This is a genomic window from Luteolibacter sp. (assembly GCF_058122085.1).
This window is the reverse complement of the sequence record NZ_JBIKBQ010000009.1, coordinates 1-50440: the sequence shown is the minus strand read 5'-3', so window position 1 is coordinate 50440 and position 50440 is coordinate 1. Positions and strand designations below refer to the sequence as shown.

Below are 50440 nucleotides of genomic sequence, written 5' to 3'. Positions count from 1 at the left end.
TTCATGAAATGGTGGGAGAGATGGAGCGGGAAGCCAGCGGGCTTCATCCGCGCGCATGACAGCTTAATCTGCATTCCGCGGGATCATGCTGTCAAGGTCGCGGGGCGCTCGTCATTACAAACGACCCGGCGGCGGGCTTGTCGGGTATTTCCCGAATTTCGGAAGTTTTGGGGATTGCCGGATAATTAGGATTTGCTTAGTTTGCCCGAAAGCGTGCGGGAAATGAGTTTCCAGCGGCCTTTTTTACGCTTTTTCATTCTCTCATCCGTGTCCAAATCCCTGAAAATCCTCATCGCCTGTGGCGGCACCGGCGGCCACTTGTTTCCCGGAATCGCCGTGGGAGAAGCGCTGCGCGCGCGCGGCCACGAGGTGATGCTGCTGATCTCGGAAAAGAAGGTCGATTCCGAGGCCTCGGCGAAATACACGCACCTTCGTTTCAAAACCGTGCCCGCCGTGGCCAAGCCGCCGACGCTCTCGCCGCGGATGCTGCCGTTTTTGTGGAAACTCTGGGGCTCGATCGGCCAGTGCAAGGCGATCATCCGCGAGTTCCAGGCAGACGCGGTGCTCGGGATGGGCGGTTTCACTTCGTTGCCGCCGGTCTATGCCGGGCACAAGCTCGGGCTGAAAACCTTCATCCACGATTCAAACGCCCGCCCCGGCCGCGCGAACGTGATGACCAGCCGCTTCTGCACCCGCGTTTTCCTCGGGCTGGATGCCGCGAAGGAATTTTTCCCCAACCGCGAAACCGTCACCACCGGCACTCCGGTCCGCCCGGAAATCACCAACTTGCCACCCCGCGAGGACGCGGCGGCACTCTTCGGACTCGATCCCGCGCGGCCGACCATCGTGGTGACCGGCGGTAGCCAGGGCGCACGGCGGCTAAATGAGTTGAGCGCGCAGGCCGCGGCGAGCTTGCCACCGGAAACGCAGGTGCTCCACATCGCCGGCGCACTGGATTTCCAGCGGGTTTGCGAAATCACCACCGGCCGCGCAGGCTACGAAGTGCTCGGTTTCTGTGACCAGATGCCGTCCGCCTACGCCGTCGCGGATCTGGTCATCGCGCGGTCCGGGGCGTCGAGTTTGACGGAAATCGCCATCGCCGGCCACCCGTCGATTTTAGTCCCCTACCCTTACGCCGCCGACGACCACCAGACGCGGAACGCCGAGGTCTTCGCCGAAGCCGGAGCCGCCATCCTCATTCAGGAGCGCGACCTCGACGCGGAAAAACTCGCTTCTCTGGCGACTTCCATCCTGCAAGGCTTGCCAACTTACAAGCGCATGGCAAAAGCGGCCCGCGAACTCGCCGTCCCGGACGCCGCGGACCGGGTGTGCGCCGCCATCGAAGCCACTCTCACGCCATCATGATCGAACTCAGCCAACGCCTCACCGACCGGAGCACTCCGCTCCAGATCCACCTCATCGGCGTGGCGGGATCCGGCATGAGCGGGCTTGCTTTGCTGCTGCTAGGCATGGGTCACAAGGTCAGCGGCTCGGACAAAGTCACCACCGCGGAAACCGAGCGAATGCAAGGCGTCGGTCTGATTTTCTCATCCCCGCCCAGCGCCGCCGCCGTGAAGAAGGTGGACATGGTCGTTTATTCCTCCGCCATCAAACCGGCCAATCCCGCCTACGCCGCCGCCAAGAAAGCGAAGACGCCGCTTTACCGCCGCGCCGAGTGCCTGGCCGCCATTCTCCACACCAAAAAAGGCATCATCATTTCCGGCACCCACGGGAAAACGACCACTTCCTCGATGACCGCCCACGTCCTCCGCGAGGCCGGCCAGAAACCCAGCCACTACGTCGGCGCGGAAATCCCGATCCTCGGCGCGAACGCGAAATGGTCGGAGGACGGCGACCACATGGTCGCGGAAGGCGATGAAAGCGACGGCACGCTCGCCCTCTATCGGCCGGAACACGCGGTCATCCTCAACATCGAGGCCGAGCATCTCGATTTCTATCGGGACATCGACCACATCAAGGAAGTCTTCACCAAGCTCGCCGACCAGACGACCGGGAAACTCGTTTACTGCGCTGAGGATCCGGTCGCGCTCGAAGTCTGCTCCGGCCGCGAAAACGGCGTTTCCTACGGCTGGGAAGACGCCGATTACACCGCCACCGATCTGCGCGATCTCAAGGGCTCCTCCGCTTTCACCGTGAAGAAAAACGGCGAGGCCCTCGGCGACGTCGAGCTCGGCATCCCCGGAAACCACAACGTCCTCAACGCCCTCGCCGCCATCGCGCTGGCGGATAGTTGCGGCGCGGAATTCGCGCTCGTCGCCCGCGCGCTCGCCACCTTCGCCGGGGCCAAGCGCCGCTTCGAAACCAAATACCTCTCCACGAACTATCGGATCATCGACGACTACGGCCACCATCCGTCCGAGCTCGCCGCCACGCTGCAGACCGCCCGCTCGCTCAAGTCGAAGCGGCTCGTCGTCTTTTTCCAGCCGCACCGCTACACCCGCACCCAGGCGCTCGCCGACGATTTCGGCAAAGTCCTGCAAGAGGCCGATGTCGTCTTCATCACCGACGTTTACGCCGCCTCGGAAAAACCGATCAAAGGCATTTCCGGCCAAACCTTGGTCGATGCGATGAAAGTCCACGGCGACATCCCCGCCACCTATCTGCCGGACCTCGCCACCGCCCACCACGAAATCGGCCACGCGCTTCAGTCCGGAGATCTTCTCATCACGCTCGGCGCGGGAAACGTCCACGAAGCCGGCACCCGCATCGCCGCCGACCTCAAGATCCTCGAGGAAATGCGCGCGCTCATGCCGCCCGGCGAGATCGACGGCAGACTCTACGAGCCGATGAGCCGCCACACGACTTTGTTAGTCGGCGGCCCGGCGCAATACTGGATCGAGCCGCACAGCTTCTACGGCTTCGCCTTCCTCGTCGATTACTGCCGCGAGCGCGGCATCCCGGTGCGCGTCGTCGGCCGCGGCTCGAATCTGCTAGTCCGCGACGGCGGCATCCGCGGCGCGGTCATCCATCCGACCGGCGGCGTGTTTTCCGAAGTCACCGTCGATGGCCGCGGCCATGTCACTGCGGGCGCTGGAGTACGCTTGAAGAAACTCGCCAGTGTGGCCGGCGGCAGCGGCATCGGCGGCTTCGAGTGGATGGAAGGCATCCCCGGCAACGTCGGCGGCGCGTTGCGCATGAATGCCGGCGCGATGGGCATCGAGACCTTCGACCAAGTCGTGCGCGTCACCTTCCTCGACGAGGACGGCGTCATCCGCACCCGCGAGCGCGATGAAATCGTCGCCAGCTACCGCAACGTCGCCGAACTCCGGCGGAATTTCGCCCTGCAAGCCGTCTTCAAGGGCAAGAACGACAGCGCCGCTAACATCAAAGAGCGCTGGGACGCGTCGCGCGAGAAACGCAAGACCTCGCAACCCATCGCCGCCTCCGCCGGCTGCACCTTCAGAAATCCCGAAGAAGTCCCGGCTGGCCGCGTCATCGATTCGCTCGGACTCAAAGGCACCACCTGCGGCCACGCGGCGGTTTCCGAGGTCCACGGGAATTTCGTCGTCAACCAGGGCGGCGCGACCGCCCTTGAAATCCTGACACTCATCGAGTTCATCCAGGAAAGAGCCCGCACCGAGCGCAGCGTGGAGCTGGAAACGGAAATCAAAATCCTCGGCGACGACGAACCTTCATTCTAACCTCAAAACGAAAATGCTGAGCGGAAAAAAAATCGCAGTCCTGATGGGCGGTCCGGGATCGGAGCGCGAGGTTTCGCTCGCTTCTGGAAGAGCCGTGCTCAAGGCGCTGCTAGGACTCGGACTTGATGCGGTGGCAGTCGATGTCACCACCACTCAAATCGACCTGCCCGAAGGCACGGACCTTGCCTTCAACGTCATCCACGGCACCTTCGGCGAGGACGGGCAGCTTCAGGACGCGCTCGAAAAACTCGGCGTCCCCTACACCGGCGCCGGCGCCGCCAGCAGCAAGCTCGCCATTCACAAATCCCGGGCGAAGGAGAAATTCCTCGCCGCCGGAGTCCCCACCGCGCGCTCGGAGACGGTTTCCCTCAGCCCCGGCATGGTTCCGGATCTCACCATCCAGGCCCCGCTCGTGATCAAGCCGCCGCTCGAAGGCTCCAGCGTCGGCATCCAGATCGTCAAGCTGCAGGACGATGTCCCCGCCGCGCTTTTGAAAGCAGCGGAAAAATACAGCGAGGTTCTGGTAGAGGAATTTATCGAAGGAATGGAACTTACCGTCGGCATCCTGGACGGCGGCGCGCTGCCGATTGTCCACATCGCCCCGCCCGGCGGCGTCTATGACATGGCCAGCAAATATCCGTGGCTCAGCGGCGCGCAGGGCAGCGAGTATTTCTGCCCGGCGGATCTGGATTTGGAAACCACCATGGCCGTCCAGGCCGCCGCCGTGGCCGCGCACCGCTCGCTCGGCGTGGAAATTTATTCCCGCGTCGATGTTCTGCTGGATTCCCAAAACCGTCCCTTCGTCCTCGAAGCCAACACGATTCCCGGCATGACGGAAACCAGTCTGCTGCCCAAGGCCGCCGACGCCATCGGCATTTCCTTCCCCGAGTTGTGTAAAACCATCGCCGAGCTGTCACTCAAACTCCGTTCCTGACATGTCCAGACGCCGCACCACAAAACCTAACCGCTCGCGCCCGCAAGTGCTCGAAGTCCGCGTCATGTCCCCGCGCATCGCCTGGCTCGGCTTCCTCAGCTGCGCCGGCAAGCTGGTCAAGCTCGCCTGTATTCTCGCCGTGACCACCGGCATCGGCTGGGGCGTCTGGCAGGGAATCCAGCGCGCGTTCTACAAAAACCCCGATTTCCGCCTGCAAGTCATCGACCTGAACGCCAATCCGGTCATCGACGAAGCCGGCATCGCGGAAGCCGCTGGAATCGACCTGACCGCCAGCCTTTTCGACATCGATGTGGAAATGGTGACCGCCAAATTGAAAGCCCTGCCCGCCATCGCCGATGCTCGGGCGGAACGCCATCTGCCCGGCACGCTGATGGTGCGCGTGGTTCCCCGGAGCCCTCGGGCATGGGTTTCCTGCCCGGAAGCCGGTCTATCCGAAGTGCGCCGCGCGGGAGCGATGCTGGTGGGCCAGGACGGCGTCGCCTACCCCTGCCCCGAACTCCAATTGGAGTCCGCGATGAAGCTCCCGACCATCCAGCTTCCCGTGTCTGAAAAAAGTCCCGTCACCGCCGGTAGGCATCTCGACCACCCGGAGCTGGCCCATTGTTTCCGCTTGCTGGACTCCGCCCGCGACGCCGATCCGGAGGCCGTGCATTGGATCGAATCGGTTCAGCAGGTCAACGAGTGGTCCTTGCAGCTCGTCACCCGCCAAGGCACGGCGGCGATCTTCGGACTCGGCGATCACGAGCGGCAAATCCGCAGCCTCCGCGCGGCGATGGATCATTCGAGTCAAAAGGGCTACTCGATCAGCACGATCAATCTCATTCCCAAACGCAATATTCCGATTACCCTGCGCGACGAAGCGGCCGCTCCGCGCGCCATCCCCGTCCCCGAGCCGGGCCCCGCGGAAATTCGCGAAGACCGCCGCGCCCGCGATCTCAGCACCCTTCTCAATCGCAACTGATAGCTTCCCAACCCCATGGCACGTCGCACCAAAATTCACGTCGGACTCGAAATCGGCACCAGCAAGACCTGCGTCGTCGTCGGCGAGGTGAAGGCGGACAGCGCCGTCAAGATTCTCGGCATCGGCGTCACCAAGACCGCCGGCGTCCGCAAGGGCGAGATTTATGATTTCGCCCAGGCCCGCGCCTGTCTCAAGGACGCGATCGCAAAGGCGGAGGACGCCAGCGACGTGGAAATCTGCAGCGTGTTTCTAGCCGTTACCGGCTCCCACATCCAGGGCGTCAACAACCGCGGCACCTTCCGTCTGCCAGACGGCGAGCCGACCGTGGCACCCGAGCACGTCGAGGAGGCGCGCACCATCGCCCGCGAGGTCCACATCCCGCAGGACCACGTCTATCTGCACCCGATCATCCGGAACTACTGGCTCGACGGCCTCGAACACTCCACCACTCCGGTCGGCCTCTTCGGCAAGACGGTCGAGGCGGATTTCCACGTCGTCCACGGCATCGGCAACCGCATCCAGAACAGCATCAAGCTCGTCCGGGAAATGCCGCTGGAGGTCGATGACATCGTCTTCTCGCCCATCGCCACCGCCCAGATGGCGCTCGACCGCGAGCAACGCGAGCGCGGCGCGCTGGTCATCGACATCGGCGGCGGCACCACCGACTACGCGCTCTATCTGAACGGGGCCATCGCCGCGTCCGGCTGCATTCCCGTCGGCGGCGACCACGTCACCAACGACATCCACCTCGTCACCGGCCTGCCGTTTTCCAAGGCGGACCGGCTGAAAATCATGGAAGGCGACGCCTCGGCCGATCCCGTCCGCTCGGTCGGCACCGCCAAACTAACCGATGACCGCGGCTTCGCCGAAGTCGAGGTCGGCCGCAGCATCCTGAATGAAGTCATCCGCCAGCGGCTCGAAGAAACGCTCAAGCTCGTGCGCGACCGGCTGCCCCCCGGGTCGGTCCAGTTCATCGGAGCCGGCGTCTTCCTCACCGGCGGCACCAGCCTGATGCGCGGCTTCAGCGAGCTCGCCTTCGAAGTCTTCGGCCGCGACATCTACCGCCCTGATCCGCCGGAAGCCAGCGGGGTTCAGGCGAATTTCAAGGACCCCCACTACGCCACGGCGATCGGCTTGATCCGCTACGCGCAGATTCTCGAAACCGAGCGGGCGAGACCACCCGGCATATTTGGAAAAGTCGGCCGCATGTTCTGGCCGTTTGGAAAATAAGAATCTAACTCTCACATTCATCATGATCTCCTACACTCGCGATCCCAAGCAAACGATTCCCGCTTCTTCCGTGAAAATCATCGGCCTCGGCGGCGCCGGTGCTAACATGTTGGAGCGCGTCGCGCTCGACGGCATGGACGGCTCCGAGTTGCTGGCCCTCAACACCGACCTCCGGACGCTCTCCGCCTGCCTTGCCCTGGAAAAAATCCAGCTCGGCGTGAACCTGACAAAAGGCCTTGGCTCCGGTGGCGATCCCGAGCTCGGCCACCAAGCGGTGATGGAGGCGGAAGACCAGATTCGCGCCTCGATCAAGGACCGCCGGATTGTCTTCCTCTGCACCGGTCTGGGCGGCGGCACCGGCTCCGGCGCGGCGCCCATCGTCACCCGCATCGCCCGCGAGGAAGGGGCCTTCGTCGTGGTTTTCGCCACCATGCCGTTCGCCTTCGAGGGCAAGCGCCGGCGCGACCAAGCGGAGACCGCGCTCAACGAACTCGCCGTTCTATCCAACGCGCTGGTCACCTTCGACAACAACCGCATGGGCGAGCTCGTCCTCGCCAAGCAAGGCATCCACGAGGCCTTCTCCGCCGCCGACCACATGATCTGTGAGTCGATCAAAGCCGTCATCCGCCTCGTCGTCCGTCCCGGCTTGATCAATGTCGGGCTGGACGAACTCGTGAGCGCGCTGCGCACGAACCGTTCCCGCTGCCTCTTCGGCTCCGGCCTCGCCGATGGCAAGGACCGCGCCGCCAAGGCCTTGAAGAACGCGCTCAACAGCCCGCTGCTAGACCAGGGCGCGCTGCTCAAGGACGCCCAGACCGTGCTCGTCCACCTCTCCGGCGGCGAGGATCTCACGCTGTTCGAGATCGAGCTCCTGATGCAGCGCTTGCAGAAATTCGTCCCGGAAAATGCCCACGTCCTCTTCGGCGCGGCCATCGATCCGGCGATGGGCGACTCGCTTTCCATCACCCTCATCAGCGCGCTTCCCGAGGATTCGCTCTCGATAGCCCCGCGGGAATCCCTCAGCCAGCACTCGCAGGAATACCCCATTCTCGATCCGAGCCAGGGATTCACCCCGCCGCCCGTCAAGGCTGCGGAAATCGTCGCCGCGCCGGAACCGTTAGTCGCGCCGGAACCCGTCCTGGAAGCCCCGCCCGTTTCCCCGCTCTCCAAGCTCGGCAAGGCCGGGGCCGACATCGCCGCTGCCGCCGCACCCTCGCTCTTCGACAATGAGCGCCCTTTCGCCGAACCCGAAATCGCCGCCCCGGAGCCGGCGAAATCCGCACCCGAGCGGCACATGGCCGCCTTCACGTTCACCGAGCCTGAAGCGGAGGAGGCAGCGCCACTCCTCCCGGAAAAGGAACCGGAGGTCTATGCTGCAGCAAGCGAACCCGACCCCGAACCAATAGAAACCACGGATACCGGGGAAGCCGCGGCGACCGATTCCGAGCCGCCGAAGCTCAAGCTCGGCATCAAATCCTCCGGCCCGCAAAGCGAACTCTCGCTCGACTCCGCTCCCCGCGGCCGTTTCGAGGGCGAGACACCCAACGTCTTCGAAGGCGAGGACCTCGATCTCCCGCCCTTCCTGCGAAAGAAAAAATAACACCTCCATGAGCGACCCGAAGAATTTGGAAATCCCCGGACACGTGAGCCTCGCCATAGGCGAAGGCGGGTTGCCGAAAGTCGTCGTCGAAACCGCCTGGAGCCGGGCGGAAATCTATCTGCACGGCGCGCACGTCACCGGATTTCAGAAGAAGGGCGAACCCCCGCTGCTCTTCATGAGCGCGGCCAGCGACTTCGCCTGCGACAAACCGATCCGCGGCGGTGTCCCGGTTATTTTCCCCTGGTTCGGCGGGCGCGAAGGATTGCCCGCCCACGGCTTCGCCCGCATCACGGCGTGGGAGCTCGAGGAAGCCTCGCCGCTCCCTGACGGCGCGGTGAGACTGCGCTTCATCCTGCCCGGCGCGGAGAACTTCCAGGTCGAGTATGTCGTCACCGTCGCGGAGAGCCTGACGCTGGAGCTGGGCGTCGGAAATACCGGCGACCGGGACGCGACCTTCGAGACCTGCCTGCACACCTATTTCCAGATCAGCGGCATCGACGCCATTTCCATCACCGGGCTGGCTGGCACCCGCTATCAGGACAAGGTCGCCTGCACCACCGAGACGGAAACCGCCGCCGCCATCCGGATCAGCAGCGAGGTGGACCGCGTCTATTTCGACACCACCGCCACCACCGAGATCGAAGACCCCGGCTTCGGCCGCAAGATCCGGATCGCGAAGTCCGGCTCGAACTCCACTGTCGTCTGGAACCCGTGGATCGACAAATCCAAGCGCATGCCCGACTTCGGCGACGACGAATATCCGCAAATGGTCTGCGTGGAATCCGGCAACGTCGGCAAAAATCAAACCACCCTCCCGCCCGGCGGCCATGCCGTGATGAAGGTGGAAATCAGCAGCGAGCGGCTGCTCCCCTGATGTCCGCCAAAGCCACTTGGAAAGTCAGCGCCGCCGTGATGGCGAGCCGGGTGCTCGGGCTGGCGCGGGAAATGATGTTCGCCGGGCTCTTCGGCGGCAGCAAGTGGATGGACTGCTTCTATCTGGCCTTCAAGGTGCCGAACCTGCTGCGGGATTTGTTCGCGGAAGGCGCGCTGTCGCAGGCGTTCGTGACGACGTTTTCCAAACGCCTTAAAACCGACGGCGAGGGTTCCGCGTGGGCGCTGGCCAACAAGATGATGACGCTGGCGGCGGTTTTCATGAGTGGCGTGACGCTGCTGGGCATTCTGGCCGCGCCGTGGATCGTCGATCTGCTGACATCCCTCTCGCGCGGCGGCTCGTCGCCTCGGGTCTATAATCCGGCGGAAATCGCGCTGACGGTGACGATGGTCCGCGTGATGTATCCTTTCATCCTGCTGGTCTCGCTGGCGGCGCTGGTGATGGGCATGCTCAACGCGAGAAACGTCTTCGGCATGCCGGCGCTGTCGTCGTGCTTCTTCAATCTCGGCTCGATGATCGGCGGCGCGGCGTTCGGTTACTGGATGGACCCGGCGTGGGGACCGCGGAGTCTCGTCGGTTTCTCCATCGGCGTGGTGATCGGCGGGCTGGCGCAGCTCGTCTGCCAGTTACCCGCCCTGAAGGCGGTCGGTTACCGGTTTGCGGCGGATTTCAACTGGAGGGATTCCGGCGTCCGGCAGATTTTGAAACTGATGGGTCCGGCGGTGATCGCGGCCTCGGTGGTGCAGATCAACGTGGTGGTGAACGCGATGTTCGCCTACGGCGTCGGCGAAGGCGCGGTGAGCTGGCTGAGCTACGCCTTCCGGCTGATGCAGCTGCCCATCGGCGTGTTTGGCGTGGCGGTGGCGACTGTCACGCTGCCCGCGCTTTCACGTGCGGCGGTGGGCGGGATCGGCGCGGACTTCCGGCCGACGCTGGCGAAGGGGCTGCGGCTGGTGGCCTTCCTCGTGCTGCCCTCCACGCTTGGGCTGGTGTTGCTGGCGGAGCCGATCGTAAGCCTGCTTTACGAGCGCGGCGCGTTCGACGCGGTGGACCGCTTGCAGACGGCGGGAGCGCTGCGGGCTTACGGCTACGGCTTGTTGTTTTACGCCTGGCTCAAGGTCTTGCAGCCCGCGTTCTACGCCATCGACAAGCGCTGGTTCCCGATGATGGTCAGTCTTTTCGCGCTCGGGCTCAACCTCGGGTTCAACTACTTCTTCGTCTTCGTCATGAAATGGGGCCATGAGTCGCTCGCTCTAACGACGAGCATCACCGCCTCAGTGAATTTCCTGCTGCTGTTCCTCGCCATGCGGAAATTCGCGGGCGACCTCGGGACCGGAGCGCTGCTTGTCCTGTTGGGAAAACTCGTGGCGGCGGGCGCGCTGATGGCGGGTGTCTGCGTGTTGGCCAACCGCTTCCTGTTCCGGGACCTGGCGGCGACGCTGTTCTTGCTCAAGGGGGCTTACCTCGGCGCGACCATCGTCGCGGCGGCGGGAGTCTATTTCCTCGCGGCGAAAATCCTGCGCGTGACGGAAGCCGAGGAGGCCCTCGGGATGATCACCCGCAAGCTGCGGCGCTAAACCTACTTCAACTCCCGGCGGAGTTCCACGATGCCGTCGCGGATTTCAAACGCCGAGCAGCGGATGTGTTCGAGGGCGGCCCGCTGGTCAGGATCGCGTTCCAACTCCATCAGCCGCTGGCAAGCGCCGACCGCTTCGTTGAGCCAGTTCAGGCAGCGTTTCAGCACCGCCAGCACGAAGCCGGTCTCCGGCTGGTAGCCGCTCCCGCTGCCGTAGAGCGCGCCGGCGAGCTTGCCGCTCACTTGCAGGAGATTGGTGATCAGCTGATAGGAAGGCGTGCCGGGCCCCGCGTCGCGCTCGATCACGTCCATCGCCCGCATCGCGAGTTCCTGGGCTTTCACTTGCAGCGGGTGGTCCTCTTCATCATCGAACGACTCGTCGTCCGGGTCCCTGAAATCATCCTCGTCGTCATCGAAATCCAGAGCCATGTCCTCCATCGCCCCGTAGCTCATCCCGCCGCCCGGGAAATCCTCCTCGCCCGCCTCGTCGCGCTCGGCGAGCGCGTCGAGGAGGCCGTCCCAGCCCATCACGAACGCCTCCTTCTGCTCGCTGTCGGAGTCCTCCATGTATTTCTCCAGCACTTCCTGATAGGCGTCCGTCAGCCGGTCGGATTCCTTCAGCCGCTCCTCCCAGGCGAATTCATCGAGCTCCTCGCAAACCTCCCGCTCCGGCCCGTCCGAGTCGGGGCGGCGGATCACCTGCGCCATGAAATCGCGCATCGAGTTGAGGTTGGCCAGCTTTTGCGCCTCCTCCGCGTCCTCGTCCATCGCCCACTCGTGCGGGGAAATCGTCAGCTCGTAATCCGAGGTCTCGATGACCACCCGCCCGTTGATCTCGCTGAACCACTCCAGATAGAGCGTGTTCCGCCACTCATGGGGAATGTCCTGGTGGTTTTGATAAAGCTCGTGGCACTCCTCCTCGCTGACCGTCGGCACCTTGTTCTTCCGCGAGGCCGTCATGTCGCCGATGATTCCGGCCTGGTCCACGTCCAGCGCGTCCGAATCCGCCACCGCCCTCGGCGCCGGGTTTTCAAACCGCAGCCGCGTGCCGGCGAGATCCCGCCAGCAATCGCCGTCGAGCGAGAGGATCAGCGGTTCGTCCCGGCCGGCCAGCCAGACGCGGCCCGTCGTGCGACCCTCGACGGTGTTGTCAATTTCGCCGTGGGCGACCGCTTCTTCAATCCTCCATGCCATGGTTGGTAGTTTCCGCACTCCCGGGGCCGGGCGTCAAGCAAGCGTGTCGGTCGATTTGCGGGCGCTCCCGGCGGCTCGTCAATCACGCGACCGGGTAAGGATTTTCCCGCGATCCGCCTGCAGAATGCCGAAATGGTTACTAGGAATTTACAATCAGGCACTACATAGTGACCCCGAATCGATGAGCGCCCTACCCAATCACGCTGTGAATCCGCCCTCCCCGTCCGCTAGAAATCACTCCGCAGAGGAGATCAACCGGGCGATGGCCCGCTTTCCCCTGATCGCCCAAATCCTCGGCGAACTCGGCCAGACCCCGGTCCCGCTGCCCGGCGACGACGACATCCGCCACGGCTGTGAACGCGCCCTGACCGCCATGCTTTCCGAGCTCGCCCGCATCGAGGTGGCCCCCGCCGGCAAGTCCTGCAAAACCGAGGAAATCGCCCAAAGCTGGCTGAGCAGCTCCGTTTCCGGCCAGCTCATCGATGCGGACAAGCTGCAGCGCATGCAGCAGTTCATCGACCGGATTCTCAATTCCGCGAACCATTGAGAAACAGCGCTGCACCGCGCCCGGACGAGCCGTTTCCGCCCCCGCTGATTCAAACCCCGAAACCCAGAAAAAAAGCTGCCAACAGGACCCCGGAAGCATATCCTCCGCCACGATGAGCCAGGAAACCGCGTTCTTCAAGGCCCTGGCGGCCGTTAGAACCTGCAAGCTGGAGGCTAACGGCCTGCTCTATTTTCACGACGCTGGCGGAAGGGCGATCCTCCGCATGTCACGCTCCGACAAATAATTCCTAGACAAATCGCCTCATTCATCGCGCTGGAACTCAGCCGGATGAGCGTTGACGCCCCGGAATTTTCGTTCATGCTCCGCTACGAACTCCGCTTTTGGAACCCCAACTTATCTATCAAATGATCTTCATTCGTCGCATTCTCGCCGTCGCCTTCGCGGCATCGTTCGCCACCATGGCAGTTGCCCAGGACGGCAAGCTCAACATCGCCACGGTGGATATGCAGGAGCTTTTCAAGCAATACTACCGCACCAACGAGGCCCAGAAGCAGATCAACGTGGAGCGCGCCCGCATCCAGAAGGACAACAACGAGCGCCTCGCCCGCATCCGCGAACTCGAGGAAAACCTCGGCAAGCTCCGCAAGCAGCTTGAAGACCCTTCCCTCAATGATTCGAAGAAGCAATCGCTCTTCAAGGAGTGGCAGATGCAACAACAGGAAGGCATCGCCCTTGACCGCGAGCGCCGCGAATTCCTCCAACGCCGCAACCAAGCGCTCAACGAGAAAATGGTCCAGCGCATGAAGGGCATCCTCGAGGAAATCCGCAAGCTGGTGGAAGAAAAAGCCAAGCTCGATAACTTCGACTACGTCTTCGACAAGTCCGGCCTCAGCACCTCGCAGGTTCCCTTCCTCCTCTACACCAAGGACGCCACCGACATCACCGCCGGCCTCCTGAAAGACCTCAACAAGGACGCGCCGGCCGAATCCCTTCCTGCCGCAGGCGATCCGAAGCCGGAAATACCCGTGCCAGCTCCTGCCGAGTAATTCCGAGGACACCTCCGACCACTCCCGAGTTGGCATTCGCCCTCACGCTTTCCGAGCTCGCCCGTTGGGTCGATGGTGACATCGTCCGGGGCGGGCTCGATTTGTCTCTGACCGGCATGGCCGCGCTCGACGCCGCCGGTCCCCATGACGTGAGTTTCCTGGGCAACGAGAAATACCACGGCCAGTTTCTCCAAACCCGCGCCGCCGCCGTCATCGTCTCACGCGGCGTGACCGACGGGCCGCAAGCCACCGCGCTGATCGCCGTGGACAATCCATCGCTGGCCTTCGCCGTGGTGGTCCGCCATTTCGCCGAAGCCACCCGGCAGTTCGCCCCTGGCATCCACCCGCGGGCCTTCGTCGATCCATCCGCCGTGCTCGATCCCGCGAAAGTCCGCGTCCAGGCCGGAGCCGTCGTTTTGGCGGGAGCCGTCGTCGGCGACGGCTCGGATCTCGGGCCGAACAGCGTCGTTTCCGAAGACGCGGTCATCGGCAAAGACTGCGTCATCATGGCCAATGCGAGCATCCGCGAACGCTGCGTGCTGGGCGACCGCGTGATTCTCCAGCCCGGCGCCGTCATCGGTTCGGACGGCTATGGCTACGAATTTCACGAAGGCCGCCACGTCAAAATCGACCAAGTCGGGATCGTGGAAATCGGCGACGATGTGGAAATCGGGGCCAACACCACCATCGACCGCGCCCGCTTCGGCAAGACCGTCATCGGCGAAGGCAGCAAGATCGACAATCTCGTCCAGATCGGCCACAACTGCGTGATCGGGAAACACTGCCTGATCATTTCCCAAACCGGCATTTCCGGCAGTTCGCAACTCGGCGATTACGTCACCGCCGCCGGCCAAGTCGGCATCGCCGGCCACGTGAAGATCGGCTCCAAGGCCGTGCTGAGCGCCCGCACCGCAGTCACCACCAACCTTCCCGGCGACGAGGTTTACGGCGGCAAACCCGCCCTGCCGATCCGCGAGGAAATGAAACTGCAAGCCCTCGTCCGCCGCCTGCCGAAGCTCGTCGCCCGGGTGAAAGCGCTCGAAGAAGCGCTCCAAGAGGTGACTGGCAAAAGCTGACGTGCAGCCGCATCCGCCATGTCCCATTCCAAACCGAAGATTTTAGCCGATCCCAATACCCGGAATCTCATTACCAGGATTCTGCGCGAGAATTTCCACCTCTACACCGGGCGCTACCTGCTGGCTTTCCTTCTGATGGGCTGCACCGCCCTGGCCACGGCCTTGTCGGTCTTCATGATGAAACAGGTCACCGCGGTGGTCTTTGGATCGGCCGAGGCCTTGAAAGAAACGTCGGTCGCCACGGGCGGCGGGAGTCCCTTGGTCGCCGAATGGACCCAACGGCTCAGCAGCTTCGTCGCTTCCCTTTTCGTGTCATCGCAGCCCGGCTTGGTTCAAATCCTCAGCGTCTCCATCGCCATCGTCCTCATTTTTCTGATGAAAGGGCTCTCCGAATACGGCTCCTCGGTGATCCTCGCCAAAATCGGCAACAACGTCGTCGCCCGCCAGCAGAGCCGCATCGCCAATCACCTGCTCAACCAGTCGCTCGCGTTTTTCGTGCATTTTCCGTCGAGTGACCTGATCACCCGGGTTTCCCACGCGGCCACCGCCGCCCGCAACGTGATGCAACTGCTCATGACGCGGGTGCAGGATGTCTTCACCGCTCTCGCCCTGTTGATCGCCATGTTCACCCTCGACTGGCGCTTGTCCTGCGCCGCCTTCTTCGTCTTGGGCCCGCTCTTTTTGGTTCTCAACTCGATCATCAGTCGCATCCGCAAACTTTCCAGATCCCAATACCAGAACCTCGCCCGCGTCATTGCCATCATTCAGGAGGCGATCATCGGCAGCAAGCTCATCAAATCCTACAATCTGGAGACCCCGATGCGCGGTCGCTTTGACGGGGCCATCCGCAACGGCGAAAAACTCTCCAACAAGAAAGCCATCGTCTCCGCCCGCACCGGCCCGACCATGGAATTCATGGGGGGAATCGCCGTCGCCTCGATTGTTTTCTACGGCGGTTACCGCAACCTGGTCCACGGCCAAAGCGGGGATTCGCTCATCGCCTTCCTCACCGCGCTGCTGCTCTGTTACGAGCCGATCAAGCGGATCGCCAAAATGAACGTCACCCTCCACGGCTCACTCGTCGGCGTGGAAATGCTTTATAAAGTGCTCGACGCCGACCACTCGATCCCGGACGCGCCCACCGCCAAACCCCTCCAACTCACCCGCGGCGACATCGACCTCCGCGGCGTCAGTTTCTCCTATCGCCCCGGCCAGCCGGTGCTCCACGACGTTTCCCTCGCCTGCCCCGGCGGCTATGTGACCGCCCTCGTCGGCCCGTCCGGCAGCGGGAAATCCACCGTGCTCAACCTCATCGAGCGCTTCTATGAAAGTGATTGCGGCCAAATCGAAATCGACGGTCAGGACATCCGGCAGCTGCAAACCGCCTCGCTGCGGGAGCACATGTCCCTCGTCAGTCAGGACACTTTCCTGTTCTCCGACACCCTCCGCAACAACATCCGCTTCGCCCGACTGGACGCGACCGATGCGGAAATCGAAGCCGCGGCCCGCGACGCCTTCGCCCACGATTTCATCCTCGAGCAACCGCTCGGCTACGACACCGAAGTGGGTGAAAATGGCGGCAGCCTCTCCGGTGGCCAGCGCCAGCGGATCTCGATCGCCCGCGCGTTTTTGAAAAACGCGCCCATCCTGCTCCTTGACGAGGCAACCTCCGCCCTCGACAGCGAGTCCGAACAACAAATTCAACTCGCCTTCGACCGCCTCATGCAAGGCCGCACCACCATCGTCATCGCCCACCGTTTTTCCACCATCCGCAACGCCCGCACCATCCATGTGATGCAGAACGGCCGCCTCGTCGCCAGTGGTTCCCACGATGCGCTCATCAGCGACTCGAACAGCCTCTACGCCCATCTTTACCGCCTCCAGTATGAGCAAAATCGGTCCGCTCAAGGTTGATTCCCAAGATCATTCCAAGCGCTGGAAATGGCGGGCCGAGTGTCTGGCATACGCCTGCGTTGAGGAAATCGCGGGGCGGCTGCCGGGCTCGTGGGTGTTCCGCATCGGCGAGATACTCGGCGGCATCGCCTGGCACTTCATGCCGCTGCGGCGGCAGATCGTTTTGCGAAATCTACGGATCGCGTTTTATGGCGAATACGACCTCCCCACGCTCCAGCGCATGGCCAAGGAAACCATCCGCCGCACCGGCGCGAACTTGTTTTCCACCGCCCACACCGCGCGGCTTTCCGCCAAACGGATCGATGCGATGCTGACGGTGGAAAACCAGGAACTCATCGAAAACGCGATGTCCGGCAGCGCGGGGCTGGTGCTTCTACCCTGTCACATGGGAAACTGGGAAATCCTCAGCCGGATGAACCGCCTTTTTCCACAGGGTCACAAGATCGGCGCGTTTTACCGGCCGCTGAATAATCCCCTGATGAACGCGCGGGTGGTGGCGCAGCGCGAGACGGACGGCACCCGTCTTTTCTCAAAGCGCGACAGCCTCCACCACGTCACCGGATTTCTCCGCGAAGGCAGCCTGATCGGCATCCTCGCGGACCAACGCGTCGGTAACCAGGGCGAGCTGGTGCGGTTTTTCGGCCGACTCACGCGGGCGAGCCCGGTGCCCAGCCTGATGGCCCGCCGCAGCAAGGCCGAGGTGCTCGCGATGTCGCTGAGCACCGATGCGCCGGGGAAATGGAGAGTCCGCTATCACCCGGTGAGACCCCCTTTGAAAACGGCCGATTGCATGGCGGCGCTTGAGCAAGCGATGCGTGCCAGCCCCACGGATGTCTTCTGGCTGCAGGAGCGGTGGAAGCTTTACATCCGCGAAAACCGCACGATCCGGGATTGGCTGGGACCCGACGCGTGCGGCGAAGGCAAGCCGCACCGCGCGCTGCTGTGGTTGGCGGGCGCTCCCGCTTCCTGGCGACCGCCCGAGGAATGGTCGCACCCGGATGTGATTTACGAAATCGTGCTGGCTCCCGGCCAGGAGAAGCCGTCCTGGCTGCCCGGCTCGCCAATCATCCATACCGCCCCGCCCATCGCGGACCGCAAAACGTTTCAAAAATCCATCGCCGGGATCGATCTGGCCGCAGGCTTGCCGGTCGATTACATCCTGACCAGCGCGGCACCCAAGGCCTTGGTCAAAGCCGCTCGGCGTGAAGCCATCCCCTTTATTTCCCTGCGCCCGCCGCCATGAAAATCATCCAAATCCTCCCCGAGCTCAATGCCGGCGGCGTCGAACGCGGCACCTTGGAAGTCGCCGCGCACCTGGTCCGCGAAGGGCATCAATCCCTCGTCATTTCCAACGGCGGACGGCAGGTCGCGGATCTGGAAAAAGCCGGTTCGCGCCACATCCAGATGCCAGTCCACCGGAAGGCGCTCGCCTCGCTGGCCCAGATTCCCCGCCTGCGGAAACTTTTCATCACGGAAAAACCCGACATCATCCACATCCGCTCGCGCCTCCCGGCATGGCTGGCATGGCTGGCGTGGAAGAGCATGGATCGGCGCACGCGCCCCCGCCTGATCACCACCGTCCACGGCTTTTATTCGGTCAACGCCTACTCCGCCGTCATGACGAAAGGCGAGCGGGTGATTGCCGTTTCCGAAAGCATCCATCGTCATGTGTTGGAAAACTATCCAAAGACTTCTGCGGAAAACATCCGGGTCATCCCGCGCGGCATCGAGCCGGGTGACTACGGCGCGGATTTCCAGCCGCCTGCGGAATGGCTCGACCGCTGGTATTCCGAACAAGCGGGCCTCGCGGGTAAATGTGTGTTGCTATTGCCCGGCCGGATCACGCGGCTGAAGGGGCACGAGGATTTTTTTACCCTCATCGCCGCCTTGAAACGCGAAGGAATTCCGGTGCACGGCCTCATCGCCGGGGACACCCATGAAAAAAAACACGCCTATCTAGAAGAGCTTCACGCCGTGGTTCAAGCCCTCGGCATCGCCGATGATGTCACTTTCCTCGGCCACCGCTCCGACATCCGGGAAGTGATGGCGGCAAGCGATCTCGTTTGCGCGCTTTCCCAACAGCCCGAATCATTCGGTCGCACCGTGCTGGAGGCCATGGCCCTCGGGAAACCGGTCATCGGCTACGATTGTGGCGGCGTCGGTGAATTACTCGGCACCCTTTTCCCCGCTGGACGCGTGCCCTTGGGCGACCGGGTGCGGCTGGTTGAAGTCGCGCGAGCTATCATCCAAACCTGCCCTCGGCCATTGTCAGTGGGCGCACCGTTCACGCTGGAGGCGATGTGCCGTGCGACTCTCGCCGTTTATCGGGAGCTCGTCCGCTGAATTTTTTTCCTACCCATCACCTGACACGGTGATGCATGGTCTCAGCCGCTTCATGAATCACATTGCCATCGTCGGACTCGGGTATGTCGGTCTTCCCTTATCGCTGCAATTTGCACGTTCTGGAGCCACTGTCCTCGGACTGGACATCGATCCACGCAAGACGGACGCCATCAATGCCGGAGAAAGCTATATTAAGCACGTTTCCGCTGAGGAAATTGCCACCCAGCGAAACTCCGGGAAACTGGAGGCCTCCACCGATTTTTCCCGCGTCGGCGAGGTGGGAGCTGTCATTCTCTGCGTACCCACACCACTCAACCACTTCCGCGAACCGGACCTCAGCTACGTGCTCAACACCGGCAAGGCGATCGCTCCATTCCTCAAAAAAGGCACGCTCGTCGTCCTCGAATCCACCACTTACCCCGGCACCACTGACGGCGAACTCCGCGCCGTCCTGGAAGAAGGCTCCGGCCTCACTGCCGGCACCGATTTCCATCTCGCCTTTTCTCCTGAGCGCGAAGATCCCGGTAACCCGGATAGCAAAGTCGCCATCATACCCAAAGTCGTCGGCGGCCTGACTCCCGCTTGTTTGGAAAAAGCGCTCACTCTCTACAGCCGGGCCATCCAGAAACTCGTGCCCGTCAGCTCCTGCCGCGTCGCCGAAGCCACCAAACTGCTCGAAAACATCTTCCGCTCCGTCAACATCGCCTTGGTCAACGAACTCAAACTCGTTTACGGCGCAATGGACATCGACATCTGGGAAGTCATCGAAGCCGCAAAAACCAAACCCTTCGGCTACATGCCCTTCTACCCCGGTCCCGGTCTCGGCGGCCATTGTATCCCGATCGACCCATTCTACCTGACATGGAAAGCCCGCGAATTCGGCCAACACACCCGCTTCATCGAGCTCGCCGGCGAGATCAACACCGCCATGCCAGACCACGTCGTCAAGGTCGCCTTCGAGGCGCTCAACGGCGAGGGCAAGTCCGTCAAAAACTCGCGCATTCTCATCCTCGGCCTCGCCTACAAAGCCAACGTCGATGACGACCGCGAGTCCCCAACCTACAAGCTCATCGAAAAATTCGAAGCTCTCGGTGCACGCGTTTCCTACCACGATCCCCACGTCCCGGTGATTCCGAAAACCCGCGAGCATGCGGCATACGCTGGCCGTAAATCAGTTCCAGCCATCACCCCGGATTACGACCTCATCGTCCTTGCCACCGGCCACGACGAATACAAAACCTTCGATTTCTCAGCCTATCCAATTCCGCTGGTGGACACCCGCAACGCACTCGGTTTTAAACCTGCTAAGTATTTCAAAGCCTGAATTCGGCGGCCACGGAAAATCAAATTGTCAGCAGCAACGCATGAGCGATTCCAAAAGCCGACCGATCCGCATCAAACTACTTACTAGATCGAAGCCCGGAAATGATGGCAGAAGCTGGTTCCTGCGTTTCCCGAATGGTAGCCCCGGTCATACCGTATGGGGAAACTGCGAGTTTACGTTTGATCGGAACTGCCGCGAATACGACTGGCTGGTGGTGTATGACGATCTCCCGTCGGTTGCCGGCGAGCGTGGCACCTTGTGGGAAGAGGCGCTTGCCTGTTCCCGCAGAAATACTCTGCTCATCACTACCGAGCCGTCCACTATCAAAGTTTATGGCTCACGATTTCTCAATCAGTTCGGCTGGGTGCTGACCAGCCAGGAGCCATGGGTGATCTATCACCCTGGGGCGGTCCGCTGCCAGCCCGGGCTTATCTGGTTTTATTCAAGGAGCAATCCGCGCGGTGCTTACGACACCATCCGGGATTTTATCCCTCTCGCCAAAACCGCAGAAATCTCAGCCGTGTGCTCGGTCAAACAACAAGGTCACACGCTCCATGCTCGACGCTATCAATTCGTGATGGACCTCAAAAAAAGCATCCCGGAAATGGAGCTGTTTGGAAAGGGCATTCGTTTCGTCACCGACAAGGCGGATGCGCTCGATCCCTACAAATACCACGTCGCCATCGAGAATTTCCTTGGACCTCACCATTGGACGGAAAAACTAGCGGATCCTTTTCTAGGTGCCTGCATGCCCGTTTACTATGGTTGTCCGAACGCCGAAGAGTATTTCCCTGAAGCGAGTTTCCTGCGCATCGATATCGCCGATGTTGATGCCGCCGCCGAAATGATCCGGCGGGCGATGCGTGACCGACTTTACGAAAAAAACCTGAACGCCATCTTGGAAAGTCGCCGCCGAGTGGTCGAGGAATACGCTCCCATTGCTCAGATCGCACGTTTCGTCAATCAGCGCCACCAACCGAGTGACGCGCCCGCCACCGCAGGAGAGACGATTGCCAGCCGTCACAAACTGATCCGTCGCAGTTGGATCAACGGCATGTCATACGGCATCGAAAAAGTCCGTGTCTCGCTGAGGCATCGATTCCAGAAGTAATCCTTCTGAACCTCGGCTGGAAACTCTCACCGCATGATCAATGGCGCTCTTTTGCGTCCAACAGATTTCGGATGCGTTGTGAAAAGGCCACGGAAAAGGCCGTGAGAGATTCGCTCATCGGAGGCAGTTTTGCCGGAACGTCTAGGCTTTCCAATGCATCCACCCTGAACGGCTGGATTCTCCCTTGGAGTTCCAAACGGCCCAGGTATTCATCCATCATGCTGCCTCGGCTAATCCGACACTCGGCCGGGACCACGACCACGGCCTGTCCTTTCACGGCGATGGCCTCGGAAATCATCGTCAGACTGTCGCGGGTGACGAACACTCTCTCGCCAGCATGCAAAAATGCCGCCACCGCTTTTTTCGGTGCATCTAGCCACCATATCGCCTCCTTGATGACCGATGGCTCCAGTGTAGCGCGCATAATATCTTCCGCCTCCTTTCCTGTCCTGCGGGAAGTAGTCAGTAGCCAGCGGATTCCGTGAGCATGGGCCAATCGGTTCATGGCGATTGCCATGGCACGCCAATCTTCCGCCGTGAATCGATGGCTGCGGCTCGATCCGCCGATGAGCACCGACCAGCAGTTCCCCGGGGTTCCCCGTGGCCAGAAAGCGACGGCGGCGGCGGCGGCACGTTCGGGGGTTTGCCCGGTTTCCATGAGCGGTACCGTGATCGCATTCTTTAACGCCGAGTCAGTTGGCAATACCACGAGATCAAACCACTCGGGCGGAAAGGGCTGCACTTCGCCGATGAAAACGGTGACCGCTCCAGTGAGGCGGCCAAGCAGTCTTGCCAGATACGCGCTGTCACCACTGCTTGCGATGATGACATCCGGTCGACCGGTCGGCAGCACGAGATCGCGATAGCAACATCGGGCCAGCAGGCGAGCTAGGACGGCAGGAGCATGGCGGGTCGCAGTCCGCGCAACTCCCCGGAGAATCCCGCGGACGCGAAGACGGCAATGAATCCATTCGCCAACTGCTCCGGATTGGTCCTCCAGAATCCGCCCGAGTCCCGCTACCTGCACGGTATGACCCGGAATGCCAGTATCAATCAGCCAGAGACGCATGGGGCTATCAAAAGAAGATGTCATTCGTGAATTTTGCGTTGCCTTGCCTGGCTGTATGCCACCGGGTGATGCTTGCTAAAGTGTCGATTTTCGGACTGAAGCGAACATTGGGAGAATCCGGAGTGAAGGCAAGTAGAGAGTAATTCCGCAGAGATAACTTCAATGGTAAATGGAGGTTCTACAGGCACGCCGCCGCGCGGTTGCCGACCGCACCCACTCCAGATTCGATAGCATTTCAACATCACCGCGCCACAAGAGTTCTGATGCGGCTGACCAATTCCTCCTCAAATGCTGACTGTTGTTCGTAGATGCGGACCATAGGCTCCGCTCCTTCTAAATCCGCAAGTTTACCGATACTGTGGGAAATCATATAACCCTCATCCTCTAGGCGCTTTAAATAGCGTTCATACACTGCGGCGGGTTTCAGCAGGCTGGTGCGCGGACAGACGACTTCTACCCGCCCTTTGGCGGCGATGACCTCGGAAATCATGGTGAGGCTGTCTCGGGTGGCGAAGACGCGCTGCCCCGCGCCGACCATAGCCATGAGTCCTTTCTTCGGGGCATCCGCCCACCATATAGCATCCGCAACCAGTGACGGATCGAGCGTTTCGCGCAACAGGCGTTCATTATCAACACCGGTCCTGCGCGAGGTGGTGATTAGCCAGCGGATGCCATTCTTGCGGGCAGCATCATTCATGGCATGGCCAAGCGCGGCCCACTCCTCGGGCAGATAAGTGTGGGCCTTGCCGTCTCCCCCGATGATCATGGACCAACAGTTCTGTGGCACTCCTGCGGGCCACCAAGCTTGGGCGGCTTCTATGGCTTGCTCCGGAGTGCGCCCGGTCTGAGTGAGGGGTGCGAGCAATTCATGATCAAGATCCAGTGTGACTGGGGAAACAACCAGATCCAGATAGATGGATCTCGGAGGATGCAGTTCACCAAGGAAAACCGCAGGGGCACCCGTGAGGCGTTTTAATAGTCGGCAAAGGGGCACACTGCCGCTACCGCTGGTGAGAATCAGATCCGGCGTGCCCGGCGGCAGTGAAATTCCCCGGTACATCGTTTTCATCAATGTCGGGATGAGACGGGTTGGTATGTGATCGATGATTCGTTTCGTGATGCAGCGCACGCCACCACGCACGCTGAGGCGACCGTCGATTCGCTGGCATCTTGCACTAGCTTTTACTTCCAGAATGCGATTCACCGCCTCCACCTGCAGGGTGTGTCCGGGCAGGCCGATATCGATGGACCAGACATTCATGAGCGCTCGGGAATTTGTCAGCGGCGGCGGTTGAGGAACTTCAGAACCGAAATGCCGGACTTCCTAGTCTTGAGTGCAGGCGGGGGGGCACTGGCGATATTCTCATAGCCATAACGCAGCGCCATTTCTCTGACACACTCGGCGAGTTTCAAATCGAGTTCGACCAAATCTTCCCAGTAAACGGCGGAGAATCGATCTGTACGCGAATCCTTCGCCTTGTGGGACACCTCCGGGATAACTTGCACAGGCAGCCCTGCCTTTTCACAAAAAACTTCGAAATTGGAGGGCAAGTCCTCGATTTTGAATCTCCATGAAGCCTTGGATTCGACGAGTTCGTTCCAACCAACCCATGCCTGCATCGCCCTGTGAACAGGCGATGCCTTCAGATTGAGATCAATGAACCTGGCCATGTAGTGCCAGGTCGAATCGCTGAACGTCTGCATAGATGCGATGACCTTCAGTGGGTGCCTGACCTGATGGAGAATATGGGTAAAGCCATCGGAATCGATTTTGACCTCACGGTTTTTGCCGATGTAAACGAAAGTCCCGGAAACGACGTGTTTCCATGATGCGGTGCCGTCCTTACCCACATGTTCATGAGGCACATCGAAACCCATTTGTCTGAGTAGTTCCGAGGTGAAATGCGTGCCGCTGCGGCCACAACCAGTGATGAGAAGCATAATCTTATTTCTGATGAATGAGTGTTTCCGTATAGCCAGTCATTTCAGGCGCGGAACATGTACTTGAGCAGGGGAAGGCGCCTCCAGATGGATAGAGATTCTCGTGTTTCCCGCGCCGCAATGAGTTGATGGGTGGGTCCGTATTCTTTCTCATAAAACTCCTTCAGAAAATTCCTTTGGGAGACACTCGGTCCATTCCCCTCCAACGCTCTCATTACGAGGGATTGAAGACATTCCTTGAGTTCCGACAAATCAGGACATTGAGGGTTCCAGTTGATCACAGTGAAGTCCCTTGGTGTGTGAATTGGTAGAACCCGACTGATTGCCGTAAATCGATCATTGAAATCCTTTCGCGCAAGAATCACGGGGATACCCATCGCGATGCAGGGCCCGGCGGCGTGAAGCAGCGGAGTCACCACCAACGACGCCTCCTCCTGATAAGTCTTGAGCAGTTCTTCGGCCAGACGCATGGCCATCAGCACATCCTCATCGCGCAATGGGCAGGCGGGCATCTGTTCCCGCTGGTACTTTTTGATCGAGTTTTGCAGGACCGGCGGAGGGCAGTATTTTCTGAGTTGTTTGGGCATTTCTCCAGCGCCTGAGCCGCTGATCAAAAACGTCTTCCGCGTTTGCGGTTGCACCTCTCGCTTAGGGAGACTCATCGTGAGGCAACCTGTGACATAAGCATCCACACCCTGCGCAAGAAAGAGGTCGCGTGTGGTGGTGTCCCTGCAGCCGATGGGCTGGTGACCCGTGAAAAATTCGACGTGCTCGCGGATCAACTCTGGATTGGAGGTCTGGAATCCAATGAAGATAGGCTCAATCTGGCTGGGCAGGGGAAAACAATGCGCGGTGAAACATGCATTCATGATCAGTTTCACCGGCGGTCCCTGATAGGACGGCAGACTGTCCCTGTCGATTCTGGTAATATCGAATTCCGCTCCTCGGATGCGTTTTACGAGTGATTCAACTGCGAAGCTCTGAATCCAATCACCGATGTTGATGGCATAGCTACCTGTCCGCTGCAGGTGCTTTTTGAAGCGCGATGAGTTTCCATATCGAAATTCAAGGACTCCTATTTTGGCGATCGTGGATGCATTGGTGGGCATTTTAACTCCAGTGTGTGGCGACCCAAGTTGCGGGACGTGTGTGGTGGTGGATTTTGGCTCCCTTGTAGCCGTTAATGACGTCATCCGGGTCCGGCTTACCGTGGAAGGCGATGATGCGTGCATCCTTGGGTAGCTTGGGTTCTAGAATCAGATTGAGTGGAAATATTGGGCGGCAATGGCGTTTGAAGCTGCGGACCCACTCGGCGGGCCAGAACTTCATGCGCGGGCGGATGCAATGCGTGAGATACGATTGCGGAGGGCGGAAATTTGCCAGTGCCCATTCCTTTTCCTGGTGGAACTGGTCCCAGACGAAGCCGCATTGGTTCAATTTAAAACGAAATACCGACGAGTTGCCGATCTGCGGATCCGGGCGGAAGAGCGTTTTATGGGCGGGCAACCAGTTGTGAATGATCGGGATGTCATCCTCGTTTCCAAAGGTGAAAAAGTCATCAAGCGAACCGGTGACCACGATGTCCAAATCGAGAAAGAGTCCGAGCCCCTCAATTGGCAGATCCCGGCGGAACAGGCAAATTTTACGCCAACCGGTGACCATTTGCGCTGCCGGAAGATCGATTTCCGGGATCGGGAAGATTTTTACCGACGGGTCGATGCCCACCGCATCATCGGTGAAACAGACAATGGACACCGGCGTCTTGGTGTGACGACGCACGGCGGAGGCGAGCCGGTTCACATACTCCGGTCCGTAGCGATCTCCCCATTTGAGAGTGATGATGTGTTGAGCCATGGGCGTGTGGCGATTCTGGAATGGCGGTTTTAGATCGAACAGCTTAAAATGGCGCGGCCAGCGAGGGGATTTCCTTGGCGGGCAGGGCGGTGATTTTCTCGTCCAAAGCGAATCGGAGGTCACCGGGATGGATGACGTAAAGGTGATCGAGCCGGAGGTCTTGCATGGCGATATGCATCGACTCGGTGGTCCTCGGAGATTCGGATAGTTTCATTTCGAAGCCAATCCGCTTACCACCCGCCATCGCCAGCAGGTCGAGCTCCGCACCCGCTTGGGTTTGCCAGAACCATACTTCGTCCGGCTTTCCACGAAATCCTTCCGCAAGGTCAGGGATTGCGGCTCATCCGGCGCGAGGAACGAGTCGGGAAATCCACCTTGTAAATTGCTTTTTTGAAATACAATTTACAAGGATATGTCTCGAACCGCCAATGCCGCACAGCGGTCGGCCTCACGCAGGATGGACGGTGGTTCCTTGAGCTGCCTGACATTTTGCCATTCCGCGAATGGCGAGAGGAAGCCGTCGGCGACCAGTCGCTCCAAGCCGCGCAGGACGCGCGAGTGGTTTTGATTTCGTGGCATCGGCAAGAGGCCGACGCTGGCTCCGGAGGTGAGCGCTTCGTAGATCATCGAAATCGAGTCTTCCGTGACCCAGGCACTTTCCGCCGCGGCGAGTTTTGCGGGCAGCCAGTCGGGCGGGGTTTGTTGATGCGGGAAGACCTCGACGGCGGGCAGCCGCTTGCGGATTTCATCGAGAAATCCTGCGGGAGTGCGGCGGGAGTCGGTGAGCTGCCAAGTGCCCGTGGCGGTGATTTCTGCGAGAGCGGCCATGAGCGTTTCCCCGTCCCAGCCGTGGTTGCCGGACGGGCCGCCGATGAGAATCAGACCACCGCCTCGCTCTCCGCCGTCGGGCGGGGCCACCCGGTTGAGCGCGCCTTGGGTGACGATGACGTTTTCCCGCCGGGGAGGATTTTTGAAATCGTGGCTTGGCACGATGCACAGGTCGAACCAGCCCATCGGCAGGCTGGGACACATCAGGACGATGCTTTTGGCCCGGTGTTTACGGGCCAGCCAGAGTAGCGAGGGGTGGGTGGCATGGCCGGCGGCGATGATCAGATCGGGTCGCGGCAAACCGGCGCTCGCCTGGACGGCGGCCTGGATGCGGGTGAGCAAACCCCGCTTTCCCGCGATGGAAATCCGGTGGACCTCGCAGTGGGTCTGGCGGGCGATCGCGTCAGCGAGGCCGAGGGATTGGTTTTCGTGGCCCGGCTTGCCGTCGCCTAGCAGCCAGAGGATGAGGGGTTTCGAATCGATAGAGTTTTGCATGTCGGTTTCCGGCGGTCACTTCATCACGTGATCCAGCAACAGGCCTTGGATGGCGCAGTAGAATCTGGAGCGGATGTAGGCGGCGCGCTTGGCGGGTGGCAGGTTGGCGGGATCGATGTCTTCGCCGGGGCCGAAATGAAAAATTTCCTCTAACGAGAGCCGCGCCTGGTTGAGCGCGCTGTACCACGGTAAAACGTCGTCGCGGCTGATCCAGACAGGCCCAGGTCCGCCACCGACTTCAAAAATCGCGGACTCGATGTTGGCGCCGATTTGCGCGAGGTCGTCTTGGAAGCCTTCGCGCAAATCCGGCACGATGTATTCTTCCCAGTCCTCCGCGCCGGCGTCCTCGCTGATGAGCGCGCCGAGGCGGCTGGCGAGATCGACGCCGTTGGCCGCGCCCGCATCGGCGACGATGGACCGGAGCACCGTCCAGTCGCTGAAATTCTCCGCGTCGATCCGGAGGCCGCCTTCGAGAGTGGGCATCGCTTTCATTCGGCTTTTTCCAGGGAGGTTTTCAGCTGGTGGGCCTGCAACTGCTGGACGTAGAACTCGGCTTTTTCGCGCTCGCCGGACCAGACGATCGAGCGGCCTTGGCGGTGGACCTGCATCATCAGGATGTCGGCTTTCTTTTTCTCGTAACCGAAAATTTTCATCAGCACGAAGGTGACGTAGCCCATCAGATTCACCGGATCATCGTGGACGACGACGTTCCACGGAACGTCGAGCGAGGTCGCCTCCTCGGTGTGGGTGAGCGTGTCGGTGTCGGCCATGGAATCTTGTTTATACGCTGGCGGGCTCGGGTGCGTCCACCCATTTTCCATGCTCGCGGATCAGGTCGGTGAGGCGCGCGACGGCTTCGGCTTCCGGGATGTTGAACTTCACCGCGGTCTTGCCGACGTAGAGGTTGATTTTGTTAGGCGCGCCGCCGACGTAGCCGAAGTCCGCGTCCGCCATCTCGCCCGGGCCGTTGACGATGCAGCCCATCACGGCGATCCGCACGCCCTTGAGGTGGCCGGTGGCGGCGCGGATTTTCTGGGTGGTGTGCTGGAGGTTGAAAAGCGTGCGGCCGCAGCTCGGACAGGCGACGTAGTCGGTTTTGAAGATGCGGGTGCCGGCGGCTTGCAGAATGTTATAGGCGAGCCGCAGCGATTGGCCAGGCGCGGTTTCTCCTCGCACCAGGATCGCGTCGCCGATGCCGTCGCAAAGCAGCGAGCCGATGTTCCGCGCGGCGGGCAGCAGCGCGGCGATGAAATCCGTCTCGCCGGTCGGCGGGTGGAGCGTGTCTTTCAGCAAGATCGGATGCCGCGGATCAACGCGGAAGGCGAGCTGGCGGAAAGCGTGGATGACTTCCAGATCGAGGCCGTCCGCGACGGTGACGAGCCGCGGTTCCGTCTCGGAATTGAGCGCGGAAATAGCCGCTTCGTCGCGCGGGTCGATTTCCACGACGCCGGATTTTTCGAGGATGATCTCCGGTTTGAAATCGCCCATCCCGGCGATCTTGTGTGCGAGAGCGTTCCAGCGTTCCTGGGTCGTGAAGACACGCACGGTCTTCTCCCCGCCAAGCTCGTGACCCATGATCGTGAGCGTGGAGCTCGCGCGCTTCTCATAGGAAAATGGATCGTACGAGGGAACGAAATCTTCAGTGAGCGCCGCAGGTGCGAGGGTGGCTGCGGCGTCTCGCCGCAGGCCGTGTTCGCTGCGTCCCGCAGCGAGTTCCTCATAAACGCACCCGACCCACCGCCAATCTCCCATCCCCGCCTTCACCGGATTCCTCATCACATACCCCACCTGATTTCTCAAATCCTCACCATCCCTCACCAGATGATCGTAACTTTCCTTCTGCCAGACAGCCCCGCTGGTCCCCAAGCGCCTGTTGATTTCATGCGCAGTAAAGCTTTTCCATGAATGGAGGATTTTCTCCAACAACTCCCCTTCCGCCGGTCTGAGAACGGCGTGCACATGGTTGGGCATCACGCACCAGGCGAGCAGCTCGTAGCGTTTTCCATCGAAATGAGCCATCGCGTCCGCCACCAACGCGGCGAGTGATGCGTCTTTGAAAATGCAAGCTCCGTGGCCGCGATCCAACTCAGGGTCGATCCAGTCGGCTTGCAGGTCTGTGAGTTGTTTGCGCAGGTCGGTGATTTTTTCCAGAGAACTGCGGGAGTCGCCGGAATGGGTGAGGGAGTCGAGCTCTTGGTGAAGTTGGTCGCGGTGGTTTTGATAGTTTGTGATGAATTCGGCAGGCAGGGAGTCGGCGAGGCGAAAGGTGACGGCGTAGGTTGCGCCGTCTTGTTTCCAGTGGGGGAGGAAAGTCGCGGAGGTTTTTTCGACATTTTCCCAGTCGATGCGGGTGGTTTTGGCGTCTTCGGAGAGGGACTTGCGGCGAGACGCCTCAAACACGGCCTGCGGCGAGACGCCGCAGCCACCTTCAACTTTGCTGCGCTCGTTGAAGGGCGCCGCCAACGCCTGCGCGACCGGGATTTCGTAAATCGCGTCCTCGGTCAGCGAGACGCGGATGGTGTCGCCGATACCGTCAGCCAACAACGAGCCGATGCCGATGGCGCTCTTGATCCGGCCGTCCTCGCCGTCGCCCGCTTCGGTCACGCCGAGGTGGATCGGATAGTTCCAGTCCGGGCCCTCCGCGACGAGCCGGGCGACGAGCAGGCGATAGGCCTCGATCATCACCTTCGGGTTGGACGCCTTCATCGAGAAGACGAAATTGTGATAGTCATTTTCCCGCGCCAAACGGGCGAATTCCAGCGCGCTCTCGCACATCCCGAGCGGCGTGTCGCCGTAGCGGTTCATGATGCGGTCGGATAGCGAGCCGTGGTTCGTACCGATGCGCATCGCCCGGCCGAGGTCCTTACAAAGCGCCACCAGCGGCGTGAATTGCTCGCGGATGCGTTCGAGTTCCTCGGCGTATTGGTCATCGCTGTATTCGCGGATCTCGAACTTTTTCTTATCCACGAAGTTGCCCGGATTGACCCGAACTTTTTCCACCCACTTCGCGGCTTCGAGCGCGGCGTCGGGTTTGAAATGGATGTCGGCGACCAGCGGCACCTGGCAGCCCGCCGCGCGCACTTCGCGGGCGATGTTTTCCAGGTTCGCGGCGTAAATTTTCGTCTGCGCGGTGATCCGCACGATTTCGCAACCGGCCTCCGCCAGACCCAGCACCTCCGCGACGCAGGCCGCGGTGTCGCGTGTGTCGGAAGTGATCATCGACTGCACGCGGATCGGGTTGTCGCCGCCGACCCCGACATTTCCCACCATCACCTCGCGGGTGATCCGGCGGGAGTATTGGAGCAAGTCCGGGCAGTAGCGCAGGGGTGCGGGCGAATTCATTTCTGCTCGGGATATAAACGAGAAATCCCCCCCCGGCAACGGTTGCGTTCGCCCGCAAAAATCCCTCGCCCGCCCGCCGATCGCGTGCAAAAGTCACCGTCATGGCCGATTCCGACCCCGAGGTGCTCAGGTATTCCGTAGAAAAATCCACCCTCGGCCTGGTGCTCGCCGCATCTTCGGAAAAGGGCGTCCGCGCCATTCTGCTGGGCGATGACCGGGAGCTGCTAGTCACCGAACTGCAGCGGAGATTTCCCAAAGCCCGGCTGACTCGCGGCGATGACCACCTCGCGGAAATCATCGCCTGTGTGGAAAATCCGAAGCTCAAGCCCGCCCTCCCGCTCGACGTCCGCGGCACCGCTTTCCAACAACGCGTCTGGCAGGCGCTGCGCGAAATCCCCGCCGGCTCGACCTTGAGCTACGCGCAAGTTGCCGAGAAAATCGGCAGTCCCAAGTCCGTGCGTGCCGTCGCCGAGGCCTGCGCGGCGAACGCCATCGCCGTCGCGATCCCGTGCCACCGCGTGGTCCGCAGCGACGGAAATCTCTCCGGCTACCGCTGGGGTGTGGAGCGCAAACGCGCGCTCTTGGATCGGGAGGGCGGAAAATCGTTGTGAATCCATGAGTGGCATTTTAATGTCACTGCATGAGAACGGAATTGGTGACCACGCTGAAGAGGAGAGCCACCGAGTTGATCGCGAGGATTGCTGATGAAAAGGAGCCGGTTTTGATCACTCAACACGGCTTGGCCGCCGCCTATCTGGTGGACGTATCGACCTATGAGGCGATGCAGTCGCGAATCGGGCTGCTTGAGGGCATCGCGAAGGGTGAGAAGGCGATTCAGGAAGGACGGACGGTGACCCATGATGAGGCGAAAACCCGAATGTCGCGATGGCTCGATTGATCTGGTCGGAACCCGCCCTTCAGGATCTTGAACAGATCGCGGATTATATCGCCCTCGACGATCCATCCGCCGCGCGCCGTTTGATCCGCAAGGTTTTTGCCAAGGCCGAACTGCTGCAGGGATTTCCGGAGATGTGTCCAGTCCCTCACGACCTGCCGGACTCCCGCTACAGGCATCTCGTTGTCGGCCCGTTGCGAATTTTTTATCGTCTGGAAGGTGATCTCGTTTTGATCGTTTATGTGATGAGAAGCGAGCGGCTTTTGAAATCCTCGGACCTTGAAAACCGTAATCCGTAAGTCGATGGTGCATTGATAACCACCGAGCCTCGAAATGATCATGGACCTCTTCGGCCACGACCCCGCCGCCAACCTGCTGCCCCGCGACGGCACGGTGAACTACCACGGCCCGATCCTCAGCCCGGCGGACACCCGCCGCTACTACGAGACGCTGCTGCGGGAAATCCCGTGGAAAAACGACGAGGCCGTCATTTTCGGCAAGCACATCGTCACCGCCCGCAAAGTCGCTTGGTATGGCGATTCGAATTTCTCCTACAGCTACTCCGGCACCACCAAGCACGCTCTCGCCTGGACTCCGGAACTCGCCGCGCTCAAATCGCTCGTCGAGAAACTCACCGGCACCTTCTTCAACTCCTGCCTGCTCAATCTCTATCACGACGGCGACGAGGGCATGGCCTGGCACAGCGACGACGAGAAATCGCTCGGCAAGGACAGCGCCATCGCCTCCGTCAGCCTCGGCGCGGAACGGGAATTCCGCCTCAAGCACAAGCGCGGTGAGGACAAAATTTCCGTGCTGCTGGAGAGCGGCAGCCTGCTCGTCATGCAGGGCAGCACCCAGACTCACTGGCTCCACTGCATCCCGAAATCCAAGAAAATCAAAACCCCGCGGATCAATCTGACCTTCCGCTCGATGCTCCGGCAATGAGCCCAAGGTTCCCAAGCTTCCGCGAAACTGACCACCCGCAAGGCTTTACACCGCCCCCGGCCCTCCTGCATCTTCGCCGCCCCCGTCCAAAGTGGCTGGAGCGTCTCGCTCCAGACCGTGCCAGGGGCGTCTCGCCCCGACTCTTTCTATAACCATCCCATGACTTCCGCCGAGATCCGCCAGAGCTTCCTCGATTTCTTCCAGGAGAAACAGCACACCATCGTGCCCTCCGCCTCGCTGCTCCCGCAGTCGCCCGGCCTGCTGTTCACGAATGCCGGGATGAACCCTTTCGTCCCCTATTTCCTCGGCGTCGAAAAAGCCCCCTACAATCCACCCCGCGCCGCCGACACCCAGAAATGCATCCGCGCCGGCGGCAAACACAACGACCTCGAAGATGTCGGCTACGACACCTATCACCACACGTTCTTCGAAATGCTCGGGAACTGGTCATTCGGCAACTACTTCAAAAAGGAAGCCATCGCCTGGGCGTGGGAGCTCGTCGTCGAGCGTTGGGGCCTCCCCGCCCACCGCCTCTACGCGTCCGTTTATGCGCCGAAAGAAGGCGATCCCGGCAATTTCGACCAGGAAGCCTACGACATCTGGGCCGCCCTCTTCGTTTCCAAAGGCTGCGACCCCGCCGTGCAAATCGTCCACGGCAACGTGAAGGACAACTTCTGGATGATGGGCGAAACCGGCCCCTGCGGCCCCTGCTCCGAACTCCACGTCGACCTAACCCCCGAAGGCGACCCCGTCACCGGCCGCAACCTCGTCAACAACGACTCCGACCTCTGCATCGAGATCTGGAACCTCGTCTTCATCCAATACAACGCCGAGGCCGACGGCACGTTCCGCGAGCTCCCCGCCAAACACGTCGATACCGGCATGGGCTTCGAGCGCGCCTGCTCGATCATCCAGAACACCAAAGGCTTCACCGACTTCTCGAAAAAGCCGTCCAACTACGCCACCGACGTCTTCCAACCGATCTTCCGCAAGCTCGAAGCACTCAGCGGAAAAACCTACGTCAACATCTACCCCGAGCCCGGCGCCGACCGTTCCCTCTTCACCGAGGAAATCAAAACCGCGATCGCCTTCCGCGTCATCGCCGACCACTTGCGGACTCTATCATTTTCCATCGCCGACGGCATCATGCCCGGCAACAACGGCAGAAACTACGTCCTCCGCCGCATCCTGCGTCGCGCCGTGAGATACGGCCGCCAGCTTGGATTCTCCGGAGAAAAGCCGTTCTTCGGCGCGCTGGTGGAAACCCTCGTCGCCGAAATGGGCGGCGTTTTCCCTGAGTTGAAGGGCCGTCAGGACGTTGTCCGCCAAACGCTCGAACAAGAAGAAGCGAGTTTCAACCAGACGCTGGATCGAGGGTTGAAACGCTTCGAAGAAGCATCAAGGAGTGTGGGCATCTTGCCCACAGCGAATGTCGGCGAGACGCCAACACTCCTTGAAGGTGACGCCGCTTTCGAACTCTACGACACCTTCGGCTTCCCCATCGACCTCACCGAACTCCTCTGCTCCGAGAGAGGCCTAACTGTTGACATGCAGCGCTTCGAGGCACTCATGGCTGAGCAACAGGAACGCTCCCGCGCCGCCCGTAAATCCAACATCGTCCGCGCCCTCGACATCTCCACCGAAGCCGTCACCGAGTTCACCGGCTTCGAATCCGATTCCATCGAAGCCACCATCCTCGAAATCCACCCGCAGGAAGACGCGCTCTTCGTCATCACCGACAAGACCGTCTTCTACGCCGAGATGGGCGGTCAGGCCGGCGACACCGGATTCCTCATCACCGACGACGACGAATTCGAAATCACCGGCACCCAGCAGATCGGCAAGGCCCGCGCCCACATCATCGCCGCAAACACTCCGGTGAAAGTCGGCGACGCCGTCACGCTCAAGCTCGACACCACCCGCCGCCGCCCGATCGAAGCCCACCACACCGCCACCCACCTGCTCCACTGGGCGCTGCACGAAGTCGTCTCCGCCGACGCCGCGCAGCAAGGTTCCTCCGTCGATGAAAACCGCCTGCGCTTCGACTTCAACAGCGCCGCCGTCACGCCCGAACAGATCGCAGCGATGGAGGAAAAGGTCAACGCCGCCATCAAGGCGAACGACTCCGTGTCCTGGACCGAAGTCAAACACGCCGACATCAAGGGCCGCGCCGACATCATGCAGTTCTTCGGCGACAAATACGGCGACCTCGTCCGCGTTGTCCAGATCGGCGGCCAGTCTAACCAACTCAACGGCTACTCGCAGGAACTCTGCGGCGGCACCCACGTCCGCCACACCGGCGAGATCGGCCTTTTCAAAATCAAATCCGAGGGAGCCATCGCCTCCGGCGTCCGCCGCATCGAAGCCGCCTGTGGCGAAGCCGCCTGGCAGCACCTCCGCGAGAACATCGAGAAATGGGACCACGAACTCAAGGCCGCCGCCGCCAAGCTCAAGGCCGCGAATGACAAACTAAGCGCCCTCGGTGAGGAGCCCGTCATCGTCAACGAGTTCCCGCACATCATGAGCGCCATGCTCGTCGAGCGCGCCGACATTTCCCTGCTCAACGCCACCATCGCCCACGGCGCGAGGACGTTGGAAGAAACCCAGGCCGGAGCCATCGAAGCCGAGAAGCGCATCAAGAAGATCCAGTCCGCCCAAGCCGCCTCTCTAGCAGACGCATCCCTCGCCGAACTCATCGCGTTGGGTCAACCCATCATCGTCTCCTTCGAGTCCGACGCCTCGCTGCTCCAGGAGCTCCAGAACGGCCTCAAGAAAAAGCAATTCGCCGGCCCCGCCCTGCTCATCGTCGACGACGGCGAAAAACTCCACCTCGCCACCTACTGCGGCGAGGCGGCCCTTGCAAAGGGCCTCAAAGCCGGCGACCTCCTCCGCGACCTCGCGGCTCTCGCTGGCGGCAAAGGCGGTGGCAAGCCGGATCAAGCACGAGGCGCCGCGCCGGACCGCTCCAAGTTAGAAGCGCTCAAGGCCGCCGCCGCCGCGAAGTTCTAAGGAGCGCGTTCATCCTGAACGCTGAGTGCGGCAGAAGGCGGCCAACCGACCTACCGCGGGAGACGTGGCGCTAAGAATATGCGGATCCATGGCCTGGGTTAGAAAGACTGGGATTTGCAGAAGGTGTCCCGGTTGTCCCAGCCGGGAGCCGCGCCATCTCCTATTTCTCCCACAGTCGCGCGCGCAAGGCTTCCGCGGCGGCACGGGCTTCCGCTTCCTTTTTGCTCTTGCCCTTGCCCGTCGCGAGGATCTTTTCCTGCCAGGAAACCTCGGATTGGAAAACCCGCCGATGGTCGGGGCCGCTCTCGCTGATCACCCGGTACATGGGTGCCTGCGGATGGATGGCCTGCAAAAATTCCTGGAGCTCGCCCTTCGGATTGCGCTCTTCCGGACTGGTGACCATGTTGCCGATTTCCGCCTCGAACAAACGCAGGATCAGGTCCCGCGCCGGACTCAGACCGGTGTCCAGATAGACCGCGCCGATCAGCGACTCGAACGCGTCCGCCAGCGTGGACAAGCGTCGCCGCCCGCCCGTGGCCTCCTCGCCCTTGCCGAGCAAGACGTAGTCGCCGAGATGGATCGCCATCGCGAAGCGGGCCAGCGCCCTGCGGGAAACCACCCGCGAGCGCAGCTTGGTCAGCCGGCCCTCCGTGAAATCCGGAAACATTTTGAAAAGCTCTTCCGTGATGACCAACTGCAAGACGGCGTCGCCGAGGAATTCCATCCGCTGGTTGTCGAAGTGCGGTTTGTGCGACTCGTACGCCAGGCTAGGATGGGTCAGCGCCTCCGCCAATAACAGCGAATTGCGAAATTTATAATGAATCCGGCTCTCCAGCGGCTGCATCGGTCGTTTTCCTACGTTTCCTCCCCTCCCGTCCGAACCTCACTTGAAATTCCGATGGGAAAGATGGGGTGATCGACGGGACTCGAACCCGCGACAACCGGAATCACAATCCGGGGCTCTACCAACTGAGCTACGACCACCATTTCAGGCGGGGCGGAAGGGGTAATCCATGACTTCCGGTTTGGGAAGGGAAAAATCACCCGGCGGCGGCCCGGCAACATTTCGGACGGAAACTTGGGGCTTGGATCGGCGGACCGCCCCCCTAGCATGCGCCGCATGTCGGCTTTGTGGTTGGATCTGCTCATCGTTGGAATTTATTTCGCCATCATCCTCGGCATCGGCTGGCATTTCAGCCGCCGGAGCGGAAACGTCTCGGATTTCGCGCTCGGCGGCCGGTCGATCCCGTGGTGGGCGGTGCTGGCGTCGATCTTGGCCTCCGAGATCAGCGCGGGGACGTTTTTCGGCACGCCGGGCGAGGGATTCCGGCTGCGGAACTACACTTACGCGCAGCTGATGGTCGGCTATTTGTTGGCGAGGCTGGTGGTGAGCGCGGTGTTCATCCCGGCGTTTTACAAACACAATGTGGTAAGCATTTACGAATTTCTGGAAATCCGCTTCGGCCCCCGCACCCGCAGCGTGGCGAGCGTGATTTTCCTGGTGACGCGCTCGCTGGCCAGCGGCTCCCGGCTGTGGGTGCCGACGCTGCTGATGATCGTCATTTGGAACCAGCTCAACCCGGAACGGCCGCTCGGCACCTGGGAGCAATTCTGGGCCACCGGCGGCGCGCTGGTTCTCATCACCATTCTCACGGCGGCCTACACGGCGGTGGGCGGAATCAAGGCGGTGATCTGGACGGATGTGTTGCAAATCGCGGTGCTCTTCGGCGCGCTCGGGTTCTCGGTCTGGTATCTGCTGGGCCACATCCCCGGCGGCTGGGAGGGCGCGAAAAGCCATCTCACCGGCCCGCACGATTTGAAACTCTGGGAATGGCAAGGCGATGTCCCGGCGACACCTGAGTTCGAGGCGGAATACGGCTCCAGCTGGGGTGCCATCAAGAGCGTGCTGGAAAGCGAGTTCACCGTCTGGGCCGCGCTCTTCGGCTCGCTGTTCGTCACGCTGGCCACCCACGGCACCGACCAGGACATGGTGCAACGCATGCTCACCGCGAAAAACAAACGCCAGAGCGCGGTGGCCACGATCCTCTCCGGGCTGGCCGACATCCCGGTGACTTACGCCGTCCTAACGATCGGCATCCTGCTCTCCGTTTACTACGGCCACGTGGTCAACGACCCGGCGCTGCCGATGGCCGCGGGCAAGCCGGACAACACGCGGATTTTCCCGTATTTCGTCGTCGATGTGATGCCCGGCGGCCTGCGCGGCCTGGTCGTCGCCGGGGTCCTGGCAACCACGATGGGCTCGCTCGGCACGGCGATGAATTCGCTGGCCACCAGTTACTCGCGCGACTTCCATTTCCGCTGGTTCAAGACGCCGGATGACGACTGCGCGCGGGTTCGCATCATCAAGCTCAGCACCGTCGGCTTCGCGCTCGTGCTCATCTTGGTGGGACTGGCGACCGCCTTCGTCAAGGCGCACAACCCCGGCCTCAGCATCATCGGGATCATCCTAGGAAGCTTCGGCTACACCTACGGCTCGCTGCTCGGGATTTTCATGGTCGCGCTGTTCACGAAATCGCGCGGCAGCGAGACCGGCAACCTGATCGCGATGGCTGCGGGGATCATCGTCGTCGCCTTTCTCAGCAATCTCCCGAACGACGTCTGGAAGATGGTCTCCGGTGGTGCGCTCTATAAAAATTTCGCATGGATGCCGGTGATTGAATTCCCCTGGCGCATCATGGCGGGGACCTTTGCGACCGTCGCCGTGGCCCTCTGTTTCAAGAGCCGCAAGGCTCCCGCCGGCGCGTTTCTTTGATTTTGGCGGCCTTGAAATCCGCTGACTCGCCAGGCGACGAACGGTGACGAAATCGTAATTGAGCCGGAGCGCCGCGAGTGCCTTGATTTCAAGCGGATGCGTCGATCTGCCAGAAATGCCGAGCTTGATGCTTCGGAAATCCTAAGCAAAGCCGGGGTCAAGTTTTTAAAAAAATGATCTGTGGAACCCTTGTGGAATACGGCCCGTCGCGGACATTGGTTAGATGGTCGCAAAAAACTTTTCCCGGAATGATTTAAGCTGCTCATCTTTTGCACCTCGCCACGCGGCGCCACCCTGGACCGCGCATCCCGAGAGCCCCCTGCTAATTTTTTAAAAGACTCGTGAAATAATGGAACCTGAGGAAGCGGCAATCGAGGAAGTAGTGACGAGTTTGGAAGAAGTTTCTGCGGAGAACGGAGGATGGAATGAAGTCTGCGACGCCTTGCGGGTGATGGTTAGCCACGACGCCTTCCAGCGCTGGTTCCGCGCCGCACGTTGGTTGGGCGTGGAGGACGACGTCGCCTCGATCGCCGTGCCCGGTGAGATCCATCAGGTGTGGATCGAGACGAACTACCTGCCCGAGCTCACGATGGCGGTCACCGGAATCTTCGACGATGTGCGGGAAGTCCGGGTCGTCGTCGGCGAGGATCTCGCCAGTCCTAACGATTTGGAAACCGGCCATCCGAAGCATTCGCCAACACCCGCCCGCCCGACCAAGGCCGCCGCGCTCGAAGGCGAGGCGCTCGACAAGCGCATCAAGGCGGCGGGCCTCAATCCGGCCCACACCTTCGCCAGCTTCGTCGTCGGCGCGAACAGCCAGTTCGCCCACGCCGCCTGCGAGGCGGTCGCGAAGAAGTCCGGCGTCGGCTACAACCCGCTCTTCATCTACGGCGGCCCCGGCCTCGGGAAAACCCACCTGATGCAGGCGATCGGCCAGGAGCTGCTCCGCCGCCAGCCCGGCTCGCGGGTGATCTATCTGACCTGCGAGAAATTCACCAACGAGTTCATCGACGCCATCCGCCGCGGCGACATCGAGAAATTCCGCCGCCGCTACCGCAGCTCGGATGTTTTGCTCATCGACGACGTCCAGTTCCTCGCCGGCAAGGAGCGCTCGCAGGAGGAGTTTTTCCACACTTTCAACACCCTGCTCGACGGCCGCAACCAGGTCGTCCTCACCAGCGACCGCCCGGCCTGCGAGATCAAAAGCCTCGAGCCGCGCCTCGTTTCCCGCTTCGAGTGCGGCCTCACCGTCGAGATGCAGCCGCCGCAAATGGAAACCCGGATGGCCATTCTCAAGAAGAAATCCATCGACTGGAAAGTCCGCGTGGACGAGTCGGTCCTGCGATTCCTCGCCGAGAAAATCCGCACCAACGTCCGCCGCCTCGAAGGCGCGCTGATGCGCGTCGCCACCTACGCCTCGCTCGCCGGCGAAAGCGTGACCGTGGAGAAAGTCGAGCACCTGCTGCGCGACCTCATCCGCGAGGAGGCCAGCCGCCAGGTCAGCATCGACGCCATCCAAAAGGCCGTCGCTGAGCATTTCGACGTCCGCCTGGCCGACATGACCAGCCGCCGCCGACCCGCCAGCATCGCGTTTCCCCGCCAAGTGGCCATGTATTTGAGCCGCTCGCTTACCAAGGGTTCGCTGATGGAAATCGGCGAGGCCTTCGGCGGGCGCGACCACGGGACCGTCATCCACGCCTGCAAAAAGGTCGCCGGGCTGGTCGATGGCGAGCCGGGGTTGAAGGAAAGTATCGCCCGCATCGAGTCCCAACTCCGCCGTTGAAGCTCAGACTTTCGGGAATATTCACAGAAGTCTTGCCAAGGGGCGGCGAAAACAGAAACTGCGGGGCAACCACTCCCCAGTTTTTAATTTATGAAGTTCCGCATCTCCAAGGAAGCCTTTCTCGACGGCCTGCAAAAAGTCCAACACGTGGTCAGCTCGCGCACTACTTTGCCGATTCTTTCCAATGTCCTGCTGGTGGCCAAAGGCGGCCGCATCCAGTTCACCACGACTGACCTCGACGTCGGAATCACCGGCTCGGTGGAAGCCCAGATCGAGAAAGAAGGAGCCACCACTCTGCCAGCCAAGCGCCTCGTGAGCATCATCCGCGAGCTTCCCTCCAGCGAGGTGGAAGTCTCCGTCGATGCGAAAAACCACGCGTCCATCCGCAGCGGCCCGTCGTTCTTCAAAATCATCGGCCTCGGCGAAGCGGAGTTCCCGCCACTGCCTGATTTCGAGGGAGCCAAGGTCTTCAAAATCCCGCAAGCCACCCTCCGCGACGGCCTCAAGAAAACCTCCTACGCCATCTCCACCGACGAGACCCGCTACGTCCTCAACGGTATTTTCGCCTCGTTCCGCGACGGGAAAATGACCCTCGTCGCCACCGACGGACGCCGCCTCGCGATGGTCGATGCCGACCTCGAATTCCCCGCTTCCCACGAGACCGACGTCATCATTCCGACCAAGGCCGTGCAGGAACTCCAGCGCCTGCTCGGCGATGCCGGCGAGGTCATCGTCAAGCTCAGCGACAGCCAGATTTCCTTCGCTATCGGTGACAGCCTGCTCGCCAGCAAGCTCATCGAGGGCAACTATCCGAACTACCGCCAGGTCATCCCCGGCGACAGCAACGAGCGCGTCGTCATCGGCCGCGAGGCGCTGCTCGAAACCGTCCGCCGCGTTTCGCTGCTCTCCTCGGACAAGTCGAACTCGGTGAAGCTCGTCTTCAGCGAGAACCACATCGAAGTCACCGCCAACTCGCCGGACGTCGGTGAGGCTCAGGAATCGATGGACGTGATCTATCAAGGTCCGCCGATGCAGATCGCCTTCAACCCCGAGTTCCTCCAAGCCCCGCTGCGCGCCTTGGACACCAACGACGTTTACCTCGACCTCATCGACGAGATGAGCCCCGGCGTCCTGCGCATTGAAGGTTCCTTCCTCTACGTGCTCATGCCGATGCGCGTGACGAACTGAAAATCGGGAGAGAATTGATTTTCAAAAGCGCCCGTCAGCAATGACTGGCGCTTTTTGTTTTCCCTGCGAGAAAAAGGCGTGAGAGGAAAATGGCAATGCCCGGCACTTTGGTTCGCGCTGGCTATTTGCGCGTGCGGCCACGTCGTCACCCAGATTTCCGCCGACTGGAAGGGTGGCCGACCGTGGGAAATGGAGGTGTTGTTCGACGCCGGCTACGCCATCCCCGAGTCGCGGGGTGACGCCCGGGCTCCGGCTCCACAGCGCGCCTGGCTGTTGGAAATCGGCGAGGCCGGGTGGGCTCCCTTGCGGCTGGAGGCGGAGCGGTATTTGCGCGAATGCCTGGAAGTCAGATCCGGCGGGAAGGCAGTGGAATGGCGGGTGGAATTCATCGACTTCGCCAGGAGCCCGCCGGATTTCGTCGAGCTGCTCAACGACGGCGCTTATTTCCGGATGAGAATCACGGGGCGGGAACCCTTGAAGAACGGCGCGGAAATCGCATGGCGGGACGGCGCGCGACCGACGTTTGTTTTGAAACTGCCAGGAAAGCACGGCGGCTATCTCACACTCGCTCCGGGGCAATCCCAGCCCTTGCCGGTGGAGAAAATCACCGTAGCCGGACGCGCGCCGTGGGCCGAGTCGTTGCGCCAGGGATTCCTGCACGTCTTGCCGTTAGGGATGGATCACGTGTTGTTCGTGATGGGATTGTTTTTCTATCGCCGGGCGTGGCGGCCGCTGCTTTCGCAATCGCTGGCTTTCACGCTGGCGCACACCGTGACGCTGGGACTCGCCGCCGCCGGATTGGTGCAGGTGCCGGGGAACTGGGTCGAGCCCATCATCGCGCTGAGCGTGATAGTGGTGGCGCTCGAAAACCTCCGGCCCGCCGGAAAATCCACGGGCGCGACACGCCTTGGCATCGTGTTCGGATTCGGCCTCATCCACGGCCTCGGCTTCGCAGGAGCGCTCTCCGTCTGGATCAAGCCCGGCCCCGATTTCCTGCCGGCCCTGCTCTGCGCGAACCTCGGAGTGGAAGCCGCGCAAACCACGCTGTTAGCCGCGGCCTGGTGCCTGACCGCAGGCTGGCACGGAACACCGGCCTACCGCCGGGCGCGCCTCGTCAGTTGCCTCGCCATCGCCGGAACCGGCGGGTTCTGGCTGTTGCAACGCATCGGCTGAGGCGTTGCAACGGTCGTGAAAATGGAAAAACCGCGGTTCATGAACTGAACCGCGGATCATGGAATTCCAGCAAGCGCGCCAAGCCGGTCTATTCGGCGTCCTTGTTCTTTTTACCGCGCTCCTTCTCTTTGGAAGTCTCGGGTTGGGGAGCCCGCTCCACTTGAGGCTGTTTGGGAGCGACACGTTCGGGTCTCGCCTGTTGGGGTTCACGTTGCGGACGTTGGATTTGCTGCCGCTCGACCGGAGCCGGTTCCATCCGGCGGGATGGTTGTTGCGGACGCTGGGTCTGTTGCCGCTCGACCGGGGCCGGCTCTACCCGGCGGGATGGCTGCTGGACTTGAGGTGCCTGTTTTTTCTCGATGCGTTCCCTCGGCTCCGGCGTCGGCCGGCCTTGTTCGACCCTTTTCGGAGCCGTCGGTTCAACCTTCCTCGGAGCCTTCGGTTCGGCCTCGCGCGCCGGGCCGGGCTCCACCTCGCGTGCTGTGGGCTTCGACTTCGGCTCACGCACTTCCGCCGGACTGGATTCCTCTTTGCGGCCTCTTCCGGAATCCGTCTTCCGACTTGGCTCTGGAGTCACCTCGCGCTCGGGCTCGGGTTTCATTTTCGTCGAGGGTTCAGGCTCTCTACGGCGTTCCGGGCGAGACTCCTCCTTACGCTTGGACGATGGATCTTCCTCCTTGGATTTGGAGGACTCATCGCCCTTGCGGTGAGTCGTGCGGTCTTTCTCGCGAGCAGGCTCGATGGGGGTTTCGCCCTCGGGACGCTTCATCGGTTCCGTTTTTTCCCGGTCTTTGCCCTTTTGCCTGGCTTGCTCCGAGGCGCGGGGTGCCAGCCTTTCCGGAGGCGCTTCGCCCTTGCCCGGACGATCGGATTGTCTCGCGACGACCGGCGAGCGACTGACCTTCACGCGGGCCGCAGGGGCGGTTGATCCTTCCGCCGCGACTTGCACCTCGCGGGTTTCGAGCTGCTGGCGTTCCCGGGCGAATTTACCAATTTCCTGGCGTTGGGAAATGAAGCGCTCGCGGCCCTTCTTGTCCACGGCTTGGAATCGTTGCCGCCCGCCATCACCACTGCTCACCAGGCGATCCAGCGGTTGCGCCACGGCGAAGTTTTCCACACGGCGCTCCGCTTCGGGAATGGAGTTCAATGCCGCCCAGGTGCGTGGCGGGCGGGCGTCTTTGTGGTCGCGGCGATATTCGAAATATTCGCGGCGCTGCCGGTCCCAGTTGCGGTCATTCCGGTTTTCCCACCGATAGTGGCTGTAGATCGGATCACAACCGCGGCGACCGGAGCCGTAGGAATACGAAGCGTAGTAGCCGTGGTCACGGTAGTTTGAACCGTAATAATCGCCGAAATAATAGTGTCCGTAGTTCGGTCTCAGGAACAGATGGTTCAAAAAGACGGAAAGGCTGATCACCGTGGTCGGCGTGTAATAGTAACCCGGTCGCGAATAAACATTCCGGCCGAAATGAACCGGCGCGAACAACACGCCGCGCCGCGCCACCGTATAGTCCCAATAGCCATCGACATAAACATAACCGCGGGGCGTCCAACGGTAATAGCTTGGAACCCAAATCCAGTTTTCCCGGACAGGCGCCCAGTAACCGGCCCGCCAGGCGTAACGGTCGTCTTGCCACGCCCAGCTGCCCGGCAGCCAGCTCACGTCGCGCGAGGGGGCCTCGATATTCGGCCCGGTTTCCACGCTGCGCGGAGGTTTCGGCAGGTAGGTGACCTCGGCGACTTCCGCATCTTCCCAGTAGCCGGACGTCCACTGATAGCGGCCATCCACCTCCGCCCAATAGCCCGGCACCCATTGCCTGCCCGGCGGCAAATTCCGCCAGATCCCGCTGATCCATAGAAAGTCGTTGCTATCCTCGTCCCACGCCCAATAGCCCGGAATCCAAGTGACATTCTCACCTTCCACGCGCTGGTCCGGCGGGATTTCCTCGATGACGGCCGGCGGCTGCACATTCACCAGAATCCCCGGCTCCGGATCGTAGGAGACCGTGGCGGCGAACGCCTCGTGGACCGGTCCGCGCGTCAGCACCTCGACGCCCGAGGCATCCACGTTTTGCGCGGTGGCGAGGCCCGCCCCCAGCATCGACCCGCCGAGTAGAACCGCGGTGAATGCTCCTATGATCCCGTGTGTATTTAAATTCTTCATGATTTCGTGTTTCTTTCCGCTCCGAGAGACGTCGTCGGGATGGAATTGATTCGAACAATCATCCCCCCCACTCATCATCGAGTCACTTGCAACCTTCAAGCTTCCGCTGGAATGACGACATTGCAAATCAAAGCTTCTCTATCGTTCGCGGGCTATGTCTATGAGAGCCCGGGCTACCGCTTCACCTGCGACGCCCGCGTCACCGACGATGCGTTGAGGAATTTCTCCGTGATGTTCGAGGCGACCCGCAAGTATGCGCAGAGCATTCCGCTTTCGCTCGGTGGCGGCAGGGAGAGGAACGGCAAGTTGGACATTCTGCTGTTCCGCGGCATGGATCAATACATCCAGGCCGGCGGCCCGCCTGCCAGCGCGGGCTGCTATGCCCAAGGCGTGGTGTTAGTCCCGATGTCGAGCCTCGGGCTCAAGGAGGGCGGCACCGGCTTCAGCCTCGACACCGCCCGGCCGAACAACGTGCTCGTTCACGAACTCGCCCACCAACTCACACCGGACGCCTACATGGTGGCCGGCGCGCGCGGCTGGCTCAGCGAGGGGCTGGCGGAATACATCGCGATCACTCCTTATAGCTGGGGATACTTCCGTCCGGACATCCACGGGAACGTGGTGAAAACCTACGTCACCTCCCGCGGCGGCGACGGTCCCGGAAGCCGGTCGTTAGGAACGGACATCGCGGCTCCCAGGTTGAAGGATTTCATGCTGATGCCCTACGCCCGTTACTCCGGTCAGGACGCGAACTTCAACTACGGCCTTGGCCTGCTGCTGACCCATTATTTCTTCCACCTGGAAGACGGCGGGAAGGCATTGCGGATCACGCGGTTTCTCAAGGAGCTTCAAGCGGGTCGGCAGGGCGAAGCGTCCCTCGCGCCGCTGCTCGGTGGAGGCGATTTCGAAAAACTGGAAGGCGAAATCTCCGCCGCGTGGGCGCGCATGGGCGTGCGGATCCGCTTCGGGGGGTGATCCCGCCTATTCCTTCGCGAATTTGAAATCCACGCCCTTGCGGCCCCAGGCCTTCACGATGTCCTCTTCGAGTTTTTCAAAGCTGCGGCCGCCCAATAACAGATCGATGGCCTTCCCGCTGTCCGCGCCGTCGTGCAGCGCCTTGAGGAAGCCCTTGATCCGCTTTCCGTCGCCCTCGCCGTCCAGGTGGAAAAAGTAAGTGGCGATGAGCAGGCCGCAGCCGTAGTTGAGCTGGGGCTGTGAGAGGAACTGACTGTAGTCCTGGAACATGAAAGTCTTCAAAGCGGGCAGCCCGATCTTGGTGCCGAGCCCGCGGCCTCCCATGTCCTTGGAGCCAAAACCGGTCGCATAGTCGAAGATGTCCTTCTGGTTTCCGCGGACGCTGAACGCCCCGGACCGGTAGGGAGTCACGGCGACGTATTCGGCGAGTCCCTCCGTAAACCAACCCATCGCGCCTTTTCCGAAATAGGCCTCGGGCGTCAGCTGATGGACGAGCTCGTGGGGCAGGGTCTTGCTGCTTTTATCCCGGTCCAACATATAACCACTGCCCACCGGCCTCACCCCGAGGCTGGTCAGCGGCACCATCACCACGCCTCTCCCGCCGATGAAAACGCCGGCGCTGCCAGGCAGGCCGCCGGCTTTTACGTAATCATCGAACGCTTCGAACAGGAGGATCTGGTGTTTGTCATCCACGGTCTTTCCGCCGTTGATCGCCAGAGGCAGCGAGCGGCAATAAAGGTGGGTGGCCTCAAACATGACCGCGAAACCCTTGACGACGGATTTCGAAAGCCTCACGTCGCAGACGTAGCGGTAATTGGCGCTCTCGTAGATGAAGCGCTTTTTCTCCGGATTTTCCTCCACCGTGTTGACCTCGGGATCTTCACCGAACTTGATCCGCTCGGGCCATGGCAGGTCGAAATTCAGGCTCGGGCCGGCCTTCCCGGCACCGGGCAGGGCGCGGGATTCCTCGACGTATTTGCAGTCGGCCAGCGAGAGTTTCGCGAGCGGGTAGGGGACTTCGCGGCCATCCTTGAGTTTGAGAATGACGGTCTTGTCCTCGACTCGCAGCAGGGCCGCCTCGATCTTGCGGTTCTGGATGTCGGTCCATGACCGGACCTCCGCCGCATGGGCAAGGCTTAAGAATAGAAGTGAAAAGGAGAGGGTTCGCATGCGGCAGGCGGGTTTGAAAACGCAAAGCTACCCGGAATTCGCCAAGAGTCGAGCGGCGACTTGCACGCGGGAAAGCGCGGCACGGACAAGTCACTGCTTGGAAATCACGGGAAGGCGGTCATGGTTCCGCCGCGCCTATGGAAGAATCCGCAACGAACGAAAAAGCAGCCACCGACGAGCCAACCCCGCCGCCGGGGTTGCGGCAGGATTTGATGGTCCTGATGAAGGTGCGGCTGAATTTCTTCGTGCTCGTCACCACGTTTTTCGGATTCCTGTTATATTCCCGCGGGGTGGAAATGAACTGGATGAAGCTGCTCCACACGATCCTCGGGACGGCGGCGGCGGCGTTCGGCTCGGCGGCTTTCAACCAGCTGATGGAAGTGGACTTGGACGCGCGGATGAAGCGCACGGCGGACCGCCCGCTGCCGTCCCGGCGGATGGACCCGCTGGTGGCGTTCGGCATCGGCTGGGTGTTGTCGGCGGTCGGGATCATTCACCTGGCCGTGCAGGTCGGGCATCTCGCGGCGTATCTCACGGCGGCGACGATCGCGATTTACGTTTTCATTTACACGCCTCTGAAGCGCGTGAATTCGACTAACACGCTGGTCGGCGCGATTCCCGGAGCGGTTCCGCCGGTGATCGGCTGGGTGGGCGCGGGAGGCGGCATCGGCTGGGAGGCGTGGTTCTTGTTCGGGCTGCTGTTTCTCTGGCAGCTCCCGCATTTCATCGCGATCAACTGGCTGTGCCGCGCGGAATACGAATCCGCGGATTACAAGATGTGGTCCAACGGCGATCTGACAGGACGGAAGAGCGGGCTGCTCTCCGCGATGTTCTCGCTGGTGCTCGCGGTGTTTTCGCTGCTGCCGGCCTTGCTGGGTTTCGCCAACTGGCTGTGGACGATCATCGGGCCGCTGCTGGCCCTGGTGATGATGGCGCTGGCGCTGAAATTCTCGCGCGACGGCGAGCGGACCTCGGCGCGGCGCTTGTTCCTGTTCACGCTGTTGTATTTGCCGGTCGCCCTTCTCGTGCTGGTGTTCGCGTGGAAAGGTTAGGATCGCCATGAACGAGCTGATCGCATCCACCGAACGTCTGGCAGCCGGGCTGCGGGATCTTGAATTCTCACCGCCAGTCGCATGCGTTTACCGGACCTTGGACTACACCTGGCAGGCGCACCGGCAGTATTTGGAGCGCTTCGGCATGGGCGGGAAGCGCGTCGTGTTTCTCGGCATGAACCCCGGCCCGTTCGGGATGGCGCAGACCGGCGTGCCGTTCGGCGAGGTGGCCGCGGTGCGGGATTGGATGGGGATCCAAGCGCCGGTCGGCAAGCCCGAGCCGGAACATCCGAAGCGCTTGATCGAGGGATTTGAATGCAAACGCTCCGAGGTGAGCGGCCGGCGCTTGTGGGGGCTTTTTGCGGAGCGGTATGAAAACGCCGGGGACTTTTTCAAAGATCACTTCGTGCTCAATTACTGCCCGCTGGTCTGGATGAGTGCCAGCGGCGCGAACCTAACGCCTGACAAGCTTCCCGCCGCGGAGATGGCTCCCGTGGAGCAGGCCTGCCAGCAACATCTTCAGGAAGTGATCTCACTGCTCAAGCCTTCCTTCCTGATCGGCGTCGGCGGGTTTGCGGAAGAACGCTTGCGGCGCGCGGCCGAGGCTTGCGGCAGTCCCGCGCGGATCGGCCGCATCCTGCACCCGTCCCCCGCGTCGCCGGCGGCCAACCGGGGTTGGGCGGAGGCGGCGGGCCGCCAACTGGCAGACCTCGGAGTCTGGTGAGAAAAATCACTCTAGAGTCGCCCGGAGTTTTTGAATCAACAGCGCGTCGTCGTTACGGTCGGCTTGTTCCAAGGCGTGGCTGAGATTGTTGAGCAAGCGCAGCAGGATCGTTCCCGGATCAGAGGTCTGGCGCAGGAGATTCCGCTGAGACCGGTTGAGCTCGGGGCTTTCGAGCAGTTCGGATTGGAGATGGACTTCGCCACGGTCGAAGCAATCGATGACGAGAGGAAAGCCGTCTTCGAAGATCCGGCACATGAAGTGCCCGGGGAAATTGACCCCTTCGATTTCGAGATTGAGCCGGCGTCCCACGAGCATGAAAATCAAACAGAGTCCGAGAGGGTTCGAGCGGCCTTCCGCGACGCACCAGGCGAGGTCCGAGTTTCTGGGATCGTGGTAATCCGTCTGGTTGCCGGTCAGGCGGGTTCCTTGGAAAAGAAACCCGCGGAGTTCGTTAGCCGTGGTCACGCCGTCGTCGGCCGCTTCCTCCGCCAGAAGGTCGAGCGCGTCGGATAGAGGCTGGCGCAGCGAAATCCCGTCATGCAGGAAATCCGACAAGGAGCGGAGCAGTGCCTCGAAGGACTCCCAGTCTTCCTGCAAGGCGGCGGCCCCGCCGGTGGGAGCGATCCATTCGCGTGCGAGCGTCTCACGGCGGGGCGGGCTGAGCATTTCCGCCAGCAGGGATTTCTCCCGCCTGCTCAGCGGGCGCGGCTGGGTGGCGAGCCACTCGCTGAGGTCTCCGCCACAGAGGGCGAAGCGTTCCGCCACGCGCTCGCGGACTACCGGAGTTTCGTCATCAAGAAGCCGGAGAAGGGCATCGAGCTCGTCGGGTGCGGGCGGCGCTGCATCCATCGCAGGGATCAAAGTGGATCAGGAAACCGGTTGGAAAATGGTGCCCGATACTGGGTTCGAACCAGCGAAAGGAACTGAATGTCTGTAAATCAATGATTTGCAGCAGTTTGTGTGGATTCAAAACAGCATGAACTTGCCAAGCCGGCATAACTAGGGGATAGCCTGGGGGGCAGGTAAGGAAGAAAAACCATGGCTTCACTGAGAAAACGAAAAGGCTCAAACGTTTGGCAAGCACAATACTACGTTCCGGACGCAAACACCGGAGGACTTCGGCAGGTCCGGAAATTGACGGGTCACACGAATAAGAAGCTGGCCAAGGCCGCCTCCATCGAACTTGAGCGCACCGCGCTGGGTACTATCGAAGTCGGGAGCGATGCGTCCCGACAGCAGGGTGCCTACACTAGGGAAAGCGGAGACTGAATTGGATAGAAACGAACCGCAGATGAACGCAGATGGACGTTAATTGGGAAGAATGGATGAGCCAATACGGCAGTTTGATCTCGGAATGAGCAAAAATGCTCTCTTTGCTCGGGAATTCTCAGGATTCTTCTCTTCCATCTGCGTGAATCTGCGTTCATCTGCGGTTTAATTCTCCCTAATGTAAGCGCCCTGCCGAGTGGTTTTTTTAAATCTTTGATAGTCACGGCGACCGGTGATCGCCGCTACGAGCCGAGGAGAGCGTGATTTCCAACAGCTTTTTGGCAACCTCATCCGCGTGCAATCGGTCGCACCACGCTCTCGAAATCCCCGCGGCCTCCCGCCGGCCGTTCCGCCACGCCGCAAGCTCGTCCTGCAAGGCGCTTGCATGGCCCTTGCAGT

43 protein-coding genes, 1 tRNA gene and 1 pseudogene are annotated in these 50440 nt (G+C 61.4%); 29 read left to right on the top strand and 16 right to left on the bottom strand.

Features of this window, described 5'->3' with window-relative positions:
• Positions 1-267 precede the first annotated feature (267 nt).
• The 8 genes from murG to murJ are packed head-to-tail and all read left to right on the top strand — an operon-like array spanning position 268 to position 10877.
• Positions 268-1365 (top strand): undecaprenyldiphospho-muramoylpentapeptide beta-N-acetylglucosaminyltransferase, encoded by a 1098-nt coding sequence (murG, locus tag AC4DF4_RS02690; RefSeq protein WP_490046571.1) that lies wholly within the window; start codon positions 268-270, stop codon positions 1363-1365.
• Positions 1362-3662: a UDP-N-acetylmuramate--L-alanine ligase gene (murC, locus tag AC4DF4_RS02685; protein ID WP_490046570.1), complete on the top strand. Its 2301-nt coding sequence runs from the start codon at positions 1362-1364 to the stop codon at positions 3660-3662. Before murG ends, murC begins: the two co-directional genes overlap by 4 nt.
• 13 nt (positions 3663-3675) lie before the next feature.
• The gene (locus AC4DF4_RS02680) at positions 3676-4596 is read left to right on the top strand and encodes a D-alanine--D-alanine ligase (RefSeq protein WP_490046569.1); all 921 of its coding nucleotides are present in this window, start codon (positions 3676-3678) and stop codon (positions 4594-4596) included.
• A 1-nt stretch (position 4597) separates the two neighbouring features.
• The gene (locus tag AC4DF4_RS02675; protein ID WP_490046568.1) at positions 4598-5578 is read left to right on the top strand and encodes a cell division protein FtsQ/DivIB; all 981 of its coding nucleotides are present in this window, start codon (positions 4598-4600) and stop codon (positions 5576-5578) included.
• 15 nt (positions 5579-5593) lie between these two features.
• Positions 5594-6808 carry a cell division protein FtsA gene (ftsA, locus tag AC4DF4_RS02670; RefSeq protein ID WP_490046567.1) on the top strand — a complete coding sequence of 405 codons (1215 nt, stop codon included), beginning with the start codon at positions 5594-5596 and terminating at the stop codon, positions 6806-6808.
• Between the two features lie 22 nt (positions 6809-6830).
• On the top strand, positions 6831-8408 hold the full coding sequence (locus AC4DF4_RS02665) for a cell division protein FtsZ (protein WP_490046566.1): 1578 nt from the start codon (positions 6831-6833) through the stop codon (positions 8406-8408).
• 7 nt (positions 8409-8415) lie between these two features.
• On the top strand, positions 8416-9282 hold the full coding sequence (locus AC4DF4_RS02660) for a D-hexose-6-phosphate mutarotase (protein ID WP_490046565.1): 867 nt from the start codon (positions 8416-8418) through the stop codon (positions 9280-9282).
• Positions 9282-10877, top strand: coding sequence for a murein biosynthesis integral membrane protein MurJ (gene murJ, locus AC4DF4_RS02655; RefSeq protein WP_490046564.1), 1596 nt, complete (start codon positions 9282-9284; stop codon positions 10875-10877). The genes AC4DF4_RS02660 and murJ overlap by 1 nt, the downstream gene beginning before the upstream one ends.
• A gap of 2 nt (positions 10878-10879) precedes the next feature.
• On the opposite strand, the gene AC4DF4_RS02650 is transcribed toward murJ, so the two are convergent.
• The gene (locus AC4DF4_RS02650; protein ID WP_490046563.1) at positions 10880-12070 is read right to left on the bottom strand and encodes a hypothetical protein; all 1191 of its coding nucleotides are present in this window, start codon (positions 12068-12070) and stop codon (positions 10880-10882) included.
• A 205-nt stretch (positions 12071-12275) separates the two neighbouring features.
• Between AC4DF4_RS02650 and AC4DF4_RS02645 the strand changes: the two genes are divergently transcribed.
• The 9 genes from AC4DF4_RS02645 to AC4DF4_RS02605 all read left to right on the top strand — a co-directional run bounded on the left by AC4DF4_RS02645 (position 12276) and on the right by AC4DF4_RS02605 (position 21392).
• Positions 12276-12617: a hypothetical protein gene (locus tag AC4DF4_RS02645; RefSeq protein ID WP_490046562.1), complete on the top strand. Its 342-nt coding sequence runs from the start codon at positions 12276-12278 to the stop codon at positions 12615-12617.
• 112 nt (positions 12618-12729) lie between these two features.
• A complete protein-coding gene (locus AC4DF4_RS02640) occupies positions 12730-12861 on the top strand; it encodes a hypothetical protein (protein ID WP_490046561.1) in 132 nt (43 codons plus the stop codon).
• Between the two features lie 121 nt (positions 12862-12982).
• Complete coding sequence (locus AC4DF4_RS02635) at positions 12983-13624, top strand: OmpH/Skp family outer membrane protein (protein WP_490046560.1); 642 nt, start codon at positions 12983-12985, stop codon at positions 13622-13624.
• 29 nt (positions 13625-13653) lie between these two features.
• Entirely contained in the window at positions 13654-14700 is a 1047-nt protein-coding gene (lpxD, locus tag AC4DF4_RS02630) for a UDP-3-O-(3-hydroxymyristoyl)glucosamine N-acyltransferase (protein WP_490046559.1), read from the top strand.
• A gap of 18 nt (positions 14701-14718) precedes the next feature.
• Complete coding sequence (locus AC4DF4_RS02625; RefSeq protein WP_490046558.1) at positions 14719-16614, top strand: ABC transporter ATP-binding protein; 1896 nt, start codon at positions 14719-14721, stop codon at positions 16612-16614.
• The gene (locus AC4DF4_RS02620; RefSeq protein WP_490046557.1) at positions 16586-17857 is read left to right on the top strand and encodes a lysophospholipid acyltransferase family protein; all 1272 of its coding nucleotides are present in this window, start codon (positions 16586-16588) and stop codon (positions 17855-17857) included. Before AC4DF4_RS02625 ends, AC4DF4_RS02620 begins: the two co-directional genes overlap by 29 nt.
• Complete coding sequence (locus AC4DF4_RS02615) at positions 17854-18957, top strand: glycosyltransferase family 4 protein (protein ID WP_490046556.1); 1104 nt, start codon at positions 17854-17856, stop codon at positions 18955-18957. The genes AC4DF4_RS02620 and AC4DF4_RS02615 overlap by 4 nt, the downstream gene beginning before the upstream one ends.
• A gap of 52 nt (positions 18958-19009) precedes the next feature.
• On the top strand, positions 19010-20281 hold the full coding sequence (locus AC4DF4_RS02610) for a nucleotide sugar dehydrogenase (protein ID WP_490046555.1): 1272 nt from the start codon (positions 19010-19012) through the stop codon (positions 20279-20281).
• 40 nt (positions 20282-20321) lie between these two features.
• A complete protein-coding gene (locus AC4DF4_RS02605) occupies positions 20322-21392 on the top strand; it encodes a glycosyltransferase family 10 domain-containing protein (protein WP_490046554.1) in 1071 nt (356 codons plus the stop codon).
• Between the two features lie 37 nt (positions 21393-21429).
• Here the strand turns inward: AC4DF4_RS02605 and AC4DF4_RS02600 are convergent, their stop codons facing one another.
• The 10 genes from AC4DF4_RS02600 to ispG all read right to left on the bottom strand — a co-directional run bounded on the left by AC4DF4_RS02600 (position 21430) and on the right by ispG (position 30921).
• Complete coding sequence (locus AC4DF4_RS02600) at positions 21430-22485, bottom strand: ELM1/GtrOC1 family putative glycosyltransferase (protein WP_490046553.1); 1056 nt, start codon at positions 22483-22485, stop codon at positions 21430-21432.
• A gap of 217 nt (positions 22486-22702) precedes the next feature.
• The gene (locus tag AC4DF4_RS02595; RefSeq protein WP_490046552.1) at positions 22703-23722 is read right to left on the bottom strand and encodes an ELM1/GtrOC1 family putative glycosyltransferase; all 1020 of its coding nucleotides are present in this window, start codon (positions 23720-23722) and stop codon (positions 22703-22705) included.
• A 17-nt stretch (positions 23723-23739) separates the two neighbouring features.
• Complete coding sequence (locus tag AC4DF4_RS02590) at positions 23740-24402, bottom strand: hypothetical protein (protein WP_490046551.1); 663 nt, start codon at positions 24400-24402, stop codon at positions 23740-23742.
• 44 nt (positions 24403-24446) lie between these two features.
• Entirely contained in the window at positions 24447-25511 is a 1065-nt protein-coding gene (locus AC4DF4_RS02585; protein ID WP_490046550.1) for a polysaccharide pyruvyl transferase family protein, read from the bottom strand.
• Between the two features lies 1 nt (position 25512).
• Complete coding sequence (locus AC4DF4_RS02580; protein WP_490046549.1) at positions 25513-26256, bottom strand: glycosyl transferase; 744 nt, start codon at positions 26254-26256, stop codon at positions 25513-25515.
• 43 nt (positions 26257-26299) lie between these two features.
• Positions 26300-26590, bottom strand: coding sequence for a DUF4143 domain-containing protein (locus tag AC4DF4_RS02575; RefSeq protein ID WP_490046572.1), 291 nt, complete (start codon positions 26588-26590; stop codon positions 26300-26302).
• A 68-nt stretch (positions 26591-26658) separates the two neighbouring features.
• Positions 26659-27579 carry a mitochondrial fission ELM1 family protein gene (locus AC4DF4_RS02570; protein ID WP_490046548.1) on the bottom strand — a complete coding sequence of 307 codons (921 nt, stop codon included), beginning with the start codon at positions 27577-27579 and terminating at the stop codon, positions 26659-26661.
• Between the two features lie 15 nt (positions 27580-27594).
• Positions 27595-28071, bottom strand: coding sequence for a DUF2017 family protein (locus AC4DF4_RS02565; protein ID WP_490046547.1), 477 nt, complete (start codon positions 28069-28071; stop codon positions 27595-27597).
• The gene (gene clpS, locus AC4DF4_RS02560; RefSeq protein WP_490046546.1) at positions 28068-28349 is read right to left on the bottom strand and encodes an ATP-dependent Clp protease adapter ClpS; all 282 of its coding nucleotides are present in this window, start codon (positions 28347-28349) and stop codon (positions 28068-28070) included. Before clpS ends, AC4DF4_RS02565 begins: the two co-directional genes overlap by 4 nt.
• Before the next feature lie 10 nt (positions 28350-28359).
• Complete coding sequence (gene ispG / locus AC4DF4_RS02555) at positions 28360-30921, bottom strand: (E)-4-hydroxy-3-methylbut-2-enyl-diphosphate synthase (RefSeq protein ID WP_490046545.1); 2562 nt, start codon at positions 30919-30921, stop codon at positions 28360-28362.
• A gap of 125 nt (positions 30922-31046) precedes the next feature.
• Between ispG and AC4DF4_RS02550 the strand changes: the two are divergent.
• The 5 genes and pseudogenes from AC4DF4_RS02550 to alaS all read left to right on the top strand — a co-directional run.
• A pseudogene (locus AC4DF4_RS02550) lies at positions 31047-31532 on the top strand (methylated-DNA--[protein]-cysteine S-methyltransferase); the annotation flags it as partial.
• Between the two features lie 29 nt (positions 31533-31561).
• Positions 31562-31819, top strand: a complete 258-nt coding sequence (locus AC4DF4_RS02545; RefSeq protein ID WP_490046544.1) for a type II toxin-antitoxin system Phd/YefM family antitoxin — start codon at positions 31562-31564, stop codon at positions 31817-31819.
• Positions 31807-32115, top strand: coding sequence for a type II toxin-antitoxin system RelE/ParE family toxin (locus tag AC4DF4_RS02540; RefSeq protein ID WP_490046543.1), 309 nt, complete (start codon positions 31807-31809; stop codon positions 32113-32115). The genes AC4DF4_RS02545 and AC4DF4_RS02540 overlap by 13 nt, the downstream gene beginning before the upstream one ends.
• A gap of 40 nt (positions 32116-32155) precedes the next feature.
• On the top strand, positions 32156-32761 hold the full coding sequence (locus AC4DF4_RS02535) for an alpha-ketoglutarate-dependent dioxygenase AlkB family protein (RefSeq protein ID WP_490046542.1): 606 nt from the start codon (positions 32156-32158) through the stop codon (positions 32759-32761).
• Positions 32762-32920: 159 nt separating this feature from the next.
• Positions 32921-35770 (top strand): alanine--tRNA ligase, encoded by a 2850-nt coding sequence (gene alaS / locus AC4DF4_RS02530; protein ID WP_490046541.1) that lies wholly within the window; start codon positions 32921-32923, stop codon positions 35768-35770.
• Between the two features lie 160 nt (positions 35771-35930).
• On the opposite strand, the gene rnc is transcribed toward alaS, so the two are convergent.
• Together rnc and AC4DF4_RS02520 are read right to left on the bottom strand one after the other, a co-directional pair.
• Positions 35931-36614, bottom strand: coding sequence for a ribonuclease III (gene rnc / locus AC4DF4_RS02525; protein ID WP_490046540.1), 684 nt, complete (start codon positions 36612-36614; stop codon positions 35931-35933).
• Between the two features lie 64 nt (positions 36615-36678).
• Positions 36679-36754 (bottom strand) — tRNA-His (locus AC4DF4_RS02520).
• 136 nt (positions 36755-36890) lie between these two features.
• On the opposite strand from AC4DF4_RS02520, the gene AC4DF4_RS02515 reads away from it, so the two are divergent.
• The 4 genes from AC4DF4_RS02515 to AC4DF4_RS02500 all read left to right on the top strand — a co-directional run bounded on the left by AC4DF4_RS02515 (position 36891) and on the right by AC4DF4_RS02500 (position 42687).
• Positions 36891-38543 carry a sodium:solute symporter gene (locus AC4DF4_RS02515; protein ID WP_490046539.1) on the top strand — a complete coding sequence of 551 codons (1653 nt, stop codon included), beginning with the start codon at positions 36891-36893 and terminating at the stop codon, positions 38541-38543.
• A gap of 349 nt (positions 38544-38892) precedes the next feature.
• Positions 38893-40326 (top strand): chromosomal replication initiator protein DnaA, encoded by a 1434-nt coding sequence (gene dnaA / locus AC4DF4_RS02510; protein ID WP_490046538.1) that lies wholly within the window; start codon positions 38893-38895, stop codon positions 40324-40326.
• Positions 40327-40416: 90 nt separating this feature from the next.
• The gene (gene dnaN, locus AC4DF4_RS02505; RefSeq protein WP_490046537.1) at positions 40417-41514 is read left to right on the top strand and encodes a DNA polymerase III subunit beta; all 1098 of its coding nucleotides are present in this window, start codon (positions 40417-40419) and stop codon (positions 41512-41514) included.
• A 54-nt stretch (positions 41515-41568) separates the two neighbouring features.
• Positions 41569-42687 carry a HupE/UreJ family protein gene (locus AC4DF4_RS02500; RefSeq protein ID WP_490046536.1) on the top strand — a complete coding sequence of 373 codons (1119 nt, stop codon included), beginning with the start codon at positions 41569-41571 and terminating at the stop codon, positions 42685-42687.
• 88 nt (positions 42688-42775) lie between these two features.
• Here the strand turns inward: AC4DF4_RS02500 and AC4DF4_RS02495 are convergent, their stop codons facing one another.
• Positions 42776-44851, bottom strand: coding sequence for a hypothetical protein (locus tag AC4DF4_RS02495; protein WP_490046535.1), 2076 nt, complete (start codon positions 44849-44851; stop codon positions 42776-42778).
• A 111-nt stretch (positions 44852-44962) separates the two neighbouring features.
• Here AC4DF4_RS02495 and AC4DF4_RS02490 point away from each other — a divergent pair, with 111 nt between their 5' ends.
• Positions 44963-45826, top strand: coding sequence for a hypothetical protein (locus tag AC4DF4_RS02490; RefSeq protein WP_490046534.1), 864 nt, complete (start codon positions 44963-44965; stop codon positions 45824-45826).
• A 6-nt stretch (positions 45827-45832) separates the two neighbouring features.
• Here AC4DF4_RS02490 and AC4DF4_RS02485 read toward each other — a convergent pair whose 3' ends face one another.
• Complete coding sequence (locus tag AC4DF4_RS02485; RefSeq protein WP_490046533.1) at positions 45833-46996, bottom strand: SHD1 domain-containing protein; 1164 nt, start codon at positions 46994-46996, stop codon at positions 45833-45835.
• Between the two features lie 137 nt (positions 46997-47133).
• Here AC4DF4_RS02485 and cyoE point away from each other — a divergent pair, with 137 nt between their 5' ends.
• Both cyoE and AC4DF4_RS02475 read left to right on the top strand, forming a co-directional pair.
• Positions 47134-48048 (top strand): heme o synthase, encoded by a 915-nt coding sequence (gene cyoE, locus AC4DF4_RS02480; RefSeq protein WP_490046532.1) that lies wholly within the window; start codon positions 47134-47136, stop codon positions 48046-48048.
• A gap of 7 nt (positions 48049-48055) precedes the next feature.
• Entirely contained in the window at positions 48056-48772 is a 717-nt protein-coding gene (locus AC4DF4_RS02475) for a uracil-DNA glycosylase family protein (RefSeq protein WP_490046531.1), read from the top strand.
• Between the two features lie 6 nt (positions 48773-48778).
• On the opposite strand, the gene AC4DF4_RS02470 is transcribed toward AC4DF4_RS02475, so the two are convergent.
• Positions 48779-49621 (bottom strand): transglutaminase family protein, encoded by an 843-nt coding sequence (locus AC4DF4_RS02470; RefSeq protein WP_490046530.1) that lies wholly within the window; start codon positions 49619-49621, stop codon positions 48779-48781.
• Positions 49622-50440 lie beyond the last annotated feature (819 nt).

What these genes read in the sequence shown, in the direction of transcription:
- murC (WP_490046570.1), top strand. Translation starts at nt 1,362, where the DNA reads ATGATCGAACTCAGCCAACGCCTCACCGACCGGAGCACTCCGCTCCAG.
- AC4DF4_RS02680 (WP_490046569.1), top strand. Translation starts at nt 3,676, where the DNA reads ATGCTGAGCGGAAAAAAAATCGCAGTCCTGATGGGCGGTCCGGGATCG.
- AC4DF4_RS02675 (WP_490046568.1), top strand. Translation starts at nt 4,598, where the DNA reads ATGTCCAGACGCCGCACCACAAAACCTAACCGCTCGCGCCCGCAAGTG.
- ftsA (WP_490046567.1), top strand. Translation starts at nt 5,594, where the DNA reads ATGGCACGTCGCACCAAAATTCACGTCGGACTCGAAATCGGCACCAGC.
- AC4DF4_RS02665 (WP_490046566.1), top strand. Translation starts at nt 6,831, where the DNA reads ATGATCTCCTACACTCGCGATCCCAAGCAAACGATTCCCGCTTCTTCC.
- AC4DF4_RS02660 (WP_490046565.1), top strand. Translation starts at nt 8,416, where the DNA reads ATGAGCGACCCGAAGAATTTGGAAATCCCCGGACACGTGAGCCTCGCC.
- murJ (WP_490046564.1), top strand. Translation starts at nt 9,282, where the DNA reads ATGTCCGCCAAAGCCACTTGGAAAGTCAGCGCCGCCGTGATGGCGAGC.
- AC4DF4_RS02650 (WP_490046563.1), bottom strand. Translation starts at nt 12,070, where the DNA reads ATGGCATGGAGGATTGAAGAAGCGGTCGCCCACGGCGAAATTGACAAC.
- AC4DF4_RS02640 (WP_490046561.1), top strand. Translation starts at nt 12,730, where the DNA reads ATGAGCCAGGAAACCGCGTTCTTCAAGGCCCTGGCGGCCGTTAGAACC.
- AC4DF4_RS02635 (WP_490046560.1), top strand. Translation starts at nt 12,983, where the DNA reads ATGATCTTCATTCGTCGCATTCTCGCCGTCGCCTTCGCGGCATCGTTC.
- AC4DF4_RS02625 (WP_490046558.1), top strand. Translation starts at nt 14,719, where the DNA reads ATGTCCCATTCCAAACCGAAGATTTTAGCCGATCCCAATACCCGGAAT.
- AC4DF4_RS02620 (WP_490046557.1), top strand. Translation starts at nt 16,586, where the DNA reads ATGAGCAAAATCGGTCCGCTCAAGGTTGATTCCCAAGATCATTCCAAG.
- AC4DF4_RS02615 (WP_490046556.1), top strand. Translation starts at nt 17,854, where the DNA reads ATGAAAATCATCCAAATCCTCCCCGAGCTCAATGCCGGCGGCGTCGAA.
- AC4DF4_RS02610 (WP_490046555.1), top strand. Translation starts at nt 19,010, where the DNA reads ATGAATCACATTGCCATCGTCGGACTCGGGTATGTCGGTCTTCCCTTA.
- AC4DF4_RS02605 (WP_490046554.1), top strand. Translation starts at nt 20,322, where the DNA reads ATGAGCGATTCCAAAAGCCGACCGATCCGCATCAAACTACTTACTAGA.
- AC4DF4_RS02600 (WP_490046553.1), bottom strand. Translation starts at nt 22,485, where the DNA reads ATGACATCTTCTTTTGATAGCCCCATGCGTCTCTGGCTGATTGATACT.
- AC4DF4_RS02595 (WP_490046552.1), bottom strand. Translation starts at nt 23,722, where the DNA reads ATGAATGTCTGGTCCATCGATATCGGCCTGCCCGGACACACCCTGCAG.
- AC4DF4_RS02590 (WP_490046551.1), bottom strand. Translation starts at nt 24,402, where the DNA reads ATGCTTCTCATCACTGGTTGTGGCCGCAGCGGCACGCATTTCACCTCG.
- AC4DF4_RS02585 (WP_490046550.1), bottom strand. Translation starts at nt 25,511, where the DNA reads ATGCCCACCAATGCATCCACGATCGCCAAAATAGGAGTCCTTGAATTT.
- AC4DF4_RS02580 (WP_490046549.1), bottom strand. Translation starts at nt 26,256, where the DNA reads ATGGCTCAACACATCATCACTCTCAAATGGGGAGATCGCTACGGACCG.
- AC4DF4_RS02570 (WP_490046548.1), bottom strand. Translation starts at nt 27,579, where the DNA reads ATGCAAAACTCTATCGATTCGAAACCCCTCATCCTCTGGCTGCTAGGC.
- AC4DF4_RS02565 (WP_490046547.1), bottom strand. Translation starts at nt 28,071, where the DNA reads ATGAAAGCGATGCCCACTCTCGAAGGCGGCCTCCGGATCGACGCGGAG.
- clpS (WP_490046546.1), bottom strand. Translation starts at nt 28,349, where the DNA reads ATGGCCGACACCGACACGCTCACCCACACCGAGGAGGCGACCTCGCTC.
- ispG (WP_490046545.1), bottom strand. Translation starts at nt 30,921, where the DNA reads ATGAATTCGCCCGCACCCCTGCGCTACTGCCCGGACTTGCTCCAATAC.
- AC4DF4_RS02545 (WP_490046544.1), top strand. Translation starts at nt 31,562, where the DNA reads ATGAGAACGGAATTGGTGACCACGCTGAAGAGGAGAGCCACCGAGTTG.
- AC4DF4_RS02540 (WP_490046543.1), top strand. Translation starts at nt 31,807, where the DNA reads ATGGCTCGATTGATCTGGTCGGAACCCGCCCTTCAGGATCTTGAACAG.
- AC4DF4_RS02535 (WP_490046542.1), top strand. Translation starts at nt 32,156, where the DNA reads ATGGACCTCTTCGGCCACGACCCCGCCGCCAACCTGCTGCCCCGCGAC.
- alaS (WP_490046541.1), top strand. Translation starts at nt 32,921, where the DNA reads ATGACTTCCGCCGAGATCCGCCAGAGCTTCCTCGATTTCTTCCAGGAG.
- rnc (WP_490046540.1), bottom strand. Translation starts at nt 36,614, where the DNA reads ATGCAGCCGCTGGAGAGCCGGATTCATTATAAATTTCGCAATTCGCTG.
- AC4DF4_RS02515 (WP_490046539.1), top strand. Translation starts at nt 36,891, where the DNA reads ATGTCGGCTTTGTGGTTGGATCTGCTCATCGTTGGAATTTATTTCGCC.
- dnaA (WP_490046538.1), top strand. Translation starts at nt 38,893, where the DNA reads ATGGAACCTGAGGAAGCGGCAATCGAGGAAGTAGTGACGAGTTTGGAA.
- dnaN (WP_490046537.1), top strand. Translation starts at nt 40,417, where the DNA reads ATGAAGTTCCGCATCTCCAAGGAAGCCTTTCTCGACGGCCTGCAAAAA.
- AC4DF4_RS02495 (WP_490046535.1), bottom strand. Translation starts at nt 44,851, where the DNA reads ATGAAGAATTTAAATACACACGGGATCATAGGAGCATTCACCGCGGTT.
- AC4DF4_RS02490 (WP_490046534.1), top strand. Translation starts at nt 44,963, where the DNA reads ATGACGACATTGCAAATCAAAGCTTCTCTATCGTTCGCGGGCTATGTC.
- AC4DF4_RS02485 (WP_490046533.1), bottom strand. Translation starts at nt 46,996, where the DNA reads ATGCGAACCCTCTCCTTTTCACTTCTATTCTTAAGCCTTGCCCATGCG.
- cyoE (WP_490046532.1), top strand. Translation starts at nt 47,134, where the DNA reads ATGGAAGAATCCGCAACGAACGAAAAAGCAGCCACCGACGAGCCAACC.
- AC4DF4_RS02475 (WP_490046531.1), top strand. Translation starts at nt 48,056, where the DNA reads ATGAACGAGCTGATCGCATCCACCGAACGTCTGGCAGCCGGGCTGCGG.
- AC4DF4_RS02470 (WP_490046530.1), bottom strand. Translation starts at nt 49,621, where the DNA reads ATGGATGCAGCGCCGCCCGCACCCGACGAGCTCGATGCCCTTCTCCGG.